Source organism: Chloroflexota bacterium, assembly GCA_020161265.1.
Lineage (GTDB): Bacteria > Chloroflexota > Chloroflexia > Chloroflexales > Herpetosiphonaceae > Herpetosiphon.
The window spans coordinates 1-57671 of the sequence record JAIUOC010000011.1; the positions used below are offsets into that span (position 1 = coordinate 1).

The following is a 57671-nucleotide window of genomic DNA, read 5'->3' on the forward strand; positions in this document are numbered from 1 at the left end:
GGAATGTGCTGCGGACGCAGCACCCATCAGTTGGAAAGGTGCGATTTTGGCGATAAAAAATCCGCTGATGTCAGAAGAGCATCGGAGCGGAGCAATTCGTCAAATGTGTGATGTTGAGCAAACATCGATGCTGTCGGTCAACAGCCTGAGGATTCTACCACCGCTGCTCGTTTGTGTCAAATGAGCCGTTGTGGGCGAGTGCATCAGTTGTGTGTGTCCTGACCGATGTTATTCAGTCATTCGTTGACAGCCCGGGGATTCTACCGCAGATTGCCGCCCTTGTCAAATCCTACAATCCTGAGCCACAAAGAGGACGGCAACCGCGAAGCACGCGAAGGCCACGAAGAGACGTTTTTAGCCACGAATTGCACGGATTGCACGAATGATGCTTCTCGGCCCCGATGTGGCTACTCCATTCCCACTGCATTGGCTGGCCCTCCTTTTGCCTTTTGCCTTTTGCCTTTTGCCTTTTGCCTTTTGCCTTTTGCCTTTTGCCTTTTGCCTTTCTTTCACTCCTCGCCCACTGCGCGACGGCGGCGGGTGCTCACAGCTGAGCCTTGGGATTGCAATAAGGCCATATCTCGGATAATCGTGCGCCGACTGACCGCCAAAGCATCAGCTAAATCGTCGTCGGTTGGGGCCGCTCCAGCATCGTCAGCCTCATCAAGCAGGCGCTGCAAACGATGGATGCGCAATTCGCTGCGATCATTAAAGCGATTATCCTCAGGTGCATGCAAGGTCCAAATTACCTCAACCCGATCGGTGTGGCTCAGTGATTTGCCCAAAGGCACATCGGCGCGAACTAACAACACTTTGCGCTGAATATAGCCGCCCTCGGAAAGCATTTGGGTACGGCCATACACCCGCGTCAGGCGCATCCACAGGCCGGCCATCGAGCGAATCGCCCCCGCCAGCGGCGCGACTCGGTGCAATTGCGACACCATGCCATGCAACTTAACATTATTTATAAAGGAATCACGTAGGGTTGGGTCACGGAAACGATTGGCCTGATTGTGAATTGAGCTGTAAGCATGTTGCAAATGTGCCCGATCACCATATACCCAAAACCGCGTGAAATGCAGCAATACATCGGCATAAAACAGCTCTTTGGGGTCGTACATGGCTTCGGCTTCGGCCAACATCGCTTGGGCTTCGGCAGCAAAACCACATAATTGAGCAGCTAAGGCATGCATCAAAATTGGTTGCAAAAAGGCTGATCGCGCTTGTTGCCACATGGCTGTAGCTCGCCGCAACAAAGGCAAGGCTTGGTCGGGCCGATTGCGAAAAATCTCCATTGCCCCAATTGCTGAAAGTAGATATAAACCTGCACCTTGTTGATGCGCCTGATCAAGCCAAGGCTGCACTTCTTGCACCACCGTTTCAGCTTGCGCAAAATCGCCAGCTTCTAAGGCCACCAAAATTGTGACGCTATGCGCAAAAAATGACCAATTGGAATTGGGCGGCATTTTGGAATCACGAATCATCTGGCGAATGCGCTGGGTCGTCGCTTGGGCCATTTCGGTCAAGCCAAGCGCGGTTGTGATGAAGGTTGACATGAACAAACCCACACCCAAAAGCCAAATATCATCAAGCGCCTCGAGCAATTCAACCGCTTTGTTCATTGTGCTGAGCGCGGTTTCCCAATCGGCATAGCTAATACCAACTTCGCTCAATACCCGCAGCACATTGCCGCGAGCTGGATACAAATAGGGATGCAATTCGGTCAAGGTCAAGGCTTCGGCGGCAATCCGTTGGGCGACGCTGGTATCGCCCAGCATCCGATAGGCAAAGGCTAACGAACAAAGCGAGGCCACCAACACCGTATCATCGTGGCTGCTACGGGCAAGAGCCACTGCTCGTTCAAGCAATGGCAAACTGTTGCGTGGCTGAACTGCGGCGCTACTAATTAAATGAAAGCCATAGGTATTTAAAATGCGGGCTTCTACCGCTGGCAATTGCTGAGCTTGAGCCAAATCTAAGGCTTGCTCAGCAATGCTCGCCATTTCAGTTGGGTTGGAATCAACCGAAGAGAGCACAATCCGGCTCTCATACACTTCGAGCAAGGCCGCTTGATCGCCCAAACTCAAAGCCAAAGTTTCTAGGCGCTCAACGTCGGCTCGCCAAACTTCTAATTGACCCAAAAATACTAAAACCCGTTGACGCAAGCGCAATAAGGTCAATTCCAAACGGGCATCAACTGGTATTTGCTGATACAGCTCCAACGCCCGATTGGCATAATCGAGGGCTGTCGTGTAGGCATAGGCTTGCAAGGCTTGTTCGCCAGCTTGTTGATAGGCTCCAATCGCCGCTGCCCAGCGTTGCGCTCGCTCATAGGCCCAAGCAATCGTTTCGGGTCGGCAAAGTGGCTGTTGCTCAAAATAATTGGCGGCCTGTTGCACCGCTGCTTGGCATAATTCCAGCGCTAAACTTTGCTCAACCGCCACGGCAATCAGATCGTGGTAAAACTGAAATCCGGCGTGGGTCTGCGCCACCAGCCGCGCATCTAAAAGATCAGGGATAGCCTGATCGACCTCAGCGCCTGCGACAAATCGCCAAGCTGCTAATGTCCAGCTACGGCCCAACGCATTGGCCGCAGCCAACGCCCGATGCGCCAACATCGGCAAGGACTGCACTCGCTGAGCCACCAATGCTTGAAAGGAGTGCTCATGGGCATCGCCACGATGTAATAATTGCTCTTGCAAAAAGAGTGGGTTGCCCGCAGTCAGGGCATGTAAAGCAGCAATCTCGGCCATACTCGGAATCGGCACATGATTCGGCCACAAGCGCCCCACCAGATGTTGAAAATCGTGCAGCGCCAAGCCATTTAATTTAACTGATTGAACTGGCAATTCTTGACGCATGCGGCGCAAGGCTTGCAACATATGGCTCGATTCGCTGCCGCGATAGGCCAAGATCAGCAATAAACGGGAGCGTAAGAGCGCCTGAATTTGGCTCGGCGACCATTGCAACACATTAAATACAATCCGTTGTGCCCAATGCATATCATCAAGCACCAATAATAATGGCGCTTGCTGGGTCGCTGCGAGTAAAGCATTCAATAACGCCGCAGGCAAACTCGGACGATTTGCATGATCATGTTGACTCAATTGGGGTAAATTTGGCACAAGCGCCGACAAACCAAGCCGTGTAATCGGATCAAATTGGTCAAGCAGGCTTTGATCAAGGATTTGGGTTAGGGCTTGATCAAGTGGAGCATAGGGCGAATTGCCACCATTAATTTGACCTGCACCCCAAGCCACCCGAAAACCACGCGCCTGGGCTGCTTGGCTCAATTCGTGCAATAAACGGGTTTTGCCAATCCCAGCAGCGCCATCGAGCAGCACCAAGCCACCGCTATGACTCAAGGCAGCATCCAAGCCATCAAGCAACAACGAACGTTCATGCGTGCGACCCACAAATGGTATTTTCTGCCAACTACCGCCAATCGTGGTTTGACGCAAAGTTTGTTCAGCCCGAATTTGCTCGGCGAGGGCACTGGTTTCGGCAACTGGCTCAACGCCCAAATCAGCAGCCAAACGTTCGCACAAATGCCGATAGGCGGTTAATGCCAAGTGCGGGCGGCCAAGGCTTACATGGCAACGCATCAGGAGCATACAGGCTTGTTCATCGAAGGGATCGAACGCTTGCCAACGCTCAGCACTCGTTAGCGCCACAATATAATCGCCTTGGGCAAAGGCATGGTGCGCCAATTTAGCAATCGTGGCGGCAAATAGTGCTTGCAAATCAGCGCGGGGGCCATCAAGCCATTCGGCATCAACATCAGGCAATAATTCATCACGATATAATTGACATGCCAATTGCCAATCGATGCTTTGATTGCTTTGCGCACCTTGCTGAAACGCTTGGAGATCGCACCAAATTGAGCCTAATTGCAAGGTTTGGGCGTTCGCCAAGAGCCATTCATCACAGCTTGGGCAGTTTTGGCGTAGCCGATAGAGTGCCGCCGAAAGTGCCCGACGTGCCTGTGGCTCAGGCAAATCGGGCCAGATTGTCGCCGCCAAGCGCAAGCGGCTGACGGGCTGCTGGCGATTTAAGGCTAAAAATACTAATAACGCGGCTAGCGGGCCATTGCCAAGCGCAATCTGTTGGGTTTCATATTGGAGGCGTGGCGAGCCAAATAGGTAGAGCGAGCAATCTTGCATACGTCTATTGTAGTGGACATGTCTAGAGTGGTGGCGCGGCGTTGATGTCCAAGGCCTTTCTAGGCGAAAACTGTTGATCACTGGCAACAAAAGGTATAGATTTCAGCAGATTATGTCATTCTATCAAGCAGGTTTAGGACTAATTGACTGTAGGAGGGCGCTAGATATGGTAGTATGATCAAAACTTAATCATTTGTTCGCAAATCATTCATTCTTTAAGCATATCATCACAACTCAACCTGTTAGGTAGCTTTAGTCTAATTGACTATGCTTAGCAGCGGCGTATAATGGCAATAGACGGGTATTGCATTGGCGATACCATTCCTCAAGGAGGCTTGCAATGGCTGGTTTAGGCGTAACAGAACTGTTAATTATTTTGGCAATTGTGATTGTATTGTTTGGCGCTTCGCGGATTGGCGATCTTGGTGGAGCAATGGGTCGTGGCATTCGCGAGTTTCGCCGTGGTGTGCGCGATGAAGATGCTACAGCACCAACCGATGCTAGCAAAAACGAATCGAAATAACGGACTACTAACAATTGACATGCATCGTTGAGGCACGTAGCGCGTGCCTCGCGTTGTTCTTACGGGGGGGCTATGACCGTTGCCCTGCGTTTCCTCGGGGTTCCTTCAATCCTCTACAATCAGCAAGCACAGTCGCTTCCCAGCAAAGCGGTAGCCCTCTTGGGGTATCTTGCAGCAACCATCCAACCTCAACGCCGCGAACATCTTCTGGCATTGCTGTGGGCTGAAAGTAGCGATGAAGCCGCCCGCAAAAATTTACGCAATACGCTGTGGACAATTCGGCGCAGTTTAGGTGGTGAGATCATCTTAGCCGATGAGGATCGCTTGCGTTTGCATCCGGATTGTGTGGTTGATCTTTGGCAGTTACGCAGTTTGGCAGAAGGTTTGGTTTCACCAACCGTTGAGGGTTTGTTGCAGCTTGCCCAAGGGCCATTGCTCGATGGCGTGATGTTGCCCGACGCTCCCGATTTTGATTTATGGCTGGTGACTGAGCGCGAACAGGTGCATTTAACCACGATGCGCTTGTTTCAAACCGCGATTAGCAATTATCAAAAACAACAGCAATGGGTCCATGTGTTGACTTTAGCTCGCGCCGCCCTGCGCTTCGATGCGCTCTCCGAATCGTTGTATCAGGCGATTATCGAGGCGCATTGGCGGCAAGGTGAACGCGCCGAGGCCTTGCGCCAATATGAGATGTTGGCTAATACGTTGCAGCGTGAGTTAGGGATTGATCCCTTGCCTGAAACCCAAATGCTGCGCCAGCGCATTTTGCAAACCAACCAACTGATGAGTACAAACAACTCACCAGAGCCAACAAAACCTGTGGTCACAGCGCCGATTGCTGAGCCAAAGCCCTTGCTCAAGCCAATTAAACGCGCCGCCCCTCGTGCCGCGCCCTTTGTTGGGCGGCAATATGAGCAATTACTGCTTAACCAAGCCTTGATGCGCAGCAATGAACGTGGCTTGCAAGTGGTGCTCATTACTGGTGAAATTGGGGTTGGCAAATCGCGGCTCTGGCAGGAATGGGCACAGCAATTGCCCGCCGATAGCACTATGTTGGCGATGCACTGCCTTGAATCGACCCAAAGCTTACCGTTTGCCCCGTTGACCGAGCTATTTGGTCAGCGCATCTGCCTATCGCGGCTTTTTTCGGGCGATTCAGCGGTTGATCCGATGTGGTTGGCCGAGGTTGCGCGGTTGCTGCCGCAATTGCGTGGGCATATTCCCAATTTGCCTGAGCCACCAGTGTTGCCCGCCGATGAAGAGCGACGGCGCATGTTCGAGGCTTTTGCCCAATGTTTGCGAGCAGTGATGACCAATCATCTGGTAATTGGCATCGACGATTTACACTGGGCCGACCAAGCAACCGCCGAATGGCTCGATTACGTCGTTGATCGCTTGCACGATTTGCCGATTGTGCTGGTTGTGACCTATCGTTCGGAAGAGGCCAACGCTCGTTTGCAGCGCTTGGTGGTTGGTTGGCAACGTGGCAGTTTGGTCACGCGCATCGACGTGCCACGGCTCGATATCAGCGAAGCACGGGAACTTTTGAGCACATTGGGCCATCCTAATCCTGATGATCAGACCTTGCTCGAACGCAGCGCGGGTAATCCATTATTTTTGCTCGAACTTTGCCGCACGGCTGATCCGGCTGATGTGCCGCCGATGTTGGTCGATGTGCTCAGCGCTCGTTTGGCGCGTTTGCCAGAACGAGCAGCCCAAATTGTCCAAGCGGCAGCGGTGCTTGACCCCTTGTTTGGCTATAGCATCCTGCGCGAAACTGGTGGACGCTCCGATGAAGAAACCCTCGATGGACTTGATGGGTTGCTCAACGCCGCTATTTTAAAAGAGCATGGTGATAGCTATACCTTCAGTCACCCATTGGTAGCAACCGTTGTGCGTAATAGCCTAAGTCGCGCCCGCCGCAGCTTTTTGCATCGCCGCGCCGCCCAAGCCTTGCAGCACGAATATAGCGATCAACGGGCGATTGCTGGACGTTTGCTATTGCATTATCGCGAGGCGGGCGAGGTTAAATTGGCAGCCAGTTATGCCGACCAAGCTCTAGAGCACGCGCTTTCATTGGCAGCACCGAATGAGGCTGTGGCTTTTGGGCAACAGGCGATTGAGCTTGATCCAACGCCTGAGCGCTATTGTCGGCTGGGCGATGCCTTGGAGTGGAATAGCGAAGTGCCTGCGGCGCGTGAGGTTTATCATACGGCGCTGGCGCAATATCAAGCCCAAGCCAATTGGCTACGGGTTGTAGCAGTGTGCACCAAACTTGGCCGCACCTATTTGGTCGTTGGCAGGCCTGAGGTGGTGATCGAATGGGCTGAACGGGGCTTGGCAATTTATCATAAACACAAGATCGATGATCAATTGATCGAAGCCGATTTGCTGTTGCTCTTGGCGATTAGCCAGCGTTTGGCGGGCTACCCATTAAATGTAGCCTACGAAAATATTCAAGCCGCCTTAGAGGTTGCGACCGCCCAGCAAAATCACTCATTGATTGGGCGTTGTCAATTCGAGTTGGGCAATATTTTGGCGCAGCGCGGCGAAATTAAGGCTGCGGTCGAAACTTTTGCCTTGGCGATTGCCAGCACTGCCGCAACTAACGAGCAATATCAAATTATCTTGGGCTATAACAATGCTGCCTATAATGCTACCTTGATCGGCGATCTAGTCACGGCGCATAGCCATATTCAAGCAGGTTTGCACTTGGCCGAACGCTTGGCCTTGCGCGTGCCATTACAATATTTGTATAGCACACGCGGCGAAATTGCCCTTGCTGAAAAGCATTGGGACGAGGCCGAAGAATGGTTTGAACGTGGAATTAGCGTGGCCCAAGCCAATGGCAATGCCGCGCAAGTTGCCAATTATCGTGCTAATTTGGGCTTGGTGGCGCGTGGTCGCGGCGATCTTGATCAAGCATTGGTCTTAATGCGCACAGCACTCAGCGAAGTTGAATTGCTCACTGCGCCATTTTTACAAACCCAAATCAACATTTGGCTGGCCGAAATTTGGCAAGAACGCCACGATTATTTAGCCGCTAATGCCGCCTTACAACGGGCACAACAGGCCGTCACACCTGAACAAGGCTTTTTGTATCAGCGGGTTCAGCAATTACAACAACAACTTGGCAGCATGCAACCAGCAATGGTTCATCAGCGTTCTATTTAAAAAGGAGTTGCCATGGCCGATCAATCGGTGCCCTATAGCCATAGTGAATTGACGATTGCTTTAGAACGCGATGTTACAAGCGTTAGCGACATAATTTTGGCCTTGACCCCTGAGGAATGTTTTGCTCATCCAGAAGGGGTTTGGTCGCCTGCTGAGAATGTGTTGCATCTTCAGCAATTGACCAAAGTTTTGACCCTGGCGTTTTATGTCCCACGGTTTAGTTTGAGCACATTGTTTGGCAAGCCCAAGCATCAATCAACTGATTATCTGACGATTAAAACTCGTTATCAAGAAGTTATTGCCAAGGGATTTAGCGCTCCGGCCTATTCGATTCCAGCAAAACCCCAAGGCCCAATCAGTTTGCAAGCGCAACAAGCCTTGGTTGCACAATGGCAAAAACTCAATCAACAGTTGATCGAAACGCTTTTTCATTGGGATGAAGCAGCACTTGATCAGTATCAATTGCCGCATCCAGCTTTGGGTAAATTAACCGTGCGTGAGATGTTATTTTTTATGCATGCCCACACCGCGCATCATCTCAACGATCTTGCCAAATTACGCCAAAGCCACGTTGTCAGCGAATAGTTAACATCGCATACACTTGTGACAATCATTGACATAGAACAAAAGTTCTACTATAATTTTCTTCAGTGGTAAACGAGCATGTACGTTTAGCCTGAGGAGGCATTATGGCGGTCACAAGTCGTAATTTACGCACAAATTATCCACGCCAATCGATGGGGCGACGACTTGTCCGAGTTACAGCTCCGCAACAAGCGCTCCGGCGCACTCAAACGCAACAACAACCAACGACGCTGCCCGCAATTTGGATTAATCGGTTACTTTGGGCGGGGGTAGTGGTACTTTTAGCCCTACTTTTAGGCGCACTCAGCGGCATTTTTGGGGTCTGGATTGACGATTTACGCTATGGCCGACCACGCGTTTCGCACTTAGTTGCCAATGTCGGCCACGAAAGCGCCCAAGGCTTGCCCAGCGAATTTATGGCAATCAATTTGAATCGGCGGGTGGTTGTGTTAGAATTCCCTGGAGGCGATGCAAGCAAAGCTCGCACGCTGATTGGCCCATATCTCTTTGGCGCAGGCGAAGATCTGACCCCCATCACCCTTTCGACCCACGATCTGAACAACGATGCCCGTCCGGAGCTATTGGTCAACATCAAAAATGAACAACTAATTTATATCAACCAAGCCGATGGCTTTCGGATGATCACTGCTGCGGAACAAGCTAGTTTGTTGAACCAGCAACAATGAGTGGTCTCCGTGCCAGGAGAACCCATCCATGTTATATGGTTTTGACGATTTTTCTTCGCGACGACGCACCCTCTTCTTGATTGCGCTGGCAGCTGCTTTGGTCTGGATGATCTTGCAGTTTCGTGGTCGGAGCAATGCCTTTTATAGCTCGATGAGTGCCCCAGGCCGACCTGCCCAATCTGCCAGTGGCAATCTCGCTGGCTCGTTTGGGGCCATCGACGGCGATAGTATTTTGGGTGTACCAACCATTTCTGCTGCAAAAATCGATCAGGTGCTCAGTTCTTACAATTCTCCAGCAACTGGCAAGGGTCAAGTGATTTATGATATGGGTATCAAGTATGGCATCGATCCAGCCTACTGCCTAGCCTTTTTCATTCACGAATCGACTGCCGGAACCCAAGGTGTCGCGCGAGTCACGCAATCGATTGGCAATATTCGCACCACCGCTGGCTATGAAGATTACCAAGGCTATCGCAAATACCCAAGCTGGGACGAAGGTATCGAAGATTGGTACAAGCTGATTCGCAATTTATATATCGACGAATGGCAACTGACAACAATTCAAGATATTATTCCAGTGTATGCGCCGCCAGTTGAAAACGACACCAACCATTATGTCGAAACGGTGCGCACATTGGTCAACTCATGGAGAGCAGCAGGTTCATGAATTGGTATGATTTGAGCGATTACGGCAATAACTATAAACGTGGTGCAGTCGCCCTCGGCTTGATTGTGGTGCTCTTTTTGTTGCTCAATCGTCCTTCTACACCCACAATCAGCGCTTGGCGCGGTGAAAACCCCAGCGTCGCGGGACTCTCTGGCTCAGCAATTCAGGTTGGCCAGGGCGATACCTTGGTCGCGCCACCAGGCATTTCAAGCGATCAGCCATGGGGCAATCCAGTTGCTGCCAATCGGGTAGTAATGACCCAAGGCTATGGGGTTGGCTCACACGCGCCTGCCGAAGTTTGGGGCGCAATCGATCTAGCGGTTGATGGTAATGGCGATGGCGCGGCTGATCCAGCTGGTTCGGTCGGCGCACCAGTTCGCGCGACCATGAGCGGCTATATCGAGGTTACCGCCGATTCGTGGCCAGCAGGTAACCATATTTGGGTTATCGGCAACGAATATAAAACTGGCTACGCCCACCTCTCCGAGTTCAAAGTGCAAGATGGCGATTATGTTGAACGTGGCACAATCATCGGTACGATCGGTTCAACTGGATCATCGAGCGGCCCGCACCTCGACTACCAAATTTGGCATAATGGGGTTAACCAAAATCCCCTCAACTACCACCCGTTACCGTAATGTTTTTCGCGCTAAAAATAGATTATCCTAAAAGCATGAATCGCTTTGATTCATGCTTTTCTTTTGCTCAGTTTCCTCATTGATCGAACATACGAGGCACTATGGCTCTAGCAACGCCCACGCCCCAACAATCGCTGGTTGAGCGAATTCGGCTTTTGGTGATTGCCCAAACCGTCATGGTTGGCTTAATTGGCATTGCCACTTGGTTTTTGGTTGAAATTCCCAAGGAGCGGGCGGGAGTTGCGCTGGGTCTAGCGCTCGTTACGACTATCAATGTTTTTCTCTATCTATTGCGCAAATCACGCCATGCCCCACGGATCGTCGTGGTCAATTTCTTGTTGATCGTCGGGGTGATTGTGCTAACCGATGCGACTGGGGCACAATTATCGGGCATGAATTGGACGTTGTATCTAATTTGGCCAGCCTTGACCATGTTGGTACTGCGCGAATTACGCTATGTGCTGGTGGTCAGTGTCGTTACCTTGGCAGCATTAATTACCTTCCCCTTGCTCGAAATTTATGGGGTGATTCCGCTGGAGTTAATGATTCCTGCGCCGATGTTGCTGTTGAAATTGATTATTTTTGTGGTCGTTTTTTTGATTTTGACTTCCATGATGATCGTGATTGGCTTGGCTGATCAGCGCAGTCAAAAAGTGCTAGCTGAACATACGGCATTAATCACCAATCAACAAGCTGAATTAGCGCAGGCCAACCAATCGCTGCAAGCAGGCAACCACCAATTACAAGCCTTGGCCCAACGTCAAGAAAGCCTGCTTAATCAAATTCAACTGCTCGAAGCACCCATTATCCGCTTGGGCAATAATGCGATTTTGCTGCCAATTACGGGCATGCTCGATCAACAACGGATTAGCCATATTCGCAGCGCCGTGCTCCAACAAATTTACCAACTACGAGCGCAACATTTAATTCTCGATATGACTGGAGCATTATTGCCTGATGCCAGCGTATTGCCCGATTTTGCTGATCTGTTGGCAGCGATTAAACTCTTGGGCTGTGAGGTGCGGGTTACCGGCATGACCAGCGAGATTGTCCAGCAATTGGTCTTTACCGATGTCGATTTGCGCATTTTTGGCAAAACTGGCCAGCTGGAGCAATTGATTCAAGAGGTTTTACAGCCTTCAAAAGGGAAATAGCTCTTCGATTGAGATTAATTGCAACGAGCCAGTTGGGCATTGGCTCAAACAAGCTCGATCATCATAGCCTGCACATAAATCGCATTTACTCGCCACAGTTTTGGGCTGAATTTGATGTGATTGCTGGCGCATCCGCTGCCAAAGCTGCCAAAGTGGCCCTTGCTGGTTCTGCAAAAAGATCGTTTGCGATTCAACGGCATCATAAGGGCAGGCCACAACGCACTCATTGCAGCCAGTACAAGCATCAGTAATACGTAACGCCCCATTATCATCCCACTGAATCGCAGCTTCGGGGCAAGCCTCAACGCATTCGGCCCCAACCCGACACTGCCGACAACTCTGAGTAATATCCCAATCTTCAATTTTAGCGCCATTGAGCCGCATGCGGGTTTGACCAAAGCGCTCAGCACAAGCCTGCTCGCAAATTCGGCAATCGGGCGGGCATTGCGCAGGCTGGCGCACCAACACATGCGAGCCACGAAACATGCCATAGCGCACCGCCACCTTGATCAAATGCTGACGAGTTTGGTCTCCGCGTACTCGCTCTGAGTGATGCACCCGTTCATCGATCACCCGCCGTACCGCCGCTTCAAGCGAAGGATGTTGAGCAACTTGGGCTGCAAAAACTGCACCAGGTAGGTGCAAGCAGCGAGTTGGAGTTAAACAGCGTAAAGTGGCATTGTGCGGTGTTGCCGAGAGCAAAGCCATCTCGCCAAAAAAATCGCCATCGCTGAGGGTTGCCACGATAACGCCATGTTGCTCAACCGCAATTTGGCCTTGTTCGATTAAATATAAAGCTTGGCCAGCCGAGCCTTGCTCAAAAATCACGGTATTGCGGCCAAATTCTTGGCGCGTCAGTTGGGTTGCCAACAAGGCGCGTTCTTCAACGCTGACATGACTGAACAACGGCACACGGCTCAGGGCACTAACGGCGCGGCGTTGCAAATAGCTCGCTTCGAGCAAGTGCATAAATAGTGGCAGATGTTGCTTTTTTTCATGCAAACGCTCAATCGACCATTGCAACGCGAAAATTTGGGTTTGCGCTTGGACGGCATACAACAGCGAGTGTGAGCTAAAAAAGATGCTATTGCCAAAAAAATCGCCCTCGCCCAACTCGCCAATTGAAATCGGCTCACCATCGCGATCAAGAATCACGGTATCGGCCACGCCGCTCAAAATCACATAACATTGGCTGCTACGTAAACGGGCAATCGGAATCGTGTCGCCTGCCGCAAAAGCCCGAAAAACCCCAATTCGCGCCAAAATTGTGGCTTCGTTGGTGGGTAATTCGGCCAAATTGGGCAGGCTCCGCAAAGCATCAACTTGGAGATTGAGCGCGAGAGGAGCCATACATTGAGCCTCAATTATTGAGTTTGTTGATAGTGATAGGGTAAACTACGCCGCATATGTTCATCGGCCATTTGCCATGAATGATTGGCATTTGGCACCACCCCGCTGAGCCGATTGTGCGCCCCGACTTCGCGCAACAGTTCATCGAGCCGTGCCCCACGATAATAATTGACATTGGGTTCGGCGGATTCAGGCCCATATTCGATCAACCATTGCAATTTTGAAGCCTGCGCTCCATCAATTCGCAGCAAGGTCAATGGATTATGTTGGGCTGCAAAGGTATGGTCGCGTGGCATACCAAAGTTGGCATCAAATAAATCGCGTTCGAACACACTATCGCGGGCAGCGATCATTTCGGCATTCTCAGGGTCGTCCCAAAAGAATAAGCCATCGTAAGCCCCAACCGAGGCCCACTCGTTGGGATGGCGCAAGGCTTGATTAACACTGATAAAGCCGCCCAACGAAAAGCCATCAAGCGAACGATGCGCACCGCCAAACAGCACTGGATAATGGGTTTCGATATAGGGAATCAAATCGCGATAGATAAAATCTTCGAATAAGCCAGTGCCCAGCGACGGATCAGCCGCCAATTTGGCTGAATGCAGATTGATGCCCAAACTATGGACTGCATCGTTGGTGCTGGTCATACCTGGAAAAATCAAGACCATTGGGCCAACGCGATCGTGGCGGCGCAATTCCTCGTAGACATCAATCACATTGCGATTACCACCGCGCGTCCCATCTTCAGTTTTATTGATCCATTCACGTTCATGGCCACGGAAAAGATAGAGGCTTGGTACGCGCAGATTTTCGTCATTACGGGTTTCAACTGGCACATAAATATAAAATATACGGGTAATTCCCAAAGCTTGGCTGAAAAAATCGACCCGTTCAACCCGCTCATCGTAGATTTTAGCCGAATCACGCTGACGATCAGCCCAAGCCGCCACTGTACCCTTGACTTGCGCACCACTGGCGGCAATCCCAGTGCGATTGGGAATTTCACTGCCATCGAGTGATTTTTCGACGTTCGACCATGAACCACGGGTTAACTTGAAATCAAGCTGCAAGCCATGGGTAAACGGCCAAGCGCCATAGGCAATATCGGCGCTACGCGAGAGCACATAGGTCGGATCATTCGGTCGCCACTGATTAAACGAACCAGTCAGGTACAGTTGATCGCCGGGCGCGGTATCGGCAGGAATTTTAAACTCAAAATTGACCAACGGTGTGGCTTCGAGCGGAGTGGCTGCTGGAATCGTGCGTTGCCGCCCAACCATCACACCCAAGCCAAAAGCCAGCCCCAGCCCAACCACAAATAAGATTAAGGTCAACCACATGCTTCGTGCTCGTTTCAACGCTGAACAAGATCGTGGTAAGCGCCACGATAATAGAGCAGCGGCAGGCCATCGCGCAGGGTTACATGCTCAACTTGGCCAATAAAAATAGTATGATCGCCGCCATCAACTGCCTGAAACAGCCCACATTCCATGTTGGCCAAGGCTCCATCGAGCAATGGAATACTGCGATTGCCAGCAGCCGCAGTAATTTCCGACCAGTCGTGTTTTTGTGGGCCAGCAAAGTGGCGCGACAACGATTCTTGCTCGCTGCTCAAAATATTGATCGCAAAAGCCTGCGCTTGGAGCAACAGATCGTGCATCGGCGAACGTTTATCAATCGCAATAATCGTCAAAGCTGGATCTAAAGAGAGCGAGGCAAAGGCGCTAACCGTTAAACCATAGGGCTTTGCATCCACGATCGTTGTCACTACAGTTACACCACTGGCAAAACGGCTCATTGCTTGCCGAAACAAAGCAGGGTCAAGCGTCATCGAATATTCCTCATACAGATTGCTGCGGGTATTGTAACGAGGTTCAAATCTCAATGCAAGATTGGGGATCGGTCGTTGGGGACTGGGGATCGGTTTTAATTCTGCAAAGAACGCGAAGGTTGAAACCGCGAAGGACGCGAAGAGCGCGAAGTGTCTGTTTTGCCACAGATTGGCACTGATATTCATCCCTTATCCCTCATACTTGTCAAGGCGCTAGATTAAATGCCGATCCCCAATTACCGATCCCCAACCCCCAAAGGCCATTATTTGCCCGCCGCTAGGCCTCTATGCTATTATCGCTGCTAGAATAGTAGGTTTATTTGCTCCAACAGCGTTAAGGGGTTTGGCTCCGATGACTGCTTGGTGCTCGCCTAGCTCAGTTAGGAGTCTAAAAATTCATGTTGACGATTGATGAAATTTTATCGCGGGGCGTGTCTGAGGTTATTGTTGAGGCCAATGTTCGCCGCAAATTAAATGCTGGCAAACCATTACGGCTTAAATTGGGCATCGATCCAACCCGCAGCGATATTCATATTGGCCATGCTGTGGCGTTGCGCAAGATGCGCCAATTTCAAGAGCTTGGCCATACCGTGGTGTTAATTGTGGGCGACTGGACGGCTCAAATCGGCGACCCAACGGGCCGTGACGAAAGCCGCCCACGCTTGACGGTCGAAGAAACCAAAAGCAACGCCAAATATTACATGGATCAAGTGTTTAAAGTGATTGATCCAGCCAAAACCGAGGTTCGCTGGCAAAGCGAATGGTTCGGCCAGTTTGATCTTGAAAAAGCTTTTGGCTTGATTGGTCGCTTTACCGTTAACCAAATGTTGGCTCACGAAACCTTTCGTAAGCGCTACGAAGCAGGCCAGCAGTTAACTGTGCTTGAATTGATGTATCCCATGCTGCAAGCCTACGATTCAATTGCGATCAAGCCTGATATCGAGTTTGGTGGCACTGACCAAAAATTCAACATTTTGGCGGGGCGGCAATTGATGGAACAAATGGGTATGGAGCCACAGGATGTGATCCTCGTGCCATTAATTATTGGGACTGATGGCCGCAAGATGAGCAAAAGTTTCAACAATTCGGTTGATATTTTAATGTCGCCCAATGATAAGTATGGCAAAATTATGTCAATGGGTGATGATGTTTTGCCAGTTTATTACGAAGTTTGGAGCGATGCACCGCTGGCTGAAGTCAAGGCCATGCCGGAAGCGATCAAAGCTGGCAGCGTCAATCCCCGCGATCTCAAGATGCAACTGGCGCGTGATATTATTCGCCAACTTGATGGTGAAGCGGCAGCGGCTGAGGCCGAGGCTGAATTTATTCGCGTGTTTCAACAACGCGATTTGCCAACCGACATGCCCGAAGTAGCACTCAGCGAAGCGACCAACATCGTCGATTTGTTGGTTGCAACCAAGCTGGCCGCTAGCAAAGGCGAGGCTCGCCGCTTGATTGATGGCGGTGGTGTGCGCTTGGCGGGCGAAAAAATTAGCAGCTACGATAGCTTGGTCCAACCAGTTGGCGAACAAATTTTACAAGTTGGGCGGCGCAAATTTGTGAAATTACTTGGTAATTAGCGCTAGATGCGAGGGTGCTGTGGCGGGTTCGCTCGTCACAGCAAAAGGCTTATGGATCAACCGTTTCCGTTGGCGACCGCCTGTTTTAAATGTTGGCGCAGAGTTCAAGAACGTAACTGCATTGTGCATGGCTATGGCGATGCCAACGCCAAAGTGATGTTCGTGGGCGAAGTGCCCGAAAGTTTGGGAGCCAATCAGACTGGCGTGCCATGGACGCGTACTGTCGCTGGTCAGCGTTTACAGGTGTTGCTGCGTGCCTTACGTTTGCGCACAGCCTCTGATCCTGAGCATGAAGAACCACGTTTGGTCGGCGCATACCTGACCTATCTGGTTCGTTGTAGCACCCATGCCGATAGCCCACCAACTATGGTCGAAACCTCAAACTGCGTTGCCTATCTTTGGCGCGAGCTGGTATTGGTCAACCCACGGATCATCGTAACGGTTGGCGAAGCACCAACCCGTTTGATGTGTGCTAAATTGTTTGGCCATGTGCCAGGCAATGTCGAATCGATGCATGCCCAACCCTTGCCTGTTGATCAACGGATTCTGCTGCCGATGATCGATCTTGAAACCATCACCAAAGAAGAAGCCCACGTTTTTGCTCGCGTTTTATCGGCCCTGTTGGAAGAGTAGCAAACTGCGTTATACTCTCACCAGAGGATTTCAGGATCGCGAAATTTCTCCCATATCACTCAACCTGCTAGGCTCTGACCTAGCCTTAAAGCGAGCAAAAGGTATGTTGCGGTTTATTCTCAAACCTGATCGTGATAAATCAATTCGCCAACGCCACCCATGGGTTTTCAGCGGGGCGGTCGCCCGTCGTTCTGGCCCAGTGCATCCTGGCGAAACCGTCGATATTATTAGCTCCGAGGGGGTGTGGCTGGCGCGGGGCACTGCCAGCACCCACTCGCAAATGATCGCCCGTCTGTGGACGTGGCAACGCGACGAGGAGCTAGACCCTAGTTTTATTCGCCAACGGATCGAGCGGGCAATCAAAGGCCGCGAACAGCTCCACAACGACCCACAAACCAACGCCTATCGCGTGATTTTTAGCGAAAGCGATGGCTTACCAGGCTTAATTGTTGATCGTTTTGCTGATTGGCTGGTGGTGCAATTGCTGACTCAAGGTGCAGTTGCGCACACGGCGATCATCGTCGCAGCCTTGGCCGAATTGATGCCAGTCCGCGGGATTTACGAGCGCTCTGATGTTGAAATTCGTGCTCGTGAAGGCTTGGGCGAGGCTGAAGGCCTGCTTTGGGGCGAAGCACCACCCGATCAATTAACCATTCGCGAAAATGGCTACGAGTTTGTGCTCGATTTGGCAGGCGGCCAAAAAACTGGCTGGTATGTTGATCAACGCATCAATCGCCAGCGGGTGGCCCAATATGCCAAGGATGCCGAAGTGCTGGGGGTTTTCTCCTACACTGGCGGTTTTGAGGTGCTGGCGGCGGGTGCAGGCGCTCAATCGATCACAGCGGTTGATAGTTCAGCAGCGGCCTTGCGTGGTTTACATACCAACCTCGCCCAAAATGGGCTTAACACTCCAGTTACGGCGGTCGAAGGCGATGCCTTCAAGATTTTGCGCCAACTACGCGAAGAAGGCAAGCAGTACGATCTGATTGTGCTTGATCCACCCAAGTTTGCCCACTCGCAGAGCCAAATTGATCGAGCAACCCGCGGCTACAAAGATATCAATATGCAAGCCTTCCACTTGCTGCGACCAGGCGGCGTGTTGGCAACCTTCTCATGTTCAGGGCTGATTAGCGCCGATCTTTTTCAAAAAGTGGTGTTTGGCGCAGCCTTGGATGCTGGCCGCGATGCCCAAATTATCGACACACTCACCCAAGGTGGTGATCACCCTGTCTTGTTGACCTTCCCAGAGGCGGCCTATCTCAAGGGATTAATCTGCCGCGTCTGGTAGCCGTTGAGGATTTGCAATGGCGTATCGTTTGCTCAATGAAGGCTCGATCACAACGCCTGCTGGCTTTCGCGTAACAGGTATTCACTGCGGCTTGAAAACCACCAGCCGTGATCGTGATCTTGGGTTGTTAATTACCAAAACTGGTTGCAGCGTTACTGGCCATTTTGGCGCAACCAGCGGGATAACTGGAGCTTGGACGACCGCTAATTTGCGGCGCAACGCCGAGGATGTGCGAGCCGTCTTGCTGCTGACAGGCGTGGATGGCGGGCGCGGAGCCAGTGCTGTCCACAATTGTCAGGAGTTGGCAGGCTTGCTCGCTGAAGAAGCGTGGATCAAACCAGAGCAGGTGGTGTTATTGGCAGCAGGCGCAGCAGGTTCATTCGATATGGATTTATTGCGGCGTGGCGTGCCACGGGCGCTTGATGAACTAGATAGCAAAGGCGGACGACGATTAGCCCTAGCCCTAGCCCAAGAGCCAAATCCGACTGCACAGGCGGCGGTTGAGGTGGAAGCTAGCGATGGCACAAGTGCTAGCATTGGCGGCTTAGCCAGCTCTGGCGATGCCCCACGCTGGTTAATTACCACCAACGCTCAGCTCTCAACCCGCCTGCTCAATCGCGCAGTTTTAGCCTTGCTCGAAGCCTATCCAGCGCTTGATCAAGCTGCCATCCTGATTTTGGCCAATCCTAGCGCCAGTTTAGCGCCAACCCACAGCAACCAAGCAGCCTATCGCGAATGGTATGCAGGGTTAGCTGGATTAATTGCCCATTTGAGCGAACAACTCGCCTAGCGCATTGTTTTGCGAGCTATGGCCATGGTACAATCACAACCAAGGCCATAGCTATGGCAAACGAGAGCGCTTATGCAACGATTACCTTTGTTTCCGTTAAACGTGGTGTTGTTTCCTGGAGCACAACTGCCGCTGCATATTTTCGAGCCGCGCTATCGCACGATGATTAGTCGCTGTCTTGAGGAAAGCAAGCCGTTTGGGGTAGTGCTGATTCGCGAAGGCGTTGAGGTTGGTGGCTCAGCTGTGCCGCATATGGTTGGTACAACCGCCGATATTCAAAGCGCCTATCGGTTGGCTGATGGCCGAATGTATATTGTGACCGAAGGCCGCCAGCGCTTCCGCATCAACTATCCACTGAGCGTTGACCCGTATATGGTTGCAATGGTCACGATGCTTGATGATGATGTCAACGATCGCCATCAAGCCGATGAATTGACCGCGCTCTATTCGCAATACCACCGTACCGTTGCCGCCGCGACTGGCATGCGCTCAAATGCGATCGATCTGCCCAGTGAACCAGTAAGTTTAAGTTATAAGCTGGCCGACTCGATGCAAATGGCCTTACCAATTAAACAACGTTGGCTTGAATCCGATCTTGATCAACGGATTCATGAATTGATCGAGGCGCTGCAATTTGAGTTAGCGCTCCTGCCCAACATTCCGCCCGACCAGTTGGATCGTGAACCACCTTTTGAAAACACTTCGTGGAATTAAGTGCCACGTCACAATTATGTTAATTGCTAGTGTTCGACTTGAACTCTTCATCCCCGCCGTTCATTCACTCAAAGAAAAACGTAGCGTGCTTAAATCAATAATTACTCGTTTGCGCAACGAGTTCAACGCCTCGGTCGCCGAGGTTGATGAACATGATCGTTGGCAGCGCGGGGTAATTGGGGTAGCCTGCGTCGGCAGCGAAACTCGCTATCTCGAAGGCCAAATCGATGCCATTATTCGCTGGATCGAGCAAAATCGGCCTGATGTGAGCATTGTGGATATTGAGCGCGAAATGTTGTAACGATTGATAGAAACCGCAGAGCTACTTCTGATCCACGAAGGACACGAAGCGCACGAAGGCCTATTAACTACTCGCGATAGAATGGCTCAGTAGATTGGCAATGAATTAATGCCCTCAGCCCGACCCTGCTCTCACACTATACGAGAGGGATTGGGCTGAGGACATGCACCTACAAATTCAAAAACAACTTATGGAAACGGGCATCGCCAGTTAATTCGGGGTGAAACGCGGTTGCCAAGAGTTTAGCCTGACGAGCCGCCACGATGCGGCCATCAGCTAAACTAGCTAAAGTTTCGACTGCCTCGCCCACCTTATCGATCTGCGGGGCGCGGATGAAGACTGCATGAAACGGTGCTTCGCCGAGGGCTGGCACCTGCAAGTTGGTTTCAAAACTATCAACTTGGCGACCAAAAGCATTGCGTCGCGCAGTAATATCCATCAAACCCAAGGCTGGCTGGCCTTCAACTCGACCTTCGGCAATTTCCTTGGCGAGCAAAATCATGCCAGCGCATGTGCCCCAAATTGGCATGCCTTCGGCGGCGCGTTGCTGAATTGGCTCCAGCAAATCAAAACGTACCAACAATTTACCAATCGTCGTGCTCTCGCCACCAGGAATAATCAAACGCTCAACTTGGGCTAATTGTTCAGGCAAGCGAACCTGCAAGGTTGCCACGCCCAAGCCTTGGAGCATTGTTTCATGCTCAATAAACGCGCCTTGCAGCGCCAAAACACCAACCGTCATGCTAAACCTCTTTTTAAGGATGAATTATGAGGGATGAAGGATGAAAACCCAATGTTCTAATTGAAAGGATGAATATTGAATTATTTGGATTAGCTATCCTTCACAATTCAACATTCATCCTTCATCGGAAGTTGGCTATTCAATTTTGGAATATCACTATGAGGAATTTTTCATCCCTCATAATTCATCCTTCATCCTTCAGAAAGTTTACCAACCGCGTTTGGCGAGCAACTCGTTCTCAGGGATGGTATCGATGTTGATGCCGACCATGGCTTCGCCTAAGTTGCGGCTAATTTCGGCCAAAAGCTTGGCATCGCGGAAGTGGGTGGTTGCTTCAACAATCGCTTTGGCACGTTTGGCTGGATTACCTGATTTGAAAATCCCTGAGCCAACGAACACCCCATCAACGCCCAATTGCATCATCAAAGCAGCATCGGCTGGAGTTGCAATCCCGCCAGCAGCGAAATTAACAACTGGCAAGCGGCCTAATTCAGCAATTTGCTTAACCAATTCATAGGGAGCTTGCAAGTTTTTGGCTGCTACAAACAACTCATCGGGATCGAGGGTTTGCAAACGGCGAATTTCGGCGAACATCGTGCGAGCGTGGCGCACAGCTTCAACCACATTGCCCGTGCCAGCTTCGCCCTTGGTGCGAATCATGGCTGCGCCTTCGGTGATGCGGCGCAAAGCTTCGCCCAAATTACGAGCACCACAGACGAATGGCACTTTGAAATTGTGCTTGTTGGTATGATGTTCTTCATCAGCAGGCGTGAGCACTTCGCTCTCGTCAATATAATCAACCCCAATTGCTTCGAGGATTTGCGCTTCAACAAAGTGGCCAATCCGCGATTTAGCCATCACAGGAATGGTGACTGCTTCAATGATGCCTTGGATCATTTCGGGGTCGCTCATGCGAGCCACGCCGCCATCCTTACGAATATCAGCTGGAACTCGTTCGAGCGCCATAACGGCGACTGCGCCAGCTTCTTCAGCAATTTTAGCTTGGTCTGGAGTAACCACGTCCATAATCACGCCGCCCTTGAGCATTTGGGCCAAGCCGACTTTAGTGGTAAATGTTGAAGTTTCCATTGCAATTCCTCTGGTGGATTGATGATTTTGAGTGTCGTTTGATTAGACAGGCGCTATTGTACCATGGCTGATTGTGACAATCGATCAACATTACGGGGGGACAAAGGGGGACAATAGCCCATGATCAGCAATTTTGACGGCGCAAGGTAGCCTATGGTACGATCAGCCTAATCAATCATAAATTGCTATTCAAATCTTGTGCAAACAGTTGGGGGAAATCCGGTGCAAATCCGGTGCAGTCCACGCTACGGTAAGCCTTTGGCTAAGCCCGAATACCCATTGAATAGTTGATTTCTGGGTTGGCTTGCGTTGGCACAAGCACAACCAACGCGTTGTTATCTGTTCCTTAGCCAACTGGCTAAGGTTTTTTTGATTTAGGAGGCACCCATGCTCCGACGAGCAGCCATCCATCGCTGGTTATTGGTTTTAGTGGCGCTATTTGTGGCCATGCCAGTTGCGGCGCAAGCCCCGACTGAAGGCGCAAAAGCTGGCGCGTGGATTGTCACTCAAGCTCAAGCCGATGGCAGTTTTCCTGGCTTTGGTTTGGGCGAAACCGCCGATGCCGTCTATGCTTTAAAGGCAACTGGTTTGAAAGTTGAAATCAACGTTCAAAGCTTTATCGAAAAAAATGCTAGTGCAATTGCCGCTAAGCCTGGGGTTGCCGCCAAGTTTGTGTTGGCCGAATTGTTGCTGGGCAACAATCCTCGCGCCGTTGCTGGTGTTGATTTAGTCGCTGCTGTAACTGGCAGTTACAAAGCCGATAGCGGCATGTATGGTGGCGATGTTACGACCCATGCATTGGCGTTGTTGGCCTTGAACGCGGCAGGTGCGCCCGTCGAAAACAAAGCGATCAACACCTTAAATTCAGTGCAAATTGCTGATGGTTCGTGGTCGTTCAGCGGCGATACGACTGCTGGTGCCGGCGATACCAATACCACGGCTTTGGTCGTTCAAGCCTTAGTCGCGGTTGGTCAAGGCAAGAGCGAAGTTGTTACCAAAGCGATGAGTTACTTGCAAACGCAACAAAATAGCGATGGTGGATTTCCCTATTCGAAGGCTTCGAGCTATGGTAGCGCCACCGATGCCAACTCAACCGGCTTGGTAATTCAAGCGATTGTGGCAACTGGTGGTAATCCAACTGCTGCACCTTGGGCCACGGCAACTGGAAATCCCTTGAGCGCCTTGTTGAGCTTGCAAAATGCCAGCGGCGCATTCCGCTACGATGCAGCAACACCGGATGATAACGCCTTTGCGACCTATCAAGCCACACCTGCCTTGTTCTATGTGACCTATCCTTTGACCGCCTTGGTGACAGCACCCCAACCAACCGCTGTGCCAAGCACACCTGTGGCAACCGCTACCCCCAAACCAAACACCCCAATTACCTTGCCCGACACTGGCACACCTGCATTACCATTATGGCCAGTGGTGATTGTGTTTGGCTTGGCTTGTATTGTGGCTGGTTTCCGTTTGCGCCGCGTCGCTTAAACTGTTATTCCCTCACCCCATTTATCGAAAAAGCCCCTCGCCCGCCGCAGTGGGCGAGAGGTTGGGGTGAGGACATTCTTTACCAAATAGGAATCAATCTCATGGGTCGTTTGTTGGTTGTGGTGGTTACGCTGGTTTTATTGCTACTTGGCAATTTGGCTCAATCGATTGCTGCTCAAGGCGATGGGCATCAATATCATGCGGCGGTGGTCGTGCAATATGCTTCCGGCGCGGTCGATGCTCGTTGTGTTGGCTTTGATCAAGAATCAATTAGTGGCTATGATGCTTTGCTCGCAGCAGGTTTCAATGTGGTGGCCGAAGGCTCATCAATGGGAGCAATGGTTTGCTCAATTGATAGCGTGGGCTGCGATTATCCCAATGAATCGTGTGCCTGCAAATGCCAAGGCGGCGATTGCACCTACTGGGCCTATAGCCATTTGCTCGATGGTGTTTGGCAATATTCCAAGCTTGGCGCTGGCTCATACAAGGTACGCGATGGCGCAGTTGAAGGCTGGGCTTGGGGTGGTGGCAGTGTCGAGCGTGGCTCCACGCCGCCCGTGATCAGTTGGGGCGATGTTTGCGCGGCGCAAGCAGCACCGGTAGCAACCGCCATTCCCGCAACTGCCACCAGCGAACCAACCGCCATTCCCGCAACCAATACTTTAGTTCCAGCAACAATTCAGAGTGTAGCAACCCTCACCGCTAGCCCAACCAGCGAGGCTATTGCAACTGCAACCCAATTTGAACCAAGTGCAACTACAAAAGCCGCAAGCCCAACTATTGCGGCTAGCGCAACAACAGCGCCAACCAAGCAGGCAACTGCCAGCCCCAGCCTTACGCCCACTGCGACGCTGACGATCGTGAGCACACCAAATGTTGAGGCCAGCAGTAGCGGCTCAGCAATTCCAATCAATTATTTGATTTTTGGCTTGATTTTGCTGGCCTTGGCTGGCGGCGGCATTTGGAAGCGCCAGAGCAAGCGATGAGTGCTGAAATCTATCAACCAACTGCTGGCCGTGCCCGCGAGGCTTTGACCAAAACTGCTCCGCCAGCGGCCAACAAGGAATGGGTCAGCCCAGTTAGCCAACGTCAGCGCCGCATTGCCCGCCCATGGGAAGGCGGCCATAGTTTGGCGTGGGTTGCTTGGCTGGTCGCCGCCTTGGCGTGTATCGGCCAAACCGATCAACCGCTCTATTTGATTTTGATTGGGGCGGTGACGTTGTTGGTTTGGCAGAGTTGCGCCTTGGATAGCCCGTTTCAGGCAGTGGTGCGGGTGATGTTGCAACTTGGAGCGGTGCTATTTGGCTTTAATGTGCTATTTAGCGTGATTACCGCCAGTGTGCTGCGCGGCCAAACGGTGCTGTTTGAATTGCCAAGTTGGCGCTTGCCGCAACTGCTTGGTGGCATTCAACTGGGCGGAATTATTACCGCTGAGCAATTGGCAAGTGGTGCTGTGCGTGGGCTACGTTTGTGGACATTGTTGCTGGTGGTCGGCACATTCAACGCCTGTGTTAATCATTATCGCTTGTTGCGGCGCACGCCCCAAGGCTTTTTCCAATTGGGCTTGGTGCTAACCATTGGCCTAGCGTTTGTGCCTCAAACCCTGTTGCGCTTGCGGGCAATTCGTGATGCCCAACGTTTGCGCGGCCATCGTTTTCGTTCGTGGCGCGATGCCTTGCCCTTGTTTGTGCCCTTGCTCAGCGGCGGCTTAGAACAATCGCTGACGCTGGCCGAAGCCATGGAAGCCCGTGGGTTTGGCCGCGCTCAACGTGGTCGCATCGCGGCCTACTGGACCTGGCTTGGTTTGGCAGGCGTATTGTTGGTTTGTGCAGGCATCTGGATGTTGTTTTTCTATGCTAAAGCTAGCTTGGGCGCAATGGTAGCTTGGGTATTGTTGGCACTTGGCCTGATTGCCATGCTCAGTTATTGGTGTCAGGCCAATCGGCTAATTGTGCGCACTAGCTATCGCCGCGAACGCTGGACACTCCGCGCCACGAGTATTACGCTTTTGGCGATGGCTGCGCCGCTAGGGTTTTGGCTGGCACAGCGTTCTGGCAGCGCAATGTTTTATCGAATATACCCCAAATTAGCTTGGCCGCCATTTGAGCCATTGCTGACCCTGGCAATTTTGGCTTTGCTTGCGCCGTTATTGTTCAAGCCTAGCGCTCGCTAAATGAAACAATTGCCTGCAATACCGCAGGGTCATTCGGAATCGTGTATTGAGTCCAATCGTCTTCAACCACAATATTGGGCTGCACACCTTTGGTTTCAAAATTACTGCCATCAGGCAATTTGAAGCCCTCTTGGGCCACCCACAAGCGTGAGCCATCCTCAAAATTATATTGAAAAATCGTTTCGGTATTGCCTTGGCTGGCTTGACCCAGCACCAAAGCTCCGTTAAATTGCAGCGTTCCGGCCAACACTTCAGCATACGAGGCACTATCTTTGTCGATTAGCACCGCTAGCGGCACTTGTTTCAGCTGCTCATACAACAGGCCAGGTTTAACATTTAACGGATATAACTTTTCCTGACTATAGAAATTGCCAACCTCACCGCTGACAAATTGGCCCAAAATGCCTTCAAGCACACTACGCCAGCCACCGCCGTTGGATCGCAGATCCAAAATCAGGCCATCAAGTGGCTGCGGATCGGCGATCAATTTGCTCAGTTCGCTGACAACTTGGGTATGCATATCGTCGGCCCACAAGCTGGGAATTAGCACATAGCCAACGGTTGGTGCATTGGGCAAGCGGCGGCCTGATGGCGTAATTTTGCCAACCACCGCCCGCCGCGTTATCAGCAACTCTCGTGGGTCGGCTTGCGGTGTTTGAATTGTCAGCCGCACTTGGCTGCCTTCGGGGCCACGAATTTGGTCGGCATTGGTAAACGGCTGGCCTTCGACGGCGGTAATGCGATCGCCGCGCATCAAGCCCGCCGCTTGGGCTGGGCTATCAGGGAAAACCAAGGTAATAAAGGCGGCATTTTCTTCGTGAATTGTTAGTACACCGATGCCAACATAGCTATCGGTTCCGCTGGCCACGGCATCTTCATAAACTGCTTCGACTGGTCGGGCAAAGCGCGAATGTTGATCGTTGAGTTTGGCGACCATGCCTTCTAAAATTGTGTAGAGCGTTTCATCATCGGGCGCAGCCTGCACTTGCGGCTCGATTTCAGTGCGCACGGCGGCCCAATCCACGCCATTAAAATCGGGATATAGATAATGTTCATTGACCGTTTGCCAAACATCATTGAACAAAGCTAGCCGTTCGGCGGGACTCATCGGGGTTGTCGCGGTTGGCGTAGCTTGCGCTAGCTCAAGGGTTGGGGTTGGCGCAAGGCTTGGCTGGGCGGTTGGGCTAGGCAAGAATGTTGGGGTCGCCAAGGCTAGCGGAGCCGTGGTCGCGGTCGGGGTTGGTGGCACAGTTGGTGTGGCCGCCCAAGGCAATTGTGCAGTACAGCTAGCGAGCAATCCAATTCCCAGCAAAAGCAACCAACGATAACGCATAACCACCCCAAATTAAGCATAAGCCGCTGTAAACTGCCCACAAGCAGCTCAGCGGCTTACGGTAGAACGATCGATTTAAACCATCAAGAGCATTTGTTCGACGATTTGGGCAGCTCGTTGCAGTTGCACAATCGGAATAAACTCATCGACCGAGTGAATATTTTCGTAGCCAATCGCTAAGTTGGCAGTTTCGATGCCATTATTGCTGATAATGCTGACATCGCTGCCGCCGCCAGTAACCACCAACGAAGGCTCAAGCCCAATCGCCCGAATCGCTTGATTGAGCAATTGCACAATTTCAGCATCGGGGGCTAGCACGCTAGGCCCATAATGTTGTTTGTGTTCGATTTCAACCGTCGCGCCAAATTTAGCGGCGGATTGCTCGAAGGCATTGCGCATAATTTGCCATTGGGCATCGAGCTTGGCTTGGTTGCGCGAACGAGCCTCGCCTTTGACCACAACTGAATCGGGCACGATATTGTTAGCTTTGCCGCCATGGATCGAGCCGATATTGGCGGTGGTTTCGTCGTCGAGCCGACCCAAAGGCATGGCTGCAATCGCATGCGCAGCCACTTCAATCGCGCTGATGCCTTTTTCGGGGGCAACCCCAGCGTGGGCCGAAACCCCAGTAATCGTCGCGGTAAACGAATCGTGGGCGGGTGAACCAATACAAATCGCCCCAACATCGCCATTTAAATCGAAGGCCAAGCCTTGTTTGGCTTGCAGCTTGCTATAATCGAGCGCACGAGCGCCATACAACCCTGTCTCTTCTTGCACCGTAAATACCAACTCGATTGCTCGATGTGGCTGGCCTGATTCTAAAACTGCTTGAATGCCTTCGAGAAATGCGGTAACGCCCGCCAAATCATCAGCACCCAAAACGGTATCGCCAGCGCTGTAGATATTGCCATCGCGGATCACGGGCTGCTTGCCATGACATGGTGCAACGCTATCCATATGGGCATTCAACAACAATGGCGAGCCTACACCAGCCAACCGTGCAATCACATTGCCAATCGCATCCTGCTCGCAGTCAAGGCCCAAAGCTTGGCAGCGCTCGATTAAGTGAGCAGCCATGGCCGCTTCTTCACCAGATGGATTATCGATCCGAACCAAAGTACAAAACGTATCGAGCAGACGCTCTTGATTGATAGCCATGAAAAATCCTTCAAAAAAACGCTTATGGATTGATTTCCAATGCTGCCGACATGACAATCCCTGCCAACGAACCGCCAACACTGGTACCTTCGCCACCATTCTCAACCATCACAGCCACCGCATATTTGGGGTCTTCCAGCGGAGCCAACGAGATAAACCAAGCATGCGGCGCACCAAGGGGATTTTCGGCTGTGCCCGATTTGCCGCCAACGCTATAGCCTGGCACACCAGCCACCGTCGCCCCCGACCAACCTTGCTCAACCACCGCCTTCATCGAAATCCGAATGCGTTGTGAAACTTCAACACTCATTGGATCGCCGATTTTACGGGGGCGGGCTTGATACAACTCGCCGCCTTGGGGCGTGGTCACCCGTTCGACCAAGTAGGGCTTCATCATATCGCCGTTATTACCGATGGATTGGGTGATCATCGCCATTTCGAGTGGGGTGACCAACAAACGACCTTGGCCATAGGCAGTGTCGGCAATTGCCACGGGCTGACTCCACCATTCGTCGCCATCTTCGCCGCCATAGAGTTGGCTGGGCGCTGAAGGTAAATCGGTCAAATCGCCAGTGTCGGGCAATTCATCGGCGGGGTAAATATGAAAACGCCGCGCTTGATCTTCGAGCAAGTTACGCCCATCGCCTTGCAAGCGAATGCCATATTGGGCAAAAGCTGTATTACACGAAAAGGCATAAACCCCATCAAGCCCAAACTTTTCGCCAAACTTCTGCGCGATATAACCAGCCTCATCGTCAACCGCATTGACCACTGGCACGCTTACGCCCTCTTGCGGGAAAAGCTCATTGGGGCAGGTGATGTCTTCTGGCTTGCCAACCTCAGGGTTATTCAGCACCCCAATTGCAGTTACCGTTTTAAAGGTCGAGCCTGGAGGATATTGGCCTTGCGTTGAGCGAAACACGAGAGGCCGTGATTCATCGCTGATCAACGAGTTCCAATAATTAACCACCCGATCGCTTTCTGCCGCATAATCTTCGGCATCAAGCCGCAAAGTTAATTGCGAAGGATCAAAGCTGGGCGTGCTAACCATCGCCCGAATCGCGCCAGTTTTGACATCGATCACCACGACCGAACCAACCCGCCCATCGAGCGCCTTGAAGGCTCGATCTTGTAATTGCGCGTTGATCGTCAGTTGCACGTTATTGCCTTCGCGCGGGCGGCTAAACAGCTGATTTTGCAAATTTTGCCAGCTATTGCCTTTGCCACCAGCCAAATACTCGTTATAGCTACTTTCCAAGCCATACAAGCCATAGATGCTGCTGACATAGCCCAGAGTATGGCCAAAAGCCCGCATATCGTATTGATTGGCAATTGGGTAGGTGCGATACGAACGATTATCCGAAACGATCACATTTTCAGCGAGCGTTACCCCTTGCGAATCGAAAATTGCGCCGCGCTTGATCCGATTAGTGCTACGAACGAGCCGAATATTGCTAATAATGTTGCCATCGTCCTCGGCAACCACCCGATTATAGATTTCATCGGCGCGAATCACTTGGGTACGCAGCAATTGCAGCGTCAACATCGTAAAACCGATGATCATAAACAAGGCTAAGTTTTGGGTTGCAGTATAAATCCCAGTGGCGCGTTGGGTGCGAATCGGCCAAATCGCAAAACCACCTAGGATGGTCGCGATCCATAAACATGGCAACCAATATTCTTCTTTCGACCATGGCACCATTCCATAGATAATCAAGCCAACCGCGATTAACCCTGCAAGTGATTTCAAGAAACGCTGCATGCGACCGCTCTCCTGTAACCAAAACGTAGTGTCATTATAAAGCTAAATGGGCTAGTCGCAATGAAAGGGGGATGAGGGATGAAGGATGAGGGATGAAGAATATAGATCCATAAGGCTTTTGGCTAAAAAGGAAGCTTCGTGCTCTTCGTGCCCTTCGTGGATCAAAAACTCCCGATCGCCGACAATCGATCCCCAATCTTGCGGTACTATAGCTAGCTAGTTGCTAGCAATCGGCAAGCACTGATGTGGCAACTGATTAGCTCGTTGGAATCTAGTAAAGGTGGTGCGTGATGGCAATCGTTAGTTTAATTTTGGTGGGCTTGGTGGCGGTCGAACACATTTATATTTTGTATCTTGAAATGTTTGCTTGGACGCAGCCGCGCACCATGAAATCGTTTGGTTTAACGCCAGAGTTCGCCCAACAATCCAAATCGTTAGCAGCCAATCAAGGCTTATACAATGGATTTTTGGCGGCTGGCTTAATTTGGGGCTTGGTACATCCCGATACCGAGTTTGGCTTACAGATTCAACTCTTTTTCGTGATTTGTGTGGTCGTGGCAGCAATTTATGGTGGATTGACCGCCAAACGCTCAATTTTGTTCGTTCAAGGTGGCCCGGCAATTGTGGCGTTGGTGGCTTTGCTCATCCACATGTTTGTTTAATTACTTAGAAAATCTTTAAGTTTTCTTCATTATTGTTTGGTATGCTGCTTGGGCGGTTTTATGCACAAGGAGGCATTCCCATGGATAACGACGATCAACCAGTTGGCCGGATTTTGAGTCGGCGCGAGGTGCTCAAGCTGTTTGGGTTGGCTGGTTCGGCGGCGGTAATTGCTGGTTGTAGTACTGAGGTTGCGCCAACTGCAACGACTGTCGCTCAAGCAAGTGCGCCAACTGCCACAGCTACCAGCGCCGCAACCAATACTATTGCTGAGGCGGCGACGGCAACTGCTGCCGCAACCAGCACTGCCGAAGCAACGGCAACAAGCGAGGCGGTGGCGGCCTTACCAAGTTGTATTGTGCGCCCTGAGTTAACCGAAGGTCCATATTTTGTTGATGAAAAACTCGAACGCTCGGATATTCGCTCTGATCCGAGCAATAATGCGGTTAGCGCAGGCACCCAATTGGATATTAATGTGGTGGTGAGCCAAATTGGGGCAGGCACATGTACGGCATTAGCTGGAGCAATTGTCGATTTGTGGCATTGTGATGCTGATGGAGTCTATTCCGATGCAACTGACCGTAGTTTCAACACTGTTGGTCAGAAATTCTTGCGTGGCTTTCAGCGCACCGATGCCAGTGGCCTCGCCAAATTTACCACAATTTATCCGGGCTGGTATCAAGGGCGGGCAGTACATATTCACTTTAAAATTCGCACCGACGAAGGCTATGAGTTTACTTCTCAATTTTTCTTCGACGAAAGCTTGACTGATGTGGTGCATGCTCAAGCGCCCTATGTGGACAAAGGCGTGCGCACCTTACTCAACGATGGCGATGGAATCTATCAAGAAAGCGGCGGCCAAACAATTTTGACGGTTGCACCAAGCGCTCAAGGCTATAGCGCCACCTTTGAGATTGGTTTGCAAATTTAGATTTTTAACCACGAAGAACACGAAGCGCACAAAGCTCGATCGGATGGTTCGCTGAGATTTGGTGGTCATTCAGTCAGCACCGATTGAGATTTTTAACCACGAAGGACACGAAGAGCACAAAGCTCGATTGAATGGTTCGCTGAGATTTGGTGGCCATTCAGTCAGCACCGTAACCAAATATTCGTGACCTTCGCGTTCTTCGTGGTTAATTTTCATCCCTCATCATTCATCCTTCATATTTTTTAACGGGGTTGACATTTCAGGCAGGCTTAAGCATAATTGCCGATGGTACGATCCCGTAGCTCAGGTGGATAGAGCAACAGTTTCCTAAACTGTGTGTCGCGCGTTCGAGTCGCGCCGGGGTCACCAAATATTAAACAACCACGAAGCCTTGACGCTTCGTGGTTTTTGTTTAGGAGTACGTAGGATGGATCTGAGTCTGTGGGCGAAACTCAATGGAACGTTGATCAATGTGGCGACCGTGGCACTTGGCACAGGCTTAGGCTTAGCGTTGCGTGGGCGTTTACCCGAACGCATGCAAACAGTCATTATGCAGGCGCTAGGCTTGGTGACGATCTTTATTGGCTTATCGATGGCTGGCAGCATGAACAAGGCTGGAGCAACCTTACAAAGCACAGCCCAAGCAACTCAGCCAATTGTGGTCGATGGAGTGGTGATTGGCTTGGTTGGTTTGGTGGTTGGTGGTTTGTTGGGGGAGTGGTGGCGAGTCGAGGAGCGTTTGGCTGCATTAGGAGATTGGCTCAAAGCCAAATTTAATGGGAGTGGACGCTTTACCGAGGGCTTTGTAGCAGCTTCATTACTGTTTTGTATTGGCCCGATGACCTTGATTGGTAGCATCAACAATGGCTTGATCGGCGATTCACAGCTGCTGATCATCAAAGCGGCGCTTGATGGCTTGGCGGCAATTGCCTTGGCTAGCAGCTTTGGGATTGGCGTGGGCTTTTCGATTCTGATTATTTTAATCTATCAAGGTGGGGTCGCGCTGGCGGCTGGCGCTTTAGCCACCATTTTGCCCAATCCAGCGGTCGATCCACGAGTGTTGATCATTACGGGAGTTGGGGGCTTGATGGTAGTTGGCGTGGGCATCAATCTGCTTGATCTGACCAAAATTCGCGTAGCTTCATTGTTACCTGCCTTGCTAATGGCTCCGCTGTTTCATTGGCTGATTAGTTTGCTTTAGATTCCCTCACCCCTCTCCCGCCCTGTGAGGCCTCACCATCATGAATGTCGGAACGCCCCTCTCCCGCCGCAGTGGGAGAGGGGTTGGGATGAGGCAACAATTATCTAGGCTTCGTGGAATGGCCAAGCGATTTCCATCAAGGCATCAGGGCCAGGCGGATTGATCCAGATTTCGCGCGGCGAATCGGAAACCACATAGCCATTGGCTTTGACCCAATCGCTGCCAGCATCGTAGCCCGCCAAAATATGCGGAAACTCGCACTGATCGCCGTGCATTGTCACAACTGCAACTTTACCAGCAGGCAAAATTCGCCCAACTATCTCGCCTTGCGACTCGACAAGCTGATCAACAGGTAAACAAACTTCAATCGGGCCATCATCATCGGCGTTAATCGTGCCGTGAAAAATACCAAACGCAGAGCCACGCACAACTAAATGATGGTCAGCGGCAAAACGTTCCATCGTGTGAAACGAATGAGCAATCACATTATCCAACTCGTTAACAAACGTGCGTTTGGTGATGCTGAGGATGGGCTGATCGGCTTGTTGGCGGACAGTTACTTCAAGACTCATACAAACTCCTTCTTGACGAATTAACCCGAGGATGAGGTTTTGGGCACGACGGGCTTGGATTGCCTGCAACTCGACTGAACGAATGTAGCGGCTAAGCAAAATCTCGGCATCTTTAGCGGAAGCATTAATTAATTGGCGAATCGTGGCAAGTGGCATGTTGATTTGGCGCAACATGCCAATCAAGCGAGCAGTGGCCAGTTGCTCAGCCTGATAATAACGATAGCCAGTCTGTGGATCAACATAGTGAGCCGCTAAGATGCCTAATTGATCGTACATCCGCAAGGCTTTGAGCGATAGGCGAGTTGCTTCGGCAAAGCTACCAATTGAGATACGCTGTTCGTTCATAGCGCTAGTATAGGGTCATCCCCAAGGGCAGACACAAGGGTGAGTTTTGTTGGGCAACAAAAAAGCCGAAGTAAGCAACTTCGGCCTTTGATTTGAATTGAATGCAGATTTAGCGTTGGCGGGTATTATTTTCGACTGGCACATACACCGGAACCCGTTCGCCGTAGCGATAGGGTGGTTGATAAATGCGCCGAGCTGGTTTGGTGCGCACGGCAAACTCTGCGCCGCCAGCAGCAAACGACAAACCCATAAATAAGGTTGGTGGCACTAACTCAATCGCCCCAATACTCATCCCCTTAACATCGAGCGAGGTTGTAAAAAAGCGTTGAAAAAGTGGGCTTAGCTTAGGGGTAAGTGCGCCAGCAATGGTTAATGCCAAGAAAATACTGGTACTTGACAACATATCGAGGAAAGCAACCATGCCAAGGCCGATCGAAGCAACAGTCAGGAAACAAAAACTCAAGGCCGTTGCACAACGACGATAAATCGCCATCGAGCGTTCGCCGCGTTGCAGGCGTAACAAGCCTTCACGAGCAGCATCAAGCAGCAGGGCTGGGTCAATCGCGGCGCGAATGCGAAAGCCTTCGGTTGTCGCACAGCCATCGACCAATTGCGAGCCATAGCGCTCTTCGAGCACATTGACCGTGGCATGCTCGATTGCGTGATTACGCCGCACAGCCACACCTTGCCACAATTGATTGAGTTGACGGGGGACATTTAACAATGACCAAATTGGCTGACCGAAGAACCAGAAGATGACTGCCAACGCACCAAATAATCCCGAAAAAATCATTAATCCATGCATAGGCTTTCCTTCCCGTGGCAGTTAACAAGCTGTAAAGTACCAATAAAAGCAGCGTATCACGCCACTGAGTAGCCGTCAAGGCAGACATAAGTACTTTACGCTATACGACCCTATTTGGTTCCGTTCACCCTTGCGAAATTTTCGCGTACAATGGTTGCGATTGTGCTCGGAGGAACCTGTGGGCTATCAATTAACTCCTGAAGTGGTTCGCGGAACCCGTGACCTTTTTGCCGCTGCCGTTCACCAACGTCAGGCGCTGATTCAGACATTAACCGCTACGTTTGATCAAGCTGGCTATGACCCAATTGAGTTGCCATTGCTTGAGCATCGTGAGTTGTATTTAAAGAAATCTGGTGATGATCTCATCGCCAAATTGTACCATTGGAATCAAGGTGGCCGTGATTTGGCCTTGCGCCCTGAATGGACAGCCTCGGTCTTACGAGCAGTCATCAGTGGCATGGGCGATGCGCCGATTCCCTTACGCTTGCGCTACGCTGGGCCGGTGTTTCGCTACGAACGCCCACGTCGCGCGACCTATCGCCAATTTACCCAAGTTGGCATCGAATTAATCGGTGCACCTGGCCCGTTAGCCGACGCTGAAGCCCTTGGTTTGGCTGTCACTGGCCTGCGCGAACTAGGCATTCAGCAATGGACATTAACCATTGGCCATATTGGTGTGATTAAGACGTTGCTCAATAGCCTCGGCTTACCCGAACGGATCACGTCGGCGCTTACCTGGAGCCTCGAACGAATTCGATCCAAAGGGCTTGATGCGGTTAAACAACAATGGCGCGACGATGACGACGATCTGCCAGTTGATTTAGCCAGCCTAGCCCACCTCGCCGACCAAGATCTTGAGACGCTGTTGTTGCGCGTATTACCCAGCCTTGGGGTGCGCCTCGATAGCGGCGGGCGTGAGCCACAAGCAATTATTCAACGCTTGGTGCGCAAGTTGCGCCGTGGCGACGATGTGCTTAATCTTGACCGCGCATGGCAGTTGCTTTCAGCCTTGACCGCTGCCCGTGGCCCAGCATCAGTTGTGATGCAACAGATGCGTGAGCTATGCCAAGAATATACGGTTGCACCCGACGCTTTGGATGAGTTGCAAACCAGCCTGACCTTACTTGAGGCATATGGCGTGCCAGCAGATCAGATTGTGCTGGATTTTGGCATGGGTCGTGGGTTGCACTACTACACTGGCCTGATTTTCGAGATCGATGGCGCTGATGGCTTGCAACTCTGTGGCGGTGGCCGCTATGATGATTTGGTTGCGGCGCTTGGTGGGCGAGCAACGCCCGCCGTTGGCTTTGCCTATGGCCTCGAACGAATCGTCGCGGCAGTTGCGCCAGCCGAAATTACCCCAGTTAAGAGTGTGTTGGTGGTTGGCGATGATCATGGCTTGGTAATTCAGGCAGCAGCAGCATTACGCCAACAAGGCTATCGTACGGCGGTTGATTTGCGCCAACGTTCGTATGCGGCCAATTTAAATGATGCCCGTCGGCGTGAGATGAGCCATTTAGCCTTGGTCAGTGTTGATGGCATTCAACTGCGCGATTTAAATGAACAGAAAACCCAATGATTGTGCTACACTACGCGGAGCATATTAAAAGGTAGGAATGGCAATGTTTGAGCAATTAGATCAAATTGAAAAAGAGGCCGCAGCGGCCTTAGCCAGCGTCCAATCGCTTGACGATTTGGCTGCATGGCGTACCCAATGGACTGGCAAAAAGGGCGCGTTGGCCCAAGCCAGTCAATCAATCGGCAAGCTCGACCCCAAAGATCGGCCAGCCTTTGGCCAACGCTTTGGCGCAATCAAGCAAGCCCTAAGCGAACAAGAAATCACTTTAGAAGCGCGTTTGCAAAGCGCGGCCTTGCATCAAGAGCTTGAAGAAGATGCGGTTGACATTAGTTTACCGGGGCGAGCCGCCAATATTGGCCGTTTGCACCCCAGCACTCAATCGCTGCGCCGAATTCAGCATATTTTTGCTGAAATGGGCTTTCAAGTCTGGGAAAGCCGCGAAGTCGAATCCGATGAGTATAACTTTGAATTGCTCAATATGCCGGCGCATCACCCAGCTCGCGATATGTGGGACACGTTCTATGTGCAATCCGACGATCCTCATCAAAAGGTCGTGTTGCGCACCCACACCTCGCCCGGCCAAATTCATGTCATGCGAACGTTGAATCCTGAGCCAATTCGGGTGATTTTGCCTGGTAAGTGTTATCGCTACGAGCCAGTCAGCGCCCGCTCCGAGATGATGTTCCATCAGGTTGAGGGCTTGGTAATCGGCAGAAACATTACCATGGCCGATCTCAAAGGTACATTGGCCAACTTTGCTCGGCGCATGTTTAAGGATGATGTGAAAGTGCGTTATCGGCCTTCATACTTCCCTTTCACTGAGCCAAGCGTCGAAGTCGATATCGAATGCTTCATTTGTGGTGGCGAAGGCTGTCGAATTTGCAAAAAGAGCGGCTGGCTGGAAATTCTGGGCGCAGGGATGGTGCACCCAACCGTCTTGCGCAACGGCGGCTATGATCCTGCTGAGTGGAGCGGCTTTGCCTTCGGGATGGGGCCAGAACGCCAAACCATGCTGCGCTACGACATCGACGACATTCGCTGGTTCTTCTCCAACGATGGTCGGTTCTTGGAACAATTCGGTTAATTCTCCAATCGGCGCTGAATGGCCTCATTCAGCGCCTTGCTTCAATGCCTGCATTACAACGCTTCCGCTATCATTGGCCTTTGCTGCTCCTACTGCTGGTGTATTGCACGCTAGCAGTCTGGTGGAGTACCCGCATTCCCTTGGGCGAAGGCCCAGATGAGCCAGGTCATGCCGAATATGCCCTATTTGTGGCCCGCAATAATCGCCTGCCCGACCAGCGTTTGGGCGATGTACCAGGCGAAGGCCATCAGCCACCGCTAGCCTATTGGTTGATGCAACCATTAGCTCGCTCGGTTGCGGTCGAAGATCGAGTAGTGATTCTAGCGAATAATCATCGCTGGATTTGGGCTGGGGGCAAGGAGCCAGCCGCCTTTGCCTGGCGCTCGATCGACCGACCACCCTACCAAGCCGATGTGTTGGTATGGCATCGTTTGCGTTGGTTTTCAATTGGCTGTGCTGCCCTGACGATTATTGTGGGCTATGCGATTGGCCTGCGGTTGGGCTTGAGTAAGGCCTTGGCAACCTTTGCCGCCAGTTTGTTGGCGTTTTGGCCCCAACTGCTATTTCACTCAGTTTTAGTCTCGAATGATCCATTGCTATGGCTGTTGTGTGCTGGCTTGTTATGGCTGTTGCTTGAGCCGAATCCTCAAGCGTGGTGGCCATGGGCGGTTGGCGCAATGCTTGGGGCCGCATTGCTGACCAAACAAAGTGCAGTGCTGCTGATTCCATTGATTGGGCTGCGGCTTTGGCAATTGCGCCGCTCGCTCAACATCTGGCCTGCGCTTGGCGGGATAAGCCTGAGTAGTACAGCAATAGCAGGTTGGTGGTATGTACGCAATTTGCTACTGTATGGCGACCCATTTGGTTTGGGCTTGTACAAAGGCGAATTTAGCAGCCCAACCTTTTCGCCATGGAGCTTGCACGATTGGGGCGAGGCCATGCATGCCTTGGGCAGTTCGCTGATTGCCCGCTTTGGCTGGATGAGCGTGGCCGCGCCGCAATGGCTGTATTGGTTATTAGCAATTTGGCTTGGCTTAGCAATTTTAGGCATTCGACGCTTCCGGATCGATCAACGTTGGCAAATCGCTTGGGCACTGGTTGGCTTGGCCTTTGCTTGGACATTTGCTTTTGCAGTGTTGAGCGGTCAAGTTGGTTGGCAAGCCCGTTTCTTGTTTCCGGCGGCTCCAGTGGCGGCGTGCGCTTTGGCGATTGGGCTTGAGCGCAGCGTCAAAACGGCGGCTTGGCTCTTACCAGCGTTATTAGTAACCATGGCAGTGGGTTTGCCAAATACCGTGATCAGCGCGGCCTATCCCTATTTGGTGGTTGAGCCACAGCCAGAGCGGCCAGTTTTGGCCTTGTGGCGGCCCGACACGGCCAATCCGATTGAATTACGCGGCATTTTGCTGCCGCCAACCGCCAAAGCAGGCCAACCATGGCTGGTCAACACGTTGTGGCGAGCGGTTGGCAAGCAAGATCGCAAATGGTCGTTGTTTGTGCATTTGGCCGAGATTGGCAGCAAAGATGAGAGTTTCGCCTTCGATGTGCAGCCGCAAGATGGGGTTTGGCATTCGCTGCGCTGGACACCTGACGATTGGTGGGAAGATCTGCTGACAATCAATATTCCTAGCGATTTGGCTGCTGGCGAGTATGAAGTGCGGATCGGCTGGTTTGATGAATTTGGCGATTGGAGCCGCGCCGGAGTTTGGAGCCAAACTGGCATCTTGCTTGGCGATTATGCGGTTGTAGGCAAAGTTGTGGTTGAGTAGTAAGCTTTAAATAGAAACCCCTCTCGGATCTCCCTAAATTAAGCCAAATCCATTGATTATGCACTCAAGTGCACATAATCTGGCACTTGGGTGCTAGCGCAGGCAACTACAATCCAAGCACCGAGGATAGCTTGATTGCGAGGAAATTGTATGACCCGCCAACAACAGCTTGCGCTGTATCTTTTGCCCGTGGCGTTTGGGCTAGCGCTGATTGCCGATTTACTAGGCTTATTCCACCAATTATGGGGCATTAATTTTGTGCTCTGGACGCTGCTCTCAAGTGGCGCAATCGTTGGCTTGGCATTTAAGCAAGCCCAAGCCTTGCCCAAAGAAACCTGGCTTTGGCTCGCCGTCGCCAATCTAGCAAGTTTGGGCTTTGTGGTGCGCGATAACGAGCCAATTTTGGTTTGGCTGGGCTTCTGCTGGGTCTTGGCCTGGATGCTCATTTTCAGCCAGCCCTACCGCGCTCATTGGCAATTGGCCTCAATTCGCGGCTGGATTGTGTCGGGCGTGGTCACTGGATTTGGGGCAGCGTTTGGTAGCTTTGCTGCATCGATCCATCTGCCATTGCGGGTGGGCAATTTCACCAGCGCCAAATTACGGCCAATTTTGATTGGGCTAGGCTTAGCTTTGCCATTGTTGTGTGTGTTTGGCGGCTTGTTTGCCTCAGCCGATGCAGTATTTGAAAATATCTTCGCCGATTTGTTTAACTGGAATTTGGATTGGCTGTTTGAGCATGTCTTTGTGGTGATGTTTGGCACTTGGGCGATTTTGGGTTGTGGCTGGATTTTATTTGCCGCGCCAAAACCAGATATTTCCTTGAGCCAACGTCCAGGCTTATTCAACATTGGCAAGATCGAAGTTGGCATCATTTTGGGCTTGCTGAATGCGCTTTTTGGCTTGTTTGTGTTGATTCAAATTCGCTATTTATTTGGTGGCGAACAGCAAATTGCCGAAGGTATTAGCTATGCTGATTATGCTCGCCGTGGCTTTTTCGAGTTGGTAACCGTGGCCTTATTGGTCTTGCCAACGTTGTTAGTTGGCAGTTGGCTGAGCGAACAACGGACTGAAGCCCAACCCTTGTTTCGAATTTTGGCCTTGGTATTATTGGTGCAAGTTGGAGTGGTGTTGGCTTCGGCTGTTTCGCGTATGCTGCTCTACATCGATGCCTATGGTTTGACTGAATCACGGATTCAAGCAACAGCCTTGATGATTTGGATTGTGCTGGTGGCCTTGTGGTTTGTGGCAACCGTGCTGCGCCAGCGGGGCCAATATTTCGCCAATGGTGCCTTGGTTGCGGCCATGCTGGTGCTCATTGGCTTGGTTTTGTTGAATCCCAGCAATTTGATTGTGCGCTACAACGCCAGCCATCGCGGCGTAGCCAGTTTTGATGGCTACTACATTGGCAGTTTGGCCGATGATGCTGATGCCGTGCCAGCGATCATCGAGGTGCTGCCTAACTTGCCTTCGGAGCAAAATTGCCAAATTGCCACGCTCTTATTAAATAATTGGCAAGAAAATAACGACGATTGGCGCAGTGCCAACCTCAGCCGTAGCAAGGCCCGTCAGGCTGTGCTGCAAAACGAACGAATGCTGACCGAAATGAGTTGTCCAATTGATCGCTCAATGTGATCTTGGTTGCTGGTGGTAAGTGGTACAATTGACCTTCGCTACCGCCCACACGTGGAGCACCAATCAGATCAATCTGGCAATTATTGCCAGCAGCACCAAATGGAGAACTAATTCGTATGCGAATGTCGAAACTTGCAACGAGTACCACCAAAGAAGCACCAAATGATGCCGAATTAATTAGTCACTCGCTGTTGGTGCGGGCTGGCTATGTCAAGCAACAATCAGCCGGAATCTACTCGTTGCTGCCGTTATGTGTACGCTCGACCCAGAAGATCTCGCAAATTATTCGCGAAGAGATGGATGCGATTGACGGCCAAGAGTTGTTGATGCCAGTGGTCACCAGCGCTGATCTTTGGCGCGAAACTGGTCGCTACGAAGGCGTAACCGAAGAATTGCTGCGCTTCAAAGATCGCAATAACAAAGATATGGTGTTGAACATGACCCATGAAGAAGTGGTCACCGACATCATGCGCCGCTACATCAAATCGTATCGCCAAATGCCCGTCATGGTCTATCAGATTCAGACCAAATATCGTGACGAGGCGCGGCCACGTGGCGGGATCATACGTTTGCGCGAGTTTACCATGAAGGATGCCTATTCCTTCCATGCCACAATCGAAGATCTCGACCAATATTATGAGCAAGTGCTCAATGCCTACAAGCGAATTTACCAACGCTGTGGCTTGCCGGTCGAAGTTGTACAATCTGACCCAGGCATGATGGGTGGCAAGATTGCTCATGAATTTATGGCGGTCACACCTGCTGGCGAAGATACCCTGATCTTATGTCCAAGCTGTGGTTATTCGGCCAATCGCGAAGTTGCCGTTGGAGCCAACCCAGCCTCAACTGCTGCGCTCGAAGCCCTAAGCCAAGGTGAAGCCAACACCAAAGATTTGGCTGGGCACTTTGGGGTTGCGCCAACTCGCGTCATTCAAATTAAGTTGTATAAAACAGCCGAAGGTGTGTTGGTGGTGACCTATGCCCCAGCAGGTCGCGAAATCAACCACATCAAATTGCAAAATGCCGTTGGCGCTGAATTGCAAAATGTCAGCGAAGCCGAATTGGCCAATTATGGTTTGAGCGGTTTTGCCAGCGTAGCTCCACGCAGCCTCAAGGCCAGCGAAAACGTGCGCATTTTGGTCGATAGCGCGTTGACGACCGAACGCAATTTGGTTGGCGCAGCTGGCAAAGCTGTCCACTACGATCTCAATTTGAATTGGGAGCGGGATTTCACAGGCGAAGTGGTTGATTTGACCGATGTGCTTGAAGGCCAGCCCTGTAGCCGCTGTGGTGAACCATTGACGATTGCCCGCGCAATTGAAGTTGGTAATATCTTCAAACTGGGCACCAAATATTCAGCCGCCATGAAATGTGTCTTCGCCAACGAAAAAGGCGAGATGCAACCAGCGATCATGGGTTGCTATGGTATTGGGGTGCAACGGATTTTGGCTTCGTTGATCGAAAAGTTCAACGATGCGCGTGGCATGATGCTACCAATCACGGTTGCCCCATATCAAGTCCATGTGGTTGGCACTGATTATCAAAGCAATGCTGAAACCAAAAGCGTCGCCGATCAACTGTACAGCGATTTACAAGCCCAAGGCGTAACGGTGCTGTTGGATGATCGCGATGTTAACGCTGGCAATAAATTTGGCGATGCCGATTTGATTGGCAACCCAATTCAGGTGATTATCGGCTCGCGTGGCCTGAAAAATGGTCAAGCCGAGGTCAAAATTCGCAGCACTGGCGAAACAACCATGGTTGCTTTGGCCGATCTGCTGAGCCATGTGTTGGGCGTGCGCCAAGCGATGTTTGCAAGCCTGAGCTAATTTTTGAGGGATCAGGGACTAGGATTCAGGGGTCAGTTTGCTCTGTGCCGCTACGTTAAATTCTAGTCCCTGACCCCCAGCCCCTGATCCCCGATCCCTACGTTCTCAAAAAACCACTGAACAACTCAACCAACTGCTGAGCTAGTTCAGTTTTAGCTTGGCGGCCAAAATCCCAGCGCTGGCCGTTGCGATGAAACACGGTTACGGCGTTATCGCTGGCCCCAAGCGCGGTACGGGCATCGTTGGCAACAATCGCATCAAGCCCTTTGCGCGTAAGTTTGGCTTGGGCATACTGCTCAAGATCGTGAGTTTCAGCAGCAAAGCCGATTTTTACAAAGCCAGTATGCTCTTTGAGGCTGGCCAGAATATCGGTGGTTTGGGTCAGTTGCAAACTCAGGGATTGTTCGGCTTGCTCAGTTTTTTTGATTTTATTATCGGCCACACTCACAGGCCGATAATCGGCGACCGCGGCAGCCATAATCAACAGATCGCAGCCTTGGTTAATTTCGTGATGCAAGGTATCGTGCATGGCGGCGGCGCTTTCGGCATAGATGTGCTGCGTGCCAAGCGGCGGGGTGGCACTAGCTGCGCCGATAATCAAGCGTACATCTGCGCCAGCATCACGGGCGGCGGCGGCCAAGGCAAAGCCCATCGCGCCCGATGAGCGATTGCCGATGAAGCGCACTGGATCGATCGCCTCGTGCGTTCCGCCAGCAGTGATAATCAACCGTTTGCCAGCTAATACCCCAAAACGCCGACCCAAGGCCAAACGAATCTCAGCCTCGATCTGATCGATCTCCGCTAGCCGACCAACCCCGACCATTGGCTCGGCCATACGCCCAGCAGTTGGGGGAATTATTTGGAAACCACGGCTTTGCAAGGTTGCAACATTGGCTTGGGTAGCAGGATTCGCCCACATATTCACATTCATCGCCGGAGCTAGCAAGATTGGCGCACGCGAAGCCAGTACGGTGGTGGTCAGCATATCATCGCTCATCCCCATGGCCAGCCGGGCAATTGTGTTGGCAGTGGCAGGCGCGATGATGATCAGATCAGCCCGATCGCCAATCGTCACATGGCCAATATCGGTTTGTTCGGAGAGTTGCCACATATCCGTATACACTGGGCGATGGGTTAATGCGCCAAAGGTCAAGGGTGTGACAAATTTGGTAGCTTCTTCAGTCATCACCACATCGACCAACGCCCCTGCTAGGCTCAAATTGCGTGCTAACTGCACGACCTTGTAGGCTGCAATTCCGCCTGTTACGCCTAGCACAATCCGCCGATCAACCAAGGTCATGGTAAATTCCTCAATGAGCTAAGGCTGGCCACTGTGCTAAGCTAAAACCGCAACAATGACCCGCCCTTGCAACCTATTTAAACAATGGCGTACCGAGCCATGTCGCTGCTTGTTGGCGTTGGCTAGCGCTTGGTTGGCTCACCAAGGTTAGGCTCAAGAAATCAGGGTTAGGTTGGCTGAATGTCACGGGCAAGTGCAATAATTCATCACGGCGAAAGAAGCTTAATTGCACGGTTGCGCCAATTGGATAATCGGCTAGCCGCTTATTCAAGCCATCTTCATCGATGCGCCAACCATCGAGCGCAATCAATTCATCGCCAGCAGCCAAACCAGCCCGATCAGCATCGCCGCCATCGAGCACATGGGTAATTTGCACCCGACCATCAACAGCTTTGCTGCGAATCCCAAGCTGGGGCCGTGGATTGCCTTGCGCATCACGATCTTTATAATTCCATTGCAATTGCAAGCCAACCGTGGCAAAGGCTTCGGCGTAGGGCAACTCGCTTAATCCATCGATATAATTGGCGAAATAGTCACTCCAATCGCTGCCTGTGAGTGCTTGCAAGGCTTGCTGCATGCCATCGGCTTCGGGAATCCCTGGGCCAGTGATTGGATACGTCCGATAGAGATAGCGAATCAAATCATCAAGCGATTGCTGACCATTGCTCCGTTCGCGCAATTGCATATCGAGCACCAATGCCGCCAACCCACCCTTGAGATAATACGAAACAGTGGTGTTTGGCGTTGATTCATCGGGTCGATAGAACTTGATCCAAGCATCGAATGAGGAACTGCTCAGACTATGCACCAAGCGGCCAGGAATATTTTGCAGGGTTGTAATATCATCGGCCAAGCGCTCAAGGTAGCGTTGAGGAGTCATCAAGCCTGCGCGAACCAACATCAAATCGGTGTAGTATTCGGTGAAACCTTCCATGACCCACAACAAACGGGTGTAATTTTCGCGGGTGTAATCGAAGGGGCCAAGCGGGGCAGCCCGTAGCCGTTTGACATTCCATGTATGAAAAAACTCATGGGCAATCAGGCCTTGAGCGCGTTCATAGGTTTTGCTAGGCTTGAAAACATGGCGTGGCAGCAAGAGCGAGGTTGAATTACGATGCTCTAAGCCACCGTAAGTATTGGCTCCAGCCAGCAGCACGATAAACAAATAATAATCATAGGGCAAATCGCCCCAGAAGGCATGCTCAGTTTCAACAATTTGCTTGGTGTCGGCCAGCACTTGCTCGATATCTTCGTTGCCATGACCCCAAACTACCACTTCGTGAGCTTTTTCGGCTACGTCAAAGCGATAACGGCGCAATTCGCCAACCTCAAACGGACAATCCATCAATTCATCTAAATCGTTGGTGCCGTAGCGACCATCGGCCAACTGCGGCAAGCCTGTGGCAATCTCCCAAGTGCTTGGTAGTTCAAGTCGCACGTGGTACTGACAATACTGATATTCGGGCAAATAAAGCAAGGTGGCGGCTGGCACGATATGCGCGTGAGTTGCATCGATGTGATTGGTACGCACAGTCAATTCATAGCCATAGACTTGATAGGTTACGGTGATCGCACTGGCTCCATTGGTTTGTACCTGCCATGTCAGGCGATCAGTTTTATGAATAGCCAGCGCTTGACCATCGGCACGAGCCTCGACAAAACGCAAATGGCGGGCATATTCACGGAGCAGATACGAGCCTGGTGTCCATGCTGGCAATTGCAACGACGTTTCAGAACCCGTTAAACCCTCAATCCGCAATGTAACGTTGATGATATGGCGTTGAGGTTGAGGAATCGCGAGGGTGTAATCAAGGACAACAGACACAGGCATACTCCTTTAATCGTTATCGGCAGCAACCGCATAGCCAATTGTGCTACCGGCAATCAAGAGACCAGCAGTGGTCAGCAACGGATCGTGTTTGGTGATAATCGCAATCACCAAGCCTAAAACACCCGCAAACCACGTGATCCGTGCAAGTAATAAAGCCTCACGGCGCATGAGCAGAACTCCTATAAAAGTGAGTCGCTATCAGTGTAGCTTAAAATAACCCATCCAACAAAGTGGATCAGGGGTCAGGGGCTAGGGGTCAGGGTTCAGGGGCTAGAATTAACCGCGAAGGACACGAAGATGAGGCTCTAGGCTGAAGGCTATGGGCTATCGGAACAATTGTTGGCATTTCCAACCAATCTCCGCTAGCCAAGCGACATGTCTCCTTCGTGCGCTTCGTGTTCTTCGTGGATCAATCGCCGCATAGCCACATAAATAACTGGAGCCTGCCCCCTTACAAACGCTATTTGCATATTTTGAATATCTGGTCTACGCTTGCAGCCTTGACATGCATTTTAGTGATCAACGATCAGCGATGATCTTGCGAATATGATGAAACGATACACGCTGCATACCTGCATCATTTTGGCGGTTGCTTTGGGCCTGCGCCTCGCCACCTGGTGGCTTTTGCCCTATAACGATTGGATCAGTGACGAAGGCGAATACTGGGGCGCGGCCATCTGGCTAGCGCAAGGCCGCGAATTTCAGTTTTTCGATAGCTGGATCTGGACGCGTCCGCCGCTGTATATTAGTTTTTTGGCGGCACATATCAAGCTTTTTGGCAATAGCGCGTTGTGGGCTCCCCGCCTCAGTCAAGCCTTGATCAGCGTTTTGGGAGTTTGGCTGACCATGCGGATTGCCAAGCGGCTTGCTCCAACTGAACACCAAGCACGGGTTAGCTTAATTACTGGCTGGCTGATGGCGCTGGGCTATTCATTTGCCGCATTCAGCTATTTTATGCTTTCAGAAACGCTGTTTTTGAGCATCTTCTTGGCGGCAAATTTGTTGTTATTGCGCTGGGCTAGCACCCGCCATTGGCGCGATTTGCTCTTGGCTGGGGTAACCTTTGGCTTTGCAGCCCTGACCCGAGCGATCATTTTAACCTGGCTGCCTTTACCTGCCTTGTGGATTGCTTGGCAAATCTGGCGCAATCAACGCCCACGCTGGCAAGCCATGATTAAACCAGTGCTTGGCTTTACGCTCAGCGTTTGTGTAATTGTCTTGCCGTGGACAGCCTTTGCAACCAATCGTTGGAGCAACGGCGATGGCTTAATTTTGGTCGATACGACTGGTGGTTATAATTTTGCCCTCGGTGCGCAAATTGCCACGCCTGATGGCCGCAATGGCACCCGCCTAGCCGAGATTTTGTGTGGTGGCAATGGCTTAGTTTGCCAAGGCTCGCAGGCAGCGCGGCAAAATCAAGCCTATGCCCAAGGGTTTGAGTGGCTGAGCGAAAATCCACAGCGCTTTATCAGCAAAACGGCGCTTGAATTATTAGATATTTTACAAGTACGCTTTGATAGCGCTGAACATTTGACCGATGGCTATGTTGATGGCCGCGTGCCAGTGCCGCATCTTTTGGGTCTATTGCTCGACGACACGCTGTATGTGGTGCTTGTAGGCTTGGCGGTGCTTGGGTTTTGGCGCAAGCAAGCGGTTGCTGGCAAAGGCTTGGTGCTGGGTTGGTTGGGCTATAACATTATTGTTGGCTCGTTGATTTTTGCGATTGCCCGTTTTCGTCAACCGCTGATTCCCTTCGTGGTCATCTATGCAGCGTTGGCAATCGTGCAGTGGTCGCAAGCTTGGGCCAGCCGCCGTCAGCAGCATTATGCTTGGGCCAGTGCAGGCTTATTGTGGCTAATAGTATTGCCATCGTATCTGTATTTACCAGAATCGGTCGGGGTGCGCAGCGTTTGGCAAGATGTGCGCTTGGGCTTTGCTGGCGTGCAACAAGCCAACCAATGCCAGACAATTCGCGATCTATTGCAAGCTGGCGATTTAGTGGCAGCTCGCCAACTGCACGACCGCATTGATGCCGAGGGTCGCAGCGAAAATACTAGCGTTAGTGGCTATACTGGGCGGCGTTGTTTGGCCTTGATCAATGGTCAATTGCTCGAAGCCGAAGGTAAACCAGAACAAGCCTTGACTTTCTACCAACAGGCTAATCCCAAAAATAATCCGGTGCAATCGGCCCGCATTTTGATGCTCGAAGGCAATTTGCTGCAACGCCAAGGCCAAATTAGCGCAGCAGTCGCCCGTTTTAATTTCCGCGATGTCGAAATTATTAATGATCTGGCTTGGGCGTGGGATTATTTGACTGTTGTGCCAACCACCACCATCGATCTTGGCTCTGGCTTGGATTATGGCTATGTGCGCGGTTTCTATCAGAGTGAGCATAATCAGCCAGATTTTCGTTGGAGCAGCCAAGCATCGGCTTTGCGTTTACCACAAGCGGCGACTGGTCAAGCTCAAACCTTGCGCTTACACCTGAATGGCTTTACCAACGATTGGCAACCAACCCGCATTAGCGTTAGCCTCAACGGCCAATTAATCGATAGTTATCAACTACAACCAACCTGGCATTGGCTCGAAATTGCTTTGCCCGCCCAAGCACAAGGCAGCGATTTACTGATTGAATTTGCTAGTAGCACCTTTGTCAGTGGCCCCGAAGATTTAGCAACGCGGGTCAGTTCGCGGGCATCCGATCCATTGCGTTTATTGGGTTTTCAGCTTGATCGGGTCGAAGTTAAATAAAAAAGCCTTGGGATGTTTAGCCATCCCAAGGCGCATCAACGAGCTAGATTACTCGGTAATCCATTGATCGACTGAGCGTTCTGAGCGGATCAATTCTTCGCTGCTGAAGAACAAGGCCACTTCATGTTCGCCATTTTCAGGTGAGTCTGAGGCGTGGATCAAGTTGCGCCCGATGTTCACACCAAAATCGCCACGGATCGTGCCAGGGGCAGCCTTGACGGGATTGGTTGCGCCAACAGTTGAGCGCACAATTTCGATCACATCTTTGCCTTCAACTGCAACAACCAGCACTGGGCCTGAGGTAATGTATGAAACCAAGCCAGCGAAAAATGGCTTGCCTTCGTGTACGCCATAGTGCTTGTGGGCCAAATCGCTGCTAACTTGCGACAATTTGATGCCGATAAATTTCAAGCCGCGAGCTTCCAAGCGGGTCAAAATTGGCCCAATTAAACCACGTTGAACTGCATCAGGCTTTAAGATGATCAATGACTTTTCCACAGGGAAATGCCTCCATTATGCTTGGTTAATCAAAGAAAGAATCGTTTACACGACCGTGGGCATTGTAGCATATTTAGCCAAGCGGCCATAAAAAAAGCGAGCCACCAATCAAGGTGACTCGCTCAACAAACCGCCAACAGGCCTAAATCGGCACTGCCTTGCTAATATTTTTGGCAGCGCGGCGCATTTCAATCTTGACCAAACCAAGATTAACCATTCGTTGCGTTACCACAGTCAGAATAACATCACGAGCTTCGAGCAACAGAATCGAACCATCTTTGGCATCAATAATTGCATCAACCAACGTGCCAATCCCAATCCGTTTGGTCGCTTTATCAATTTCGCCGAATACTGCTGCCGACATCGCGCCCAATACTTCAGCATCTTCATCTTCGATTAAAGTGCTGGCGATAACCAAACCATCGCGGCCCACTAAGAGGCTGCCGATAACCCCTTCAACCCGAATTAAGTCCTCAACGATATGACGCATAGGGTCTAGCCTTTCTTCAGTTGCTTGGTGCGTTAACGACGTGGTTTATTTAGCACCCAGCCATACTCATCCATCGCTTCACGCCAGCGTCCTTGCTTAGAATAGGCATCACCTAAAGCACGGTGCAGCCGTTGGAGCAAGCCTGGATCATCGTGCGACTCAATCAGATCTTGCAGATCATCAACTACTTGATCCATCAGTTGATTTTGTTTAATCAGCCGTTTGTATTCGTTTAAGGCTTGATCAACCGAGGCGGTCTGACTAATCATCCGCGCCAAGGCCATTCGCAAGCCATGGTTGTTTGGGTCGGCCTCAAGTTGTTGGTAGTATTCGCTAAAGTCTGGGCCATCGCCGCCAGCACTGCCACTGCTTGGCGTAACCGTCGGGCTAGCCACAGGTGCTGCTGCTACTGGTGTTGGTGTTTGAGCCACCACGGGCGAGGTTTCAACCACCGGCGTTTCAGCCGCTGGTTTTGGTTCACGGCGTGGCGAGACGTTATACAACGGTGCACGTGGGCGTTGCTCTTCTTCACGTGGCCGTGATGAAACTGGATACAACGGAGCACGTTTGTTATCGGCCTCTGGCTCAACTTTGGGCGTAGGTGTGGCGATAATTGCCGGTGGTGTTTCGACAATTGCAGGCGGCGTTGGCACGACCACAACTGGCGCAGCCTCAACCACTGGCTCGGCTGGCGACTCGATTATGGCAATTTCATCGTCGCTCAAACCCAAATCTTCCCACGAGAATGGAGTCATTTCGGGTTCGGCTGGCGCTGCTTCGACCACTGGCTCTGGTTCTGGCTCGGCACTTGGCAAAGCAAAATCGATACCCATCAATTCTTCTTCGCTCAGCTTCAAGCTTCGATCATCGTCGCCTTGTTGCAATGAGGCAATTTCATCATCGTTCAAGCCCAAATCGGCTAGCGAGAATGGCGTGAGATCAGGTTCTAGCTCGCTGGCTGGTGCTTCGTTGCCTTCCAAAGCGGCAATTTCTTCGGCGCTCAAGCCTAGTTGATCAAAGGTGAAGGGCGACATATCAGGCTCTTCGGCTTCGATCTCTGGTTCAGCTGCGCTTGTACCTTCCAACGCGGCGATTTCTTCGGCACTCAAGCCCAAATCGGTCAGCGAGAACGGAGTCATTTCTGGCTCGGCTTCAGCTGTTGGCTGCTCTAGCTCGAAATTATCAAACGAGAATGGTGCGGGTTCTTCTGCCGCCACTTCGCTGGTTTCGCCATTCAACATCGCAATTTCTTCAGCGCTCAAGCCCAAATCGGTCAGCGAGAACGGAGTCATTTCTGGCTCGGCTTCAGCAGTTGGCTGCTCTAGCTCGAAATTATCAAATGAGAATGGCGCTGGTTCTTCTGCCGCCACTTCGCTGGTTTCGCCATTCAGCAGCGCGATTTCTTCAGCGCTCAAGCCCAAATCGGTCAGCGAGAACGGAGTCATTTCTGGCTCGGCGTCCGTTGCTGGTTGCTCTAGCTCGAAATTATCAAATGAGAATGGCGCTGGTTCTTCAGTCACCGCTTCGCTGGTTTCGCCATTCAACATCGCAATTTCTTCAGCGCTCAAGCCCAAATCGGTCAGCGAGAACGGAGTCATTTCTGGCTCGGCATCCGTTGCCGGTTGCTCTAGCTCGAAATTATCAAACGAGAATGGCGCTGGTTCTTCGGTTGCCGCTTCACTGGTTTCGCCATTCAACAGCGCGATTTCTTCGGCGCTCAAGCCCAAATCCGTCAGCGAGAACGGAGTCATTTCTGGCTCGGCATCCGTTGTCGGTTGCTCTAGCTCAAAATTATCGAATGAGAATGGCGCTGGTTCTTCGGTTGCCGCTTCACTGGTTTCGCCATTCAGCATCGCGATTTCTTCGGCGCTCAAGCCCAAATCCGTCAACGAGAACGGAGTCATTTCTGGCTCTGCGTCCGTTGCTGGTTGCTCTAGCTCAAAATTATCGAAGGAGAATGGTGCTGGTTCTTCTGCCGCCACTTCGCTGGTTTCGCCATTCAACATTGCAATTTCTTCAGCACTCAAGCCCAAATCAGTCAGCGAGAACGGAGTCATTTCTGGCTCGGCTTCGGCGCTGGGTTGCTCTAGCTCGAAATTATCAAACGAGAATGGTGCTGGTTCTTCGGTTGCCACTTCGCTGGTTTCACCATTCAACATTGCAATTTCTTCAGCACTCAAGCCCAAATCCGTCAACGAGAACGGAGTCATTTCTGGCTCGGCGTCCGTTGCTGGTTGCTCTAGCTCGAAATTATCGAAGGAGAATGGTGCGGGTTCTTCTGCCGCTGCTTCGCTGGTTTCACCATTCAACATCGCGATTTCTTCGGCGCTCAAGCCCAAATCCGTCAGCGAGAACGGAGTCATTTCTGGCTCGGCGTCCGTTGCCGGTTGCTCTAGCTCGAAATTATCAAAGGAGAATGGTGCGGGTTCTTCGGTTGCCGCGTCGCTGGTTTCGCCATTCAACATCGCGATTTCTTCGGCGCTCAAGCCCAAATCCGTCAACGAGAACGGAGTCATTTCTGGCTCGGCTTCGGCAGTTGGCTGGTCGAAATCGCCAGCAATGAAGTTTTCAAGTGGTTCTTCGGTTTCATAGGCTTCAGCCTCGTCACCAGAGAACTCCTCGTCCATATTAATTACTTCATCGCCATCGCGAATTTGAATACCATTATCGTGTAAGGCCAAAGCGATGCGGTCGATTTCCTCGGTTTGCGATTCAGGATCATCGAACTGATTGATGATATCGGTCAAATCGACATAGCCTTGCTCTTGGCCAATTCCCAAGAGCGCATCAAACACCGGGTCATCGCTTTGATTTTGGCCAGCTTGCTCAATTGCCGCAATTTCCTCTGCTGATAAGCCAATATCGTTCAAGGAGAAGGGTTGTGAGCTATCGCTTAGTTCGCGCACTGGTTCTTCGTAAGCTTGAGGTTCTTGATCAAAGCCCAAATCATCGAGCGAGAAGGGCTGTAAACCACCATCGAAGCTAAATTCATCATCGGCGGCAGCTGGTGCTTGATCCATTGCTTCAAATTGAGCAATTTCATCAGCATCAAGCCCCAAATCAGTCAAGGAGAAGGGAGTCATGTTTGGCTCTTCTTCAACCTTGGGCGTGGGTTCAGCCGCAGGTGTTGGGTTGAACTCGCCTGAATAAAGCGCTTGCTCCTCAGGATCAAGCCCTAAATCATCGAGCGAGAAGGGCGTAATGCTTGGCTCATCGAAGTTGAAGCCTTGATCGTCGTTAGTTGCAGGCGGATCAAAACCAAATTCATTTAAGGAAAATGGGGTTAAGCCCGATTCATCGTTGGTTGGGTCGGTGGGCAAAGCGCTATCTTCGCCAGCTTGCAGCAAGGCAATTTCATCATCGCTCAAGCCAAGTTCAGTCAACGAGAAGGGCTTGATTTCCAATTCTTCATCGACTTGGGTTTGCGGTTGGCTAAGATTGCCCATGGCATTGTAATCGGCAATTTCATCGGCATCCAAGCCCAATTCAGTTAATGAGAATGGCGTAATTGCAGGCTCAGTATCAGCAGTGTGCAGATCATGCTCATCATAATTACGCAAATCAACATCATCATTCGAGAAGAAGTTCATTGCCTCATCGTCAGAATCAGCAGGATCATAGACTGGCTCAACCAATGGTGGCAGAGTTTGCGTCTGCTTCTTGATCACCATGCGGTTGAAAATTCCAGCATCATCTTCTTCGTCTTGATTGAACTCTGGTTCAGGTTGCGCCCCAAAGATTGAGCGCGAGCGTGAACGTGGTTGTTGCCAGCTAAAACCGCCTGATTCTTGATCGGTATCGGGGAAGCTGGATAAATCGCGGCTGAAGGGCATGCTTGGCTCTGATGGTGTGTCGATTGAATCAAAGCTCAGTTCATCAAGCGAGAATGGCTTTAAGGTATTTGGTAAAGCCAAATCATCATCTTGGGCTTTGGAGCTAGTTTCAGGCTGCACATCATCAAAATTTTCCAAGGAGAATGGCTGTAATTGCTCGGGCAACTTACCAGTATCCGCGCCAGTACCTGGAATATCGTCAATGCTGCTTTCATCCCAATCGCCAAAGGTGAAGGGCGTTACATCATCAGGCAAATCAAAATCATCATTGCTGGCAACTACTGGCTCAGGAGCAGGCTTGGTTGGAGCGGCTAGTGGCTCCGGGGCTGGCGTTGGCGTTTTATTGCTGGGAACATCATCAACTTCATCGAGCGAGAAGGGCTGAAGATCTAAGCCCAAATCATCGAGATTGAAATCGACATCGTATTCTGGCTCGGCGATTGCAACCGCTGCGGGTGCAGGGCTAGCTGGGGCTGCCCCAAAATCGCCAAACAACAAGCTGCGCAAGAAATCATCGTCAGCGTTAGCCGCAACCCCGACCGCAACTGGGGCAGCCTCAACTTCGGCCAACCAAGAGGCGGCGGGAGCTTTGCTGGCTTGCTCGGCGGCCAAGCGATCACGCTCGACTTGTTCGGCAGCTTCGCGGGCAAGCCGCTCTTTTTCGGCCTTTTCAGCCTTTTTGGCTTTCCAAGCAGCCTCATCGAAGGCCTCGATTTTGGTATCGGGGGCTTCGACTGGTGGCAGCATCCCATCGAACAAAGCATAGGCTACGCCTTGGCTGGGGTCGAGTTGCTGGGCATGTTGCCACAGCTTACGGCCTTTGGGGTCGCCAGCGGCCAACAAATGATAGCCCAAGATCAAATTGGCCTTGAGCATATCGGGGTAATCGCGCAGAATATCGCTGGCAACTTCGGCGGCTTCAGCCTCTTGGCCATTACGCCAGAGTGCTTCAGCCAGCGCTACCGCAATATCCACCCGTTTGGGGTCATCGGCGAGCACATCGTTAAATTCCTGAATCGCCTTATCGAAGCGTCGTCCGCGCACATACATACGCCCGAGACCTGCCTTTTTCAGCAAGATTCGGGCGTTTTCGCTACCCCAAGCCTCGGTATACAAACGCAACACTTGCGAGCGCAACTCAGGCAAATCGGGCTTAATTTCAAATGCTTGCTCAAACTCGCGGATCGCCGCTGCGAGGTTGCCTTGACGCTCGTAAGTTACCCCCAAGCCCACATGGACAGGGATATTTTCGGGGTCAGAACGTAAGACCCGTTCAAAGGCTTCGACGGCTTTGGCTAAATCTTGGCGGTTAAGATACGATTCGCCGAGGATACGGTACGCTTCAAGATAATAGGGAAACGATTCAAGCAGATGCTCACTCGCACCAATGGCACGCTCCTCCTTCCCTGTTTCGAGAGCAGACCGTGCTTCATCGTAGAGTGCTTGGATCGTGGTGAGAGCCATGCCGCTCCTCCCTGCGCTGTGCATCCAGCGCATCTGATAATCCGTGTCGATCAATTAATTTATAGATCGTGGATTTGGGCGAATTGCTAAAGAATAATGGCGTAAAATGCGAAAGTATTATAGCGTACCCGTTGATGCTACGCAAGCAGAAATAGCATTACAGTGCGCTAATTCGCATTTTTAGGCCAAATTAACTACGGCTTTTTGTCGTTAGGCTGCCACTTGCCAAAGTGGTGCGACCCGCCCTATGGCCTGACGCAATTCATCAAGCGTAAACGGTTTTGGCAAAACTACGGTTAATGGATCGTTATTGAGATCAGCTTCTTGATGCACGATGCTATTAATCGCAGCGGTGCAAATGATCACTGGTAGGCTGTGGGTTTGAGGCTGAGCACGCAATTCACGCCAAACGTTCAACCCATCCATTCCCGACATCATCACATCAAGAACCAGGAGTTCTGGTGGGTTTTGTAACAACTTTGGCAATGCTTCGAGGCTCGAAGCCCAATGGTGAATTTCCTGAATGCCAAGGTATTGCAACATCACATCAATTAACTGTTGAAATTCACTCGAATCATCGACCACCGCTATGCGCTGTAACATACCACAACTCCTTATTGATCGTCCTCCACGGTCTGAAAGGACGCAGGCAAAAATTTACGCCATTCTTCAAGACCAAGCCCATGCATTCGGCGTTCGATTAAATAGTATGGGCTAGCAAACGGGCGAAAGGGTGGCCGAATTAAGCGCATTCGTGCCTCCTCGGGAGTTCGCCCACCTTTGCGATGATTACACGTTCGGCAGGCGCTTACCAGATTTTCCCAGCTATGTGCACCACCTCGATGGCGCGGCAACACATGGTCAAGCGTGAGATCAGCACTGATCCGATTACAATATTGGCAAGTGTAGTGATCGCGACGGAAAATTTCGCGGCGAGAAAGCTTGACATTGGGCAAGGGACGACGAATCATATGGCCCAGTCGGATGACCGACGGACAAGCAATGGTGTCGTTGGTCGTGTGCAACACGGCGTGGTTGTGTTCCAACACTTCGGCTTTACCACCCAACACAAGCATCAAGGCACGACGTGCAGAGCAGATATTGAGTGGCTCGTAATTATGGTTGAGGACGAGTACGGGAGAGTTCATCGCGATCAAACTCCTTCGACATGGAAGATGCGATGTAGTTGCCCGTGGTATTGTATCATTGCCCCTACGCCTTGGCAACGTTTCTCAGCAAAAACCAATCTTACGATGGAGCTTCGTCGGCCATCCGAATGATGTTTAGACGTTCTCCCAAGCACTTAGGTTGTCCAAAATGGCCCGATCTTCGCTACTCAACTCAAAATCGGCTGCACCCAAGGTATCGTGGAGTTGACCACTGCTGGTTGCCCCAATAATCGCCGAGGTGATCGCTGGTGCACCTGTGACCCACGCCACTGCCAGTTGGGGAATGGTTTTTTGGTGCTTCTCAGCTAACACTTCCAGCTGATCGATTAATTTCCACAATGGCTCGCTCAAGCGTTTGTCATCACGGCCACGTTCAGCAACCCGTGTACCCTCAGGAATGGGCTGACCCCGCCGAAACTTGCCAGTCAATAAGCCACCCGCCAACGGGCTATAGACAATCACGCCAACTCCATACTTGACACAAACTGGTTGCAATTCGCGCTCAAATTCGGCTCGATTGAGCAAATGATAATGTGGTTGTAGCGAATCGTAGCGGGCGAGATTCAGTTTATCGCTTGTCCACAGGGCTTCCATCAATTGCCATGCGCGATAATTCGAGCAGCCGATATAGCGCACTTTGCCAGCTCGCACCAAATCATCAAGCGCCCGCAAGGTTTCTTCGATTGGCACTTCGCCGTCGGGGAAATGGGTTTGATAGAGGTCGATATAATCAGTTTGCAAGCGCCGCAAGCTAGCATCAACTGCTGCAATAATATGTTTGCGCGAAAGCCCTTGATCGTTCGGCTGATCGCCCATTTGGCCGCGAACTTTGGTTGCTAAAACCACTTTATCGCGGCGACTTGGCTCTTCGGCCAACCAACGCCCGATAATTTCCTCAGTTTTGCCAGCATATGAACGTGGGTCCCAACGCGAATAAACATCGGCAGTATCGAAGAAATTAATCCCAGCATCAAGGGCTTGGCTCATTATCGCAAATGATTCTGGCTCTTCAACACTCCAGCCAAAAGTCATGGTTCCCAAACATAATTCCGAAACTTTCAATCCGGTTCGGCCTAATTTACGATAGCGCATGGATTTTCCTCCTAATTTAGGTTTTGTAACCACGAAGAACACGAAGGGCACGAAGATAGGCTATTAACTATTGAAGTACCACCGCATGTTCCGAATAGCCCATAGCCACATCCCTCTGCTTTAAACCTCCCGATCCTTGGATTCTGACCGCTCATGAATCAAAAGTCGCAAGATCGTAACCAAAGCTGCGACTTTTTTGCGACTTTTTTAGCGAGGCTCGCTGCTATACTCTTTTGTGAGCGAAGAACTTTGAAACACAAACTAACCAGCAATCAAGGAGGTCTGAGTTACTGATAAGGAGTTGAACGGTAGTGCGGTGAGAGGCGCTACCCTGCTCAAAGCTAGTGCGGTGAGAGGCTCTAGCTCAGGGCAAATCTGCGAAACAACGGCCCGATGGTGTGCCATGGCTCGCAGCCTTATCAAACATTCAAACTAAAACTTAAGCTACTAGTGGTTGTGATCGTTTGAGCAGTGCTACGGCGCTGCTCTTGGCTTTTTAGCTGCATGCTTGCAACAATTCTGCTCTAAATCTGCTACTTCTGTCGATCAGCACTCACTATACTCAGAGTTGAGTGGAATAGCGAATTAGATTGGATAGGAGAGAGCAATGCTGAGAAAACTGATGATCACAATCGTAGGAGGTAGCTTTCTGATATTTGTGTTGCTGATGGTGTTTGAGCCAGTTCAGGCGTATGCAGCACTTGGCCCAATCGACGATTTCCCGATTTATTTGGATAGTTCTAACGTTCGGCATAATGGCCAAGCGCTGCATTATTATTTGTTGCAACCGCTTGAACCACGCGAGCTTGAGGATTTTTACCTCAATGCGCTAGCCAAACGCGCTTGGCACGTGCAAGCAACCACAATCAACCAACCAGCAATAAGTATGCGCTTTGAACATGCTTCAATCAAGGGTTTTGTCGAGCTGACAATTGCGCATCACGCTGGCGGATGTCAACCAGATTGGAGCGAGGTGTATGTTCGTTATGTCGATCCACAGAGCGCTCCAGTTGC

The 57671-nt window shown here is 51.3% G+C and carries 47 protein-coding genes, 1 tRNA gene and 1 riboswitch (1 of these 49 running past the window's edge); of the genes, 28 read left to right on the top strand and 20 right to left on the bottom strand.

Features of this window, described 5'->3' with window-relative positions:
* The coding region (locus LCH85_22570; GenBank protein MCA0354789.1) for a hypothetical protein at positions 1-184 on the top strand (184 nt) is incomplete at its 5' end.
* Between the two features lie 325 nt (positions 185-509).
* On the opposite strand, the gene LCH85_22575 is transcribed toward LCH85_22570, so the two are convergent.
* Positions 510-4163: an AAA family ATPase gene (locus tag LCH85_22575; GenBank protein ID MCA0354790.1), complete on the bottom strand. Its 3654-nt coding sequence runs from the start codon at positions 4161-4163 to the stop codon at positions 510-512.
* Positions 4164-4503: 340 nt separating this feature from the next.
* Between LCH85_22575 and LCH85_22580 the strand changes: the two genes are divergently transcribed.
* The 7 genes from LCH85_22580 (at position 4504) to LCH85_22610 (ending at position 11593) form a co-directional block, all read left to right on the top strand.
* Positions 4504-4686: a twin-arginine translocase TatA/TatE family subunit gene (locus LCH85_22580; protein ID MCA0354791.1), complete on the top strand. Its 183-nt coding sequence runs from the start codon at positions 4504-4506 to the stop codon at positions 4684-4686.
* Positions 4687-4758: 72 nt separating this feature from the next.
* Positions 4759-7863 carry an AAA family ATPase gene (locus LCH85_22585; protein MCA0354792.1) on the top strand — a complete coding sequence of 1035 codons (3105 nt, stop codon included), beginning with the start codon at positions 4759-4761 and terminating at the stop codon, positions 7861-7863.
* 12 nt (positions 7864-7875) lie between these two features.
* Positions 7876-8448 (top strand): DinB family protein, encoded by a 573-nt coding sequence (locus tag LCH85_22590; protein MCA0354793.1) that lies wholly within the window; start codon positions 7876-7878, stop codon positions 8446-8448.
* 104 nt (positions 8449-8552) lie between these two features.
* Positions 8553-9134, top strand: a complete 582-nt coding sequence (locus LCH85_22595) for a hypothetical protein (protein ID MCA0354794.1) — start codon at positions 8553-8555, stop codon at positions 9132-9134.
* A 28-nt stretch (positions 9135-9162) separates the two neighbouring features.
* Positions 9163-9801: a glucosaminidase domain-containing protein gene (locus tag LCH85_22600; GenBank protein MCA0354795.1), complete on the top strand. Its 639-nt coding sequence runs from the start codon at positions 9163-9165 to the stop codon at positions 9799-9801.
* On the top strand, positions 9798-10439 hold the full coding sequence (locus LCH85_22605; protein ID MCA0354796.1) for a M23 family metallopeptidase: 642 nt from the start codon (positions 9798-9800) through the stop codon (positions 10437-10439). Before LCH85_22600 ends, LCH85_22605 begins: the two co-directional genes overlap by 4 nt.
* Before the next feature lie 101 nt (positions 10440-10540).
* The gene (locus tag LCH85_22610; GenBank protein ID MCA0354797.1) at positions 10541-11593 is read left to right on the top strand and encodes an STAS domain-containing protein; all 1053 of its coding nucleotides are present in this window, start codon (positions 10541-10543) and stop codon (positions 11591-11593) included.
* Here LCH85_22610 and LCH85_22615 read toward each other — a convergent pair.
* The 3 genes from LCH85_22615 to LCH85_22625 are packed head-to-tail and all read right to left on the bottom strand — an operon-like array spanning position 11579 to position 14774.
* The gene (locus tag LCH85_22615; GenBank protein MCA0354798.1) at positions 11579-12943 is read right to left on the bottom strand and encodes a cyclic nucleotide-binding domain-containing protein; all 1365 of its coding nucleotides are present in this window, start codon (positions 12941-12943) and stop codon (positions 11579-11581) included. The two genes, LCH85_22610 and LCH85_22615, sit on opposite strands and share 15 nt — an antisense overlap.
* A 14-nt stretch (positions 12944-12957) precedes the next feature.
* Entirely contained in the window at positions 12958-14283 is a 1326-nt protein-coding gene (locus tag LCH85_22620; GenBank protein MCA0354799.1) for a hypothetical protein, read from the bottom strand.
* A 14-nt stretch (positions 14284-14297) separates the two neighbouring features.
* Entirely contained in the window at positions 14298-14774 is a 477-nt protein-coding gene (locus tag LCH85_22625) for a flavin reductase family protein (GenBank protein MCA0354800.1), read from the bottom strand.
* 398 nt (positions 14775-15172) lie between these two features.
* Here LCH85_22625 and tyrS point away from each other — a divergent pair, with 398 nt between their 5' ends.
* The 6 genes from tyrS (at position 15173) to LCH85_22655 (ending at position 20080) form a co-directional block, all read left to right on the top strand.
* A complete protein-coding gene (gene tyrS / locus LCH85_22630; GenBank protein ID MCA0354801.1) occupies positions 15173-16354 on the top strand; it encodes a tyrosine--tRNA ligase in 1182 nt (393 codons plus the stop codon).
* Between the two features lie 51 nt (positions 16355-16405).
* Entirely contained in the window at positions 16406-16987 is a 582-nt protein-coding gene (locus tag LCH85_22635) for a hypothetical protein (GenBank protein MCA0354802.1), read from the top strand.
* 103 nt (positions 16988-17090) lie between these two features.
* The gene (locus tag LCH85_22640) at positions 17091-18275 is read left to right on the top strand and encodes a class I SAM-dependent methyltransferase (protein MCA0354803.1); all 1185 of its coding nucleotides are present in this window, start codon (positions 17091-17093) and stop codon (positions 18273-18275) included.
* A gap of 16 nt (positions 18276-18291) precedes the next feature.
* Positions 18292-19065, top strand: a complete 774-nt coding sequence (locus LCH85_22645; protein MCA0354804.1) for a hypothetical protein — start codon at positions 18292-18294, stop codon at positions 19063-19065.
* Positions 19066-19137: 72 nt separating this feature from the next.
* Positions 19138-19779, top strand: a complete 642-nt coding sequence (locus LCH85_22650; protein MCA0354805.1) for an LON peptidase substrate-binding domain-containing protein — start codon at positions 19138-19140, stop codon at positions 19777-19779.
* Positions 19780-19795: 16 nt separating this feature from the next.
* Positions 19796-20080, top strand: a complete 285-nt coding sequence (locus LCH85_22655) for a DUF503 domain-containing protein (GenBank protein ID MCA0354806.1) — start codon at positions 19796-19798, stop codon at positions 20078-20080.
* A 169-nt stretch (positions 20081-20249) separates the two neighbouring features.
* Here the strand turns inward: LCH85_22655 and pdxT are convergent, their stop codons facing one another.
* Both pdxT and pdxS read right to left on the bottom strand, forming a co-directional pair.
* Positions 20250-20822, bottom strand: a complete 573-nt coding sequence (gene pdxT / locus LCH85_22660; GenBank protein MCA0354807.1) for a pyridoxal 5'-phosphate synthase glutaminase subunit PdxT — start codon at positions 20820-20822, stop codon at positions 20250-20252.
* A 207-nt stretch (positions 20823-21029) separates the two neighbouring features.
* Positions 21030-21911 carry a pyridoxal 5'-phosphate synthase lyase subunit PdxS gene (pdxS, locus tag LCH85_22665; protein ID MCA0354808.1) on the bottom strand — a complete coding sequence of 294 codons (882 nt, stop codon included), beginning with the start codon at positions 21909-21911 and terminating at the stop codon, positions 21030-21032.
* 173 nt (positions 21912-22084) lie between these two features.
* Positions 22085-22210: riboswitch (cobalamin riboswitch) on the top strand.
* Positions 22211-22298: 88 nt separating this feature from the next.
* On the opposite strand from pdxS, the gene LCH85_22670 reads away from it, so the two are divergent.
* The 3 genes from LCH85_22670 (at position 22299) to LCH85_22680 (ending at position 25572) form a co-directional block, all read left to right on the top strand.
* Positions 22299-23399, top strand: coding sequence for a terpene cyclase/mutase family protein (locus LCH85_22670; GenBank protein ID MCA0354809.1), 1101 nt, complete (start codon positions 22299-22301; stop codon positions 23397-23399).
* 101 nt (positions 23400-23500) lie between these two features.
* Positions 23501-24385, top strand: a complete 885-nt coding sequence (locus LCH85_22675) for a hypothetical protein (GenBank protein MCA0354810.1) — start codon at positions 23501-23503, stop codon at positions 24383-24385.
* Entirely contained in the window at positions 24361-25572 is a 1212-nt protein-coding gene (locus LCH85_22680; GenBank protein ID MCA0354811.1) for an energy-coupling factor transporter transmembrane protein EcfT, read from the top strand. The genes LCH85_22675 and LCH85_22680 overlap by 25 nt, the downstream gene beginning before the upstream one ends.
* On the opposite strand, the gene LCH85_22685 is transcribed toward LCH85_22680, so the two are convergent.
* From LCH85_22685 to LCH85_22695, 3 genes are all read right to left on the bottom strand, one after another.
* The gene (locus tag LCH85_22685; protein MCA0354812.1) at positions 25559-26905 is read right to left on the bottom strand and encodes a PDZ domain-containing protein; all 1347 of its coding nucleotides are present in this window, start codon (positions 26903-26905) and stop codon (positions 25559-25561) included. The two genes, LCH85_22680 and LCH85_22685, sit on opposite strands and share 14 nt — an antisense overlap.
* 75 nt (positions 26906-26980) lie before the next feature.
* Complete coding sequence (locus tag LCH85_22690; protein MCA0354813.1) at positions 26981-28063, bottom strand: M20/M25/M40 family metallo-hydrolase; 1083 nt, start codon at positions 28061-28063, stop codon at positions 26981-26983.
* A gap of 22 nt (positions 28064-28085) precedes the next feature.
* Complete coding sequence (locus LCH85_22695; GenBank protein MCA0354814.1) at positions 28086-29825, bottom strand: penicillin-binding protein 2; 1740 nt, start codon at positions 29823-29825, stop codon at positions 28086-28088.
* A gap of 290 nt (positions 29826-30115) precedes the next feature.
* On the opposite strand from LCH85_22695, the gene LCH85_22700 reads away from it, so the two are divergent.
* The 4 genes from LCH85_22700 (at position 30116) to LCH85_22715 (ending at position 32617) form a co-directional block, all read left to right on the top strand.
* The gene (locus LCH85_22700; protein ID MCA0354815.1) at positions 30116-30487 is read left to right on the top strand and encodes a DUF1304 domain-containing protein; all 372 of its coding nucleotides are present in this window, start codon (positions 30116-30118) and stop codon (positions 30485-30487) included.
* Between the two features lie 80 nt (positions 30488-30567).
* A complete protein-coding gene (locus LCH85_22705) occupies positions 30568-31416 on the top strand; it encodes an intradiol ring-cleavage dioxygenase (GenBank protein MCA0354816.1) in 849 nt (282 codons plus the stop codon).
* Positions 31417-31708: 292 nt separating this feature from the next.
* Positions 31709-31785, top strand: a tRNA-Arg gene (locus LCH85_22710).
* A 58-nt stretch (positions 31786-31843) separates the two neighbouring features.
* Complete coding sequence (locus tag LCH85_22715) at positions 31844-32617, top strand: DUF554 domain-containing protein (GenBank protein ID MCA0354817.1); 774 nt, start codon at positions 31844-31846, stop codon at positions 32615-32617.
* A 104-nt stretch (positions 32618-32721) separates the two neighbouring features.
* Here LCH85_22715 and LCH85_22720 read toward each other — a convergent pair whose 3' ends face one another.
* Together LCH85_22720 and LCH85_22725 are read right to left on the bottom strand one after the other, a co-directional pair.
* Complete coding sequence (locus tag LCH85_22720) at positions 32722-33534, bottom strand: MerR family transcriptional regulator (GenBank protein MCA0354818.1); 813 nt, start codon at positions 33532-33534, stop codon at positions 32722-32724.
* A 109-nt stretch (positions 33535-33643) separates the two neighbouring features.
* Positions 33644-34339: a DUF6391 domain-containing protein gene (locus LCH85_22725; protein MCA0354819.1), complete on the bottom strand. Its 696-nt coding sequence runs from the start codon at positions 34337-34339 to the stop codon at positions 33644-33646.
* A gap of 178 nt (positions 34340-34517) precedes the next feature.
* On the opposite strand from LCH85_22725, the gene hisZ reads away from it, so the two are divergent.
* The 5 genes from hisZ to LCH85_22750 all read left to right on the top strand — a co-directional run bounded on the left by hisZ (position 34518) and on the right by LCH85_22750 (position 42229).
* Positions 34518-35918, top strand: coding sequence for an ATP phosphoribosyltransferase regulatory subunit (gene hisZ, locus LCH85_22730; GenBank protein MCA0354820.1), 1401 nt, complete (start codon positions 34518-34520; stop codon positions 35916-35918).
* Positions 35919-35955: 37 nt separating this feature from the next.
* Complete coding sequence (gene pheS / locus LCH85_22735; GenBank protein ID MCA0354821.1) at positions 35956-37002, top strand: phenylalanine--tRNA ligase subunit alpha; 1047 nt, start codon at positions 35956-35958, stop codon at positions 37000-37002.
* Positions 37003-37046: 44 nt separating this feature from the next.
* Positions 37047-38768 carry a phospholipid carrier-dependent glycosyltransferase gene (locus LCH85_22740; GenBank protein MCA0354822.1) on the top strand — a complete coding sequence of 574 codons (1722 nt, stop codon included), beginning with the start codon at positions 37047-37049 and terminating at the stop codon, positions 38766-38768.
* 150 nt (positions 38769-38918) lie between these two features.
* Positions 38919-40400: a DUF4173 domain-containing protein gene (locus tag LCH85_22745; protein MCA0354823.1), complete on the top strand. Its 1482-nt coding sequence runs from the start codon at positions 38919-38921 to the stop codon at positions 40398-40400.
* A gap of 116 nt (positions 40401-40516) precedes the next feature.
* Positions 40517-42229 (top strand): proline--tRNA ligase, encoded by a 1713-nt coding sequence (locus LCH85_22750; protein ID MCA0354824.1) that lies wholly within the window; start codon positions 40517-40519, stop codon positions 42227-42229.
* 97 nt (positions 42230-42326) lie between these two features.
* On the opposite strand, the gene coaBC is transcribed toward LCH85_22750, so the two are convergent.
* The 3 genes from coaBC to LCH85_22765 form a co-directional block, all read right to left on the bottom strand.
* Complete coding sequence (gene coaBC, locus LCH85_22755; protein MCA0354825.1) at positions 42327-43529, bottom strand: bifunctional phosphopantothenoylcysteine decarboxylase/phosphopantothenate--cysteine ligase CoaBC; 1203 nt, start codon at positions 43527-43529, stop codon at positions 42327-42329.
* 73 nt (positions 43530-43602) lie between these two features.
* A complete protein-coding gene (locus tag LCH85_22760; GenBank protein MCA0354826.1) occupies positions 43603-45354 on the bottom strand; it encodes a PDZ domain-containing protein in 1752 nt (583 codons plus the stop codon).
* 12 nt (positions 45355-45366) lie between these two features.
* Positions 45367-45528 carry a hypothetical protein gene (locus LCH85_22765; GenBank protein ID MCA0354827.1) on the bottom strand — a complete coding sequence of 54 codons (162 nt, stop codon included), beginning with the start codon at positions 45526-45528 and terminating at the stop codon, positions 45367-45369.
* Positions 45529-45906: 378 nt separating this feature from the next.
* Here LCH85_22765 and LCH85_22770 point away from each other — a divergent pair, with 378 nt between their 5' ends.
* Positions 45907-48111, top strand: coding sequence for a glycosyltransferase family 39 protein (locus LCH85_22770; protein MCA0354828.1), 2205 nt, complete (start codon positions 45907-45909; stop codon positions 48109-48111).
* Positions 48112-48159: 48 nt separating this feature from the next.
* On the opposite strand, the gene ndk is transcribed toward LCH85_22770, so the two are convergent.
* The 6 genes from ndk to LCH85_22800 form a co-directional block, all read right to left on the bottom strand.
* Complete coding sequence (gene ndk, locus LCH85_22775; protein MCA0354829.1) at positions 48160-48609, bottom strand: nucleoside-diphosphate kinase; 450 nt, start codon at positions 48607-48609, stop codon at positions 48160-48162.
* Between the two features lie 142 nt (positions 48610-48751).
* Positions 48752-49099, bottom strand: coding sequence for a roadblock/LC7 domain-containing protein (locus LCH85_22780; protein MCA0354830.1), 348 nt, complete (start codon positions 49097-49099; stop codon positions 48752-48754).
* 32 nt (positions 49100-49131) lie between these two features.
* Entirely contained in the window at positions 49132-54396 is a 5265-nt protein-coding gene (locus LCH85_22785) for a tetratricopeptide repeat protein (protein ID MCA0354831.1), read from the bottom strand.
* A 210-nt stretch (positions 54397-54606) separates the two neighbouring features.
* Positions 54607-54999 carry a response regulator gene (locus LCH85_22790; GenBank protein ID MCA0354832.1) on the bottom strand — a complete coding sequence of 131 codons (393 nt, stop codon included), beginning with the start codon at positions 54997-54999 and terminating at the stop codon, positions 54607-54609.
* Between the two features lie 11 nt (positions 55000-55010).
* Positions 55011-55544 (bottom strand): HNH endonuclease, encoded by a 534-nt coding sequence (locus LCH85_22795; GenBank protein ID MCA0354833.1) that lies wholly within the window; start codon positions 55542-55544, stop codon positions 55011-55013.
* A gap of 135 nt (positions 55545-55679) precedes the next feature.
* Positions 55680-56657, bottom strand: a complete 978-nt coding sequence (locus LCH85_22800) for an aldo/keto reductase (protein MCA0354834.1) — start codon at positions 56655-56657, stop codon at positions 55680-55682.
* A gap of 607 nt (positions 56658-57264) precedes the next feature.
* Between LCH85_22800 and LCH85_22805 the strand changes: the two genes are divergently transcribed.
* Positions 57265-57671, top strand: partial view of a hypothetical protein gene (locus tag LCH85_22805; GenBank protein ID MCA0354835.1) — the 5' portion only. 58 nt of this gene lie beyond the right edge of the window; the window shows 407 of its 465 coding nt (coding positions 1-407); it begins with the start codon at positions 57265-57267; its stop codon lies beyond the right edge, outside the window.

Coding starts and splice junctions, on each gene's coding strand:
- LCH85_22580 (MCA0354791.1), top strand. CDS start 4,504: ATGGCTGGTTTAGGCGTAACAGAACTGTTAATTATTTTGGCAATTGTG.
- LCH85_22765 (MCA0354827.1), bottom strand. CDS start 45,528: ATGCGCCGTGAGGCTTTATTACTTGCACGGATCACGTGGTTTGCGGGT.
- LCH85_22675 (MCA0354810.1), top strand. CDS start 23,501: ATGGGTCGTTTGTTGGTTGTGGTGGTTACGCTGGTTTTATTGCTACTT.
- LCH85_22800 (MCA0354834.1), bottom strand. CDS start 56,657: ATGCGCTATCGTAAATTAGGCCGAACCGGATTGAAAGTTTCGGAATTA.
- pdxT (MCA0354807.1), bottom strand. CDS start 20,822: ATGACGGTTGGTGTTTTGGCGCTGCAAGGCGCGTTTATTGAGCATGAA.
- LCH85_22595 (MCA0354794.1), top strand. CDS start 8,553: ATGGCGGTCACAAGTCGTAATTTACGCACAAATTATCCACGCCAATCG.
- LCH85_22585 (MCA0354792.1), top strand. CDS start 4,759: ATGACCGTTGCCCTGCGTTTCCTCGGGGTTCCTTCAATCCTCTACAAT.
- LCH85_22700 (MCA0354815.1), top strand. CDS start 30,116: ATGGCAATCGTTAGTTTAATTTTGGTGGGCTTGGTGGCGGTCGAACAC.
- LCH85_22635 (MCA0354802.1), top strand. CDS start 16,406: ATGGATCAACCGTTTCCGTTGGCGACCGCCTGTTTTAAATGTTGGCGC.
- LCH85_22690 (MCA0354813.1), bottom strand. CDS start 28,063: ATGGCTATCAATCAAGAGCGTCTGCTCGATACGTTTTGTACTTTGGTT.
- LCH85_22605 (MCA0354796.1), top strand. CDS start 9,798: ATGAATTGGTATGATTTGAGCGATTACGGCAATAACTATAAACGTGGT.
- LCH85_22620 (MCA0354799.1), bottom strand. CDS start 14,283: ATGTGGTTGACCTTAATCTTATTTGTGGTTGGGCTGGGGCTGGCTTTT.
- LCH85_22705 (MCA0354816.1), top strand. CDS start 30,568: ATGGATAACGACGATCAACCAGTTGGCCGGATTTTGAGTCGGCGCGAG.
- LCH85_22715 (MCA0354817.1), top strand. CDS start 31,844: ATGGATCTGAGTCTGTGGGCGAAACTCAATGGAACGTTGATCAATGTG.
- LCH85_22750 (MCA0354824.1), top strand. CDS start 40,517: ATGCGAATGTCGAAACTTGCAACGAGTACCACCAAAGAAGCACCAAAT.
- pdxS (MCA0354808.1), bottom strand. CDS start 21,911: ATGGAAACTTCAACATTTACCACTAAAGTCGGCTTGGCCCAAATGCTC.
- LCH85_22795 (MCA0354833.1), bottom strand. CDS start 55,544: ATGAACTCTCCCGTACTCGTCCTCAACCATAATTACGAGCCACTCAAT.
- LCH85_22695 (MCA0354814.1), bottom strand. CDS start 29,825: ATGCAGCGTTTCTTGAAATCACTTGCAGGGTTAATCGCGGTTGGCTTG.
- LCH85_22685 (MCA0354812.1), bottom strand. CDS start 26,905: ATGCGTTATCGTTGGTTGCTTTTGCTGGGAATTGGATTGCTCGCTAGC.
- LCH85_22640 (MCA0354803.1), top strand. CDS start 17,091: ATGTTGCGGTTTATTCTCAAACCTGATCGTGATAAATCAATTCGCCAA.
- LCH85_22770 (MCA0354828.1), top strand. CDS start 45,907: ATGATGAAACGATACACGCTGCATACCTGCATCATTTTGGCGGTTGCT.
- LCH85_22725 (MCA0354819.1), bottom strand. CDS start 34,339: ATGCATGGATTAATGATTTTTTCGGGATTATTTGGTGCGTTGGCAGTC.
- LCH85_22650 (MCA0354805.1), top strand. CDS start 19,138: ATGCAACGATTACCTTTGTTTCCGTTAAACGTGGTGTTGTTTCCTGGA.
- coaBC (MCA0354825.1), bottom strand. CDS start 43,529: ATGACCTTGGTTGATCGGCGGATTGTGCTAGGCGTAACAGGCGGAATT.
- pheS (MCA0354821.1), top strand. CDS start 35,956: ATGGCAATGTTTGAGCAATTAGATCAAATTGAAAAAGAGGCCGCAGCG.
- LCH85_22785 (MCA0354831.1), bottom strand. CDS start 54,396: ATGGCTCTCACCACGATCCAAGCACTCTACGATGAAGCACGGTCTGCT.
- LCH85_22645 (MCA0354804.1), top strand. CDS start 18,292: ATGGCGTATCGTTTGCTCAATGAAGGCTCGATCACAACGCCTGCTGGC.
- LCH85_22655 (MCA0354806.1), top strand. CDS start 19,796: ATGTTAATTGCTAGTGTTCGACTTGAACTCTTCATCCCCGCCGTTCAT.
- LCH85_22780 (MCA0354830.1), bottom strand. CDS start 49,099: ATGCGTCATATCGTTGAGGACTTAATTCGGGTTGAAGGGGTTATCGGC.
- LCH85_22720 (MCA0354818.1), bottom strand. CDS start 33,534: ATGAACGAACAGCGTATCTCAATTGGTAGCTTTGCCGAAGCAACTCGC.
- tyrS (MCA0354801.1), top strand. CDS start 15,173: ATGTTGACGATTGATGAAATTTTATCGCGGGGCGTGTCTGAGGTTATT.
- LCH85_22740 (MCA0354822.1), top strand. CDS start 37,047: ATGCCTGCATTACAACGCTTCCGCTATCATTGGCCTTTGCTGCTCCTA.
- LCH85_22600 (MCA0354795.1), top strand. CDS start 9,163: ATGTTATATGGTTTTGACGATTTTTCTTCGCGACGACGCACCCTCTTC.
- LCH85_22610 (MCA0354797.1), top strand. CDS start 10,541: ATGGCTCTAGCAACGCCCACGCCCCAACAATCGCTGGTTGAGCGAATT.
- LCH85_22590 (MCA0354793.1), top strand. CDS start 7,876: ATGGCCGATCAATCGGTGCCCTATAGCCATAGTGAATTGACGATTGCT.
- LCH85_22625 (MCA0354800.1), bottom strand. CDS start 14,774: ATGACGCTTGACCCTGCTTTGTTTCGGCAAGCAATGAGCCGTTTTGCC.
- LCH85_22670 (MCA0354809.1), top strand. CDS start 22,299: ATGCTCCGACGAGCAGCCATCCATCGCTGGTTATTGGTTTTAGTGGCG.
- LCH85_22615 (MCA0354798.1), bottom strand. CDS start 12,943: ATGGCTCCTCTCGCGCTCAATCTCCAAGTTGATGCTTTGCGGAGCCTG.
- LCH85_22790 (MCA0354832.1), bottom strand. CDS start 54,999: ATGTTACAGCGCATAGCGGTGGTCGATGATTCGAGTGAATTTCAACAG.
- LCH85_22745 (MCA0354823.1), top strand. CDS start 38,919: ATGACCCGCCAACAACAGCTTGCGCTGTATCTTTTGCCCGTGGCGTTT.
- LCH85_22575 (MCA0354790.1), bottom strand. CDS start 4,163: ATGCAAGATTGCTCGCTCTACCTATTTGGCTCGCCACGCCTCCAATAT.